The organism is Streptomyces fractus, from assembly GCF_049844455.1.
GTDB lineage: Bacteria > Actinomycetota > Actinomycetes > Streptomycetales > Streptomycetaceae > Streptomyces > Streptomyces fractus.
The window spans coordinates 228,315-285,985 of the sequence record NZ_JBMYHI010000001.1 but is presented as its reverse complement, the minus strand read 5'-3'; the positions used below and the strand labels follow the sequence as shown (position 1 = coordinate 285,985).

The window sequence follows — 57,671 nt, the reverse complement described above, 5'->3', positions numbered from 1 at the left end:
CGGCACGGCCTCACGATCAGCGGCGCACGCGCGTCACTTCCCGCGTACGTGGGCCAGTTGTGGTCGCGACGGCACTTCATCATCGCCTTCTCACGGGCCAAACTCGCCGCGCAGTACAGCAAGACCAGCCTCGGCCAGCTCTGGCAGGTCCTGACCCCACTACTCAATGCGGTCGTCTACTACTTCATTTTCGGTAAGTTGCTCGGCACCGACAGGGGCATGGAACACGGCATGTACGTGCCGTTCCTGGTGACAGGCATCTTCGTGTTCGACTTCACCCAGTCCTCCTTGACGTCGGGCATGAAGTCGATCTCGGGGAACCTGGGCCTGGTCCGCGCGCTGCACTTCCCGCGGGCCTCGCTGCCGATCTCGTTCGCACTGCAGAAGTTCCAGCAGCTGCTGTACTCGATGATCGTAGTGTTCGGGTTCTGCATCGCGTTCGGCAACTACCCGTCCTGGACGTGGCTGCTCGTCATCCCAGTGCTGCTCCTGCAGTTCGGGTTCAACACCGGACTCGCCCTGGCGTTTGCCCGCCTCGGCGAGAAGACCCCGGACCTGGCCCAAGTGATGCCGTTCGTGATGCGCACCATGAGGTACGCCTCGGGCGTCATGTTCAGTCTCCCGGTCTATCTGGAGGGCCGGGACATTCCCACCTGGCTGCTCGACGTGCTGCAGTGGAACCCGGTGGCCATCTACATGGATCTGTGCCGCTACGCACTGATCGACGGTTACGGCGCGGAGAACCTGCCGCCGTACGTCTGGGCGTTCGCCGCGGGCTGGGCCGTCTTGCTTGCAGTCGGCGGGTTCATCTTCTTCTGGAAGGCTGAGGAGCGTTACGGCCGTGGCTGACACTCTGACCGCCGATACGATCGCTACGAGCGACGCCGATACCCGCATCTCCACCGTCATCGCCGATGACGTCCACATCGTCTACCGCGTCAATGCCGGAGGCGGAGGCAAGGGCGGCGCGTCTGCCGCACTCAACCGCATCGTCGGCCGCAAGAAGCCGGCCGCAACGCGGGAGGTGCACGCTGTGAGAGGTGTGTCCTTCACCGCCTACCGCGGCGAGGCCATCGGCCTGATCGGCTCCAACGGCTCGGGCAAGTCCACCCTGCTGCGCGCCGTGGCGGGCCTGCTGGCCACTGAGAGCGGAAGGATCTACACCGACGGCCAGCCCTCCCTGCTCGGCGTCAACGCCGCCCTCATGAAGGACCTGACCGGCGAGCGCAACGTCATTCTGGGCGGCCTGGCCATGGGCATGAGCCGCGAACAAATCAAAGAGCGCTACCAGGAGATCGTCGACTTCTCCGGCATCAACGCCATGGGCGACTTCATCAGTCTCCCGATGCGCACGTACTCCGCAGGCATGGGCGCCCGTCTGCGCTTCTCCATCGCAGCCGCCAAGGACCACGACGTCCTGTTGATCGACGAGGCGCTCGCGACCGGCGACAAGGAGTTCCAGAAGCGCTCCGCGGCCCGCATGCGCGAACTGCGCGAGCAGGCCGGGACGATCTTCCTGGTCGCGCACAGCAGCAAGTCGATTCGTGACAACTGCGACCGCGTCCTGTGGCTCGAGCACGGCGAGCTCCGGATGGACGGCCCCACGGATGAGGTCCTCCCGGAGTACGAGAAGTTCACCGGGAAGTAGCCGCGCGCCCACCGAAGGCAGGAGCGCTGTCTTCGTTTACGGGCATGTCAGAGATCAGACTTCCCCGATGGTCACAGCGCTGTGACCATCGGGGAAGTCTTGTAGAACGAGCCGGACAGGGAGATCCAGGCGTAGGGGCCGCCGGTTCCCGTCAAGGTCGAGGTGCCTGCCACGTCGATCTGGCCGGGCTGACTGATCACCTTGATCGTTCCGTCGGTGTAGACGTCGCAGCGCACCAGGCCCAGTGTCTCGGCGCCCTCGGTCGAGGCGGCGTAGATGCCGTCCTGCGTTGTAGCGGGCCGGTACTCCTCGGGCAGGGCGGCGATGATGTCGCCGCTCGTGAACCCGCCGTCCTTGGACAGCCGTCCAAACGTCTCGACTTTGTTCCCGTTCAGGCACACGAAGCCCTGCCCGGTAACTCCTTCACCGAGGGTGAGGTTGGCCCACTCTCCGGCGGGTGCGGGGGCAGTCTGCTGGCCGAGTTGCCACTCGATCAGCGACATCGTGTACAAGTCGCTGCTGCCGCAGGTGAATCCCGCGACCAGGCTGACACTGCCCAGGTCGTTGGGGTTCGGGGTCCGGATCGCCACACCGGCGGGCTCACGGTATGCGACCTCACCCATCAAGGCCGTAACCGAGGTCGAGGAGACGCGCTTATCGGCCTTGTCGGTGATCAGGTCGTAGACGCGGATGTCGCTGTAGCCCTCAGGGGAAGCGGTCAGGCTCTCGCCGTACCACACGTACAGATAGTTCCCGTACGACACGAAGCCCTGCGAGGGCCCCGCGTCGGCGGAATCACTCTCGGCAGTGACGCTCGCCAGCGGCCGGAACACTCCCTGGTAGGCGTCATCAAGGTCGTACACGGTGTATTCGCGCACACTCGTGCCACCGGGCGTACGTGCGTAGATCAAGCGCCGGCTGACAGGATCGATGTTGCAGGCCACCCACCGGTCGTACCCGACCGCAGGCCTGAAGCGCGCCCCGCTGTGCGTATCGATGTCCGCGTTGTCCAGGACCCCGCCCGGCTGGTAGTCGAAGTAGCCGACCCTGGTGGAGTAGCCCGTTGTCCCGTTCGTGTAGGCGTCGACGCCGGTCCACAGTTTCACCGTGTCGTCGGGGCGGGCATCCGCACCGAACTGGTCGCCATAGCCGATGCCGCGTACGTGCATGCAGTCCTGCAGGGTGCCGCTGGTGTCCAGGCGGGAAATCGTCATGTCACCGGCCGCCTTACGTTCGGCGTACGAGAGCGGGGCGGTCTCGCCGGACAGCGTGATGCCGCCCTCGGTGATCTGCATTGTGTAGATGTGGCCGTTGACATCGTCAAACGCCATGGCCTGCATCCCCGTCGTGGCCTCGGCCAGCGGCTTGTTCAGCAGCAGCGTGTCCGGCTCGGCGGCGGCGTCCACACGGGAGGTGATGGCTGGAAAGAACTGACGGCGGGGGCTGCTGTTGGCGGGGGTGGTGTTACCCGGCCACGTGATGATCGTCGGGCCCCAGTCCTCTCCTGGTGGAATGGAGTTGAAACCTGCGCCCAGCACCCAGGACGAGAGGCTGTCCGTGTCGGCCAGCCATACGGTCACGCCCTCGGGCTCGCGCATCGTGTCCTGCCCGTCCAGCAGGTCGTCGACGAGGACGGACTCCGCCAGCCGGCCGGTGGTGAAGTCGTAGCGGAGCATGACCGTAGAAACCCTGGGCCCATACGATTCAAGATCGGTACTTTCCCTGGGCAGCATTTTCCCGGTCCATACGTACAGGTAGTTGCCGACCGCAGTGACGCCCTGCATGGGGATGTCCTTGCCACGCTCCATGGAGATCGTCGCGATCTCCTCGAACACTCCCTGGTAGGCGTCGTCGAGGTCGTAGAGGGTGTGGTTCCAGGTGAGCTGGTCACTGTCGGTGTAGGTGTACAGCAGGTGGCGGGTGGTCGGGTCGATGGCCGCGGCCGCCCACACCACCGGTTCCCCGGTCGGCATGAAGCTGGTGATCTGGTTGCTGTCCAGGGCGGTGGTGTCCGACGGTTCGTAGGGGAAGTAGCCGATTTTCGTGGAGTAGGCCAGCTTGCCCTCGACGTAATCCGACGCGTCAGTACCCGTCCACAGGTTCACCGTGCCGTCGGGCAGCGAGTCCACCGCGATCGCCAAGGCGTGGCCGACACCGCGCACGTACATGCGGTCGATGTAGGTGCCGTCCATTGTCCTACGGATGATGACCAGGTCACCGGCCCACTTGCGCTCATCGTACGGAATCGGGGCGGTCTCGTCGTCGAGCTGGACGTTGTCCCCGATGATCTGCGCGATGTACACGTTCCGGTTGACGGAATCGACAGCGAAGGACTCAAACGCGCCATCGTCGGGCGTGGTCACGTTACGGAACAGCACCTCCGCATCCGCCGATACATCCGCCCAGGAGGAAGCGTCAGCCTGGTACAAGTGCAGTGCGTCTTGTTGAGAGCTGGTCATCGTACCGCCCGCGAACGGACCGGTGGGAACCATGGCGAACCTCCCATTTGATGGGTGCACTTGGCACTTGCCAACCATACGAGAGTGCCGATCCTTTCCCGATAAGCCCATCGTGGCGGCCGGGAGTTGAGGTAGTAGCTCCGGACCATAACGTGGACGTTCCACGTACGGCCGTGATGCGGCCGGTAGCACCCTCTCGTTCTCTCCGAAGGAGCCGGCCTTGGGCAGGCCTCGGTAGCGGGAGCGGCGCAGACCGAGAGCGCGTACGGCCTGGGAGTGGAGGGCCTCGACGCCGGCGCGCGTCGCGTAGCGGTCCTTCCACTCCCGGCTGTGCTGATCGGTCCAGTTGGCCAGCTGGATCTCGTGGAGTTCGCGGGTGGGTTGCAAGGTCACCGACCGCGGCCGGTCGACGGTGCGGGTGCAGCGCGGGCGCTGGGGGCAGCTCCGGCAGGTAGCGGTGGGGAAGGAAGCCTGTAGGTAAGGGCGCTGATTGAGGGTCAGTGGTTTCCAGGGCAGACTCTTGTGACCGGCCGGGCAGGTGAGTCGGCGGGTGTCCCAATCGGCGCTGAAGGCGGCCTTGCCGAAGGCTGGGTCCGGGGGTGCGGTGCGGCCCGAAGCAGTGGGGATCGGGTCGGTCAGCGTGACGCCGTGGGCCTTTCGGGCGTGGGCGATCCGGGCGGGGGTGGGGTAGGCCGCGTCCACCAGGTGCTCGGCAGGGAGCAGGCGCACAGCAGCAAGATCGGCGTGGATTTCCGCCAGAAGGGTGCCGTCCTGGACCGGGGCGATGGCGGCGGTGGCGTGCACCACGATCTCGGGACGGTCGTCGTCGCAGCACTCGGTCAGATGTGCCCGGTATCCGCTCCACTCGAGACCGTTCTTGACGTAGTAGTGCGCGTCGGTGTCGTACGGGGAGTCGAAGCGCAGGCTCGCCGGGGGCAGGGCATGGCCATCGCGCCAGCACAGCGTCCCGGCCGGATCCCAGTAGAAGTGGTGCGTGAACACCTGCCGCAGCGTCTCGACCTGGTGCAGGCGCCGCAGCCGCGATGGCGCGTCGGCCTGCCATACGGCGGCCAGCAGACGGCGTCCGTCTTCGCCGAAGGTCTCGGCGAGTGCGGTGACGCCGGCCGCACCGCCGGGTACCTTGCCGATCTCTACGCGGTGCCCGTAGCGCTTGTCCCAGCCCGGCTGGATCAGCGAGGTCAGGAAGTCCGGGTCCTGGCGGGCCAGTTCCTCCAGCGCCGCCCGCACGCTCTCACCCACCAGCTCCAGGCGGCTGGTGCGACGGACCACGGCCAGCACATGGGTGGCGTCGGTGCGCTGTCGCCCGACCGGCCTTGACCAGCCCGGCGGCCACCAGCCGCTCCAGCATGACGTTCAACAGCCGGTCCGCCGCGTCGTTCTCGGCCGGCCGGGCCCGGAACTCGCACAGCACCGAATGATCAAAACCGGGATCATCCAGGTCCAGGCCGAGCGCGTGTGAAGTAGGCCGCCGACGAGGTGCCCCTGGCTGGGGTCCTTTTCCGACGGCCCCTTCCCGAACCGGGCATGCGGCTTGTCACCGCACCCGGCTCTTCGGTCTCGTGCTTCGTGAACTGCCGCGTGTGGGACGTCCGGCGTGGATGTCCTGGTGGCAGCTTTGGCAGACGACCAGTGTCTTGCGACGGCGCGCGGCCATCGTCTGAGCCCAGACAGATCGCCGGGGCCGCCCCTTGACGTGCAGGTCTTTGAGGTGACGGATGTGATGGACTTCCACATCCCTCCGCGAGCCGCAGAGTTCGCAGACGTCGGCCAGGAGCCGTTGCAGCAGCTCTGTCCGGTCACCATTCCAGACCTTGTGGGGCTGGTCGTCGAGGTGTCTGACCTTGATCCTTCGCTTCAGCGAGATCCCACCCCACTGGGCCGCCAACGGCGGCCGTCCGTCGCCACGTTCGACGGTGACCCGCAGCCCCTTGCGAGGACCGTGGTCGGTCTGGAGCACGGCATGGTAGCGCCGGTAGACCTTGGGGACGGTGGTGCGGTGCTTCTGCGCCAGAGTCTTGGTCAACGAGAACTCCATGACGTACTGCAGCCGCCGCAAGCGGTGGCGGTTGTAGGCCAGTTGGTAGTACTCCGCGATGCCGCGGAACTCGGCCTGGTACTGGGCGATGATCGAGAAATCACTGTTGACCATGCGCCCTGGCATCCGGGCCGGTCGGCCATGGTGGAGGTAGGGACGGCACCTGGCGTGGACGACGTCAGCCGGCACCTTCAGCCCGATCTGTGCATTGATGCTGCGGCGACCGCGCCGGTCGTGCTTGCTGTCATTGTCCAGGACCACGATCTCGTAGCCGAGGAACCGGGCGGCCTGCGTCCGCCCGTGGGTGATCAGGGTCAGTTCCAGCATGAGCTCGTCGCGCAGGAACCGGCCGACCTCCTCCTTGATCTGCTCTGCTTCCTGCTTGGGTCCGGTCAAGCCCAGCATCCAGTCGTCGGCATAACGGATATAGCGCAGGCGCCGGAAGCCGGGGTCATTCACGTCCTTGGAGGGCATGCGCTGCATCTGCTTGCGCAGCTGTCGCACCTCCTCGACGCGGTGGTTCCGCCGGGCTGTCTCAGTCGCGTGCATGATCCGTGCGTATGCCGGGTTCTGGTCGCGTCGGGCTCCCCGGTTATAGGCAGGCAGCAGTTTCGCCTCGATGTACTTGTCCAGCCGGTCCAGGTAGATATTGGACAGAATCGGCGAGATCACACCGCCTTGCGGCGAACCGCTCAACGTCGCGTGATAGCGCCACTGTTCCAAGTACCCGGCCTGGAGCAGTCCGTCGACCAACCGCAAGAAGCGGTTGTCATGGATCTTCTCGGCCAGGATCGACCGCAAGACCTGGTGGTCGAGTCGGTCGAAGCACTGGGCGATGTCTCCCTCGACGAACCATGTAGTGCCACGCCATCCGGTGTAGATCTCTTGCAGGGCGGTGTGGCAACCCCGGCCAGGCCGGAAACCATGGGAATGATCGGAAAACTGCGGCTCGTAATACGCCTCAAGCAACAAACGCATCACCTCTTGCAACAGCTTGTCCGACCAGGTCGGCAGACCTAGACCGCGCCGACGTTTCGGCGCTCCCTTCTTCTCGATGTAGACGCGGCGTGCCGGAGACCAGCGATAACGCTCGGACCGGAGCAGGTCGATGATCGCCTGGATCTTTGCCAGGCACATGCCGTCCACGGTGTCGGCGGTACTGCCCGGTGTCATCGCCCCGCGGTTGCGGTAGATCCGCCCGTAGGCGACCAAGTACAACTCCGGGTTGAACAGACACCGGTAGAGACGTTCCAGTGGCAGCCTCTTCCTGCCGCGCTCACGAATGATCTCCAGGAGGGCTTCGGCGCTCTGCATTACGCATACCTCACCATCACCGTCGATCTGCTGACACCTGTGCCCCTTGGCCCTGCGGACGGCTTTCCCGTCCTCCCTGGTGGGGCGTGACTCCCACGACTACTACGGGCACTCCGTCGCCGTAGGGCTCGCGCCCCGTAGGCGATCCCGCATTCCCCTTGCGCTGGACGTATCGAGCGTGACGTAGGCGGCCTGTCCGTCCCCTTGGGCGGGCTCGCTGCCCGCTGTCCACCGGCCGGAAGGATTGAGGCGGCGGAAATAGGACCGCCCGATACCGGTGGCTGCGACTACAGGCATCGTGTCGCAGGACGTACGACTTGCGTCCCTGGAGACTCGGCTTCAAACAGTATGGCCTTCGCCGTATCACGCGGGCCTCGCACAGCAGGGTCTTCGATGCCTTCGCAACCCTCCATGCTTTCCCGCCATGCTTTGGTCCCCTCGCGCTTTCGCGTCCAGGTCAGACGGGTGACCCTGAGGCCACCTCCTTCCGAGCCCCGGCTCCCTGCGGGAGCGATCCAGCGCCGAGTGAAACGGCGCACACTTCCAGTCGATGCGGGTGCGCACCGCCCGAACTGCGGCCCGGTCGGAGAGGTTCTCGGTGAACTGCAGCACCGACACCAACGCCAGCTGCCCGGCGACAGCGCCGGACGGCCGTCGGCAGAGTACAGATCAGCGAAGTCCTCATCGGCGAAGACCACATCGAGTCGGTCCCGGAATCAGCATCGCCACCGTCCCCCTCGGACACGCCGCCCTGGCCGTCCGCTGAGTCTCCACCGGGATCTGCTGGTAGCTGCGCAGTGTCAACGACATTGACCCCACCCCCACCCCCTCACCCTGCAGTACAGCGCCGAAGAAGGAACCACGCCACACCCCCGAAGATCGCCAACAGAGTCACGGCATTGGCGTTAAGCGCCCTCTTGCCGAGCTCTTCTCTGCCAGCCGGGCTACGATGTAACGCGTGCTGGCCGCACACGGACCTCGGACTCGACCGCATCACGGCCGGACCATGGAGGTGCCCGCGCCGTGGCCCGGTGCCTCTCAAGTCCCAGCCATCACACTGGACTTATCTGGAAATTACCGTGTCAATGGGCGTGCCGGCCTGCTCAAAACCCCTCTGAGCTGCGCGCATTTACGTGTCAGAGCGTGCGCTGAGCTTGACTCTGTCGGGGATCTTGGAGCTGGCAGGTCAAGTCCCCAGGGTGCGCCAGGATTTCGGCCGGGGTATCTCGCGTTGATCGAGGTAGCTCTGGAAGGCAGTCGGTCGCCGGGGTGTGGGGGCTTGTTCGGTCGGTGGTAGTCCGCTGAGGTGCTCAATGTTGACGGCGATGGCCGTCAGGACGTGCTGGACGTGGGCCTTTCCCTGTCCTCGGTAGCGGCAGCGTCGCATGCCGTGTCCGTGGGCGAACTCGTTGACCGTGCCCTCCACTCCGGAGCGGACGGCGTAGCGGGCCTTCCATTCGGGCGTCTGTTGCTCGGTGCGGACGCGGAGTTGCAGGTCGCGGAGCTCTCGTGGAGGAAAGCCCACGGTGCGGTGGGTTTCGCGGGAGGTGGTGCACTGAGCGCGAGCCGGGCAGGGTTGGCACTGGCTCTTGGTGAACCGTGCCACGATCAGCGGGGCCGCGGTGGGTGAGGAGGTCGGGTAGGGGCCATGCCAGCCCGCGCTGACCTGCCCCTGGGGGCAGGTGACCTGCCGACGCTCGAAGTCGATGTGAAAGTCGTCCCGGGCGAAGCCCTCGCCTCGGCGGTGCTGGCGGGTGGGGTTGCTCTTCAGCGGCCCGGAGACGGTGACCTGGTGGTCGCGGGCGGCCTGTTCCAGGTGGGGCAGGAAGGTGTAGCCGGCGTCGACCAGGTGCTCGGCGGGCAGCAGGCCGCGTCGGGCGAGACGGGTGTGGATGCCCGGCAGGATCTGGCTGTCGTGGGTGGTAGCCGCTGTGGTGGCCACGTCAGTGATCACGTTGGGGCCATCCGCAGCACAAGTCTCGGTCAAGTGGGCGGAGAACCCCTTCCAGCTGATGATGTGTCCGTGCCGTGCATAGCGGGCCGAGGTGTCGTAGGGCGAGACGATCGCCCGCGACGAGGGCGGCAGCCCGGGTCCGTCTTCCTTCTCGGCCGTGCGCCAGCGCAGGTGTCCTGCGGCGTCATGGTGGTAGTTCTGCACCATGATCTGGCGCAGAGCCTGGACACGGGGACCGGACGTGCGGTCCGTGCCGTGCCGGTAGAGGTGTTCCAGGAGCCGGACGGCGTCACCTCCGGTGGCAAGGATCCGGGTCTTCGGTTTGGTGGGGTTCTTGCCCAGGCGGACCGGCCGGCCGTAGCGGCGCCCCCAGTCCTCATCGACCAATTCATCGAGCAGGTGCGGGGCGCTGCCGACGACTTCTTCGAGCGCGGCGCGGACCGCCTCGGTGATCAGCTCCAGGCGGGTCAGGTCACGCACCGCGGCCAGGACGTGGGTGGAGTCGGTTCGCTGCGTGGTGCGCTCGCGCACCAGACCGGCCTCCTTGAGGCGGGCCAGCGCGAGGTCCAGGAGCCGGTCAGCGCGGTCGTCCTCGGTGAGACGGTCACGGAAGTCAGCCAGCACGCTGTGGTGGAAGCCGGGATCGTCCAGCTCCATGGCCATGGCGTACTTGAAGTCGATGCGACAGCGCACCGCCTCGGCCGCCTGCCGGTCCGACAGTCCGAGCAGGAACTGCAGCACGCAGACGGTGGCCAGCTGTGCAGGTGAGAGACCCGGGCGCCCGTCGCGGGGATACCAGTCGGCGAAGTCCTCGTCGCACCACAGCCCATCGAGGCGGTCGCGTACCCATATCGCCGTCGTACCACCCGGGTTGCTCGCCCGCGCGACCTGCGCAGTCAGAGACGGGACGTGCTCACCGGAACGCGGGCGCAGGGACAACGGGCACCTCGACAACTGCATCGGTCGGCGGAACCACCCGAGCATGCCCGTTGATCATGCTGCCACGCCGGGAAACTCCAAGATCCCCGACAGAGTCAACGCCGGGCCACAGAAGCGCAGATCAGCACCCTGCTGGAGGCACACCCTAATGCGGTGTGAAGGTCCGCACCCGCCTAGAGAAGCGAGTGCAGTCTGACAGTTGGGACTGGGTGCCCTTGTCTCCGTGACCTGTGGGGTCTCAAAGAAGAGCGACTCTGTTCCGGTGGTGAGCTTCGTGGCGGTGCGGTGGGCACCGGGGTGACTCCGAACCCTCTGCGGCACTGTGATGCCTATGGAAAGACCGGGAGCTCCCGGTGCTCTCCGGCCGCCGCGAAACTTCCCGGCCGGCGGTACGCGTTGAACATCGTGGTGCGAGCCCGCCGCACGGTGACCTCTTGCCTTTCCCCGCGAGCCGGTGAGCTCTGGGCAAGAACGGGGCCCGTGCGGTGCGCTGGTGTCACGAACGGCTAGTGAGATGGCGGACCGAGGAGTCCTGGCATTAGGGAGCCGCGTGACCCGCTTGCGCTCGCCACCAGCGCGAACGACCGGACGAAAGGCATGAACATGAACGTGTTCTGCGGGATCGACTGGGCCGAAACCCACCACGACGTCGCCCTGATCGACGACTTGGGCTCGGTGCTCGCCAAGACCCGCATCACCGACGACACGGCCGGCTACCAACAACTGCTGGATCTGCTCACCGAGCACGGAGACAGCCCTGACACACCGATACCCGTGGCGATCGAGACCTCCCGCGGCCTGCTGGTTGCGGTGTGACGGCGGCCATGACAAGCTCCCCATAGGCGGCCATTTACCGCCCCACTGATGGCCACGGGATTCCCCGCGTACGGCCAGATTTCTCCCCGCTCGCCCCGACAGGTCCTGCTCGGCGAGGCTCGAGCGGGTGAAGAACAGCAGGGAGATCATGGAAATCCTTGAGGCGTATGACCTCACGGGGAGTTACCGTGCCGCGGCCGAGCTGGCCGGGTGCGACCACCACACGGTGGCCCGTTATGTGAAGATGCGGGCGGCCGGGCAGAACCCTGGCCAGCACCGTCACCGGGCGAGGGCGATCGACGACTACCTGCCGAAGATCGAGGAACTGGTGGTCCGTTCGCAGGGCAAGGTCCGTGCGGACGTGGTGCACAAGCGGATCACTGCGATGGGCTTCACGGGCGGGGAACGCACCACCCGCCGCACCGTCGCCGAAGCGAAAGCCCAGTTCAGGGCGGGTCGGCGTCGGATCTATCGGCCGTGGGTGACCGAGCCGGGGCTCTGGCTCCAATACGACTTCGGCGACGGCCCGGTGATCAACGGCCGCAAGACCACGCTGTTTTGCGCTTGGCTCGCGTGGTCGAGGTTCCGGATCGTGATCCCGATCTGGGACAAGACGCTGCCGACGATCACTGCGGCTCTGGACGCGACGTTCCGCCGGCTCGGCGGGGTCCCGGCGTTCGTGCTCACGGACAACGAAAAGACGGTCACCACCGACCACGTCGCCGGGATCGCGGTCCGCAACCCGGAGATCGTCGAGGTCGCCCGGCACTACGGCACGACCATACGAACGTGTCTGCCGGCGGATCCGGAGACCAAGGGCGGCTCGGAATCGACCGTGAAGATCGCGAAGGCCGATCTCGTCCCGAAGGACGTGAACCTCCGCGAGAACTACAAGAGCTTCGGAGACCTCGAGGCGGCCTGCCGGGCCTTCTGCGACGAGGTCAACTCCCGCACTCACCGGGCGACTCGGCGCAAACCGTCCGAGCGGCTCGCGGAGGAACGGCAGCGTCTTCACCCGTTGCCGCGCGAGCCATTCACCGCGACTTTCGGCATCACCCGCCGGGTCACCTGGGAGTCGACGATCTCGGTCGAGGCGGTCCGCTACTCGGTCCCGCACGAGCTGATCGACACCCGCGTCTGGGCCCGCTTCCACGGCGACGAACTGATCGTCACCGCCGTCGACGAGGACGGGTCGGCCCGCGAAGTCGCCCGCCACCGCCGCGGCGAACCTGGCAGCCCAGTCCTGGACGACGGCCACTATCCGCCCCGCGAGGACAAGGAAGCCGACCGCACCCCGCGGGCCACCTCGGCCGAGGAAGCCGCATTCCTCCAGCTCGGCCCGGGTGCTGCCAGCTGGCTGATCGAGGCCGGGGCAGCTGGAGTCCGCCGGATCAAGGCGAAGATGGCCGAGGCCGTCGCCCTCTCAAAGCTCTACTCAATCGCGGAAGTCGACCGCGCACTCGGCACCGCTGCGGTCACCGCCCGCTTCGCGGACAAGGACCTGCTCTCGATCCTCGACTACCAGTCCGTCCACGGGATCACCGAGCCGGTCCGCCGCAGCGAGGCCCACTCGCTGCAGCCCGGCACCTCCGCCTGGTCCGCCCTCGGCGCCCCCGCCCCGAACGCTGCTGATCTGTCCGAGCACGACGAAAGCGACCTCGCCTGATGGCCACCCCTCTTCGCACCGTTCCCGGCACCAACGGCGACCCGCTCGCCGAGGCCATCGAGCTCACCAAGCGCCTCAAACTCCCGCACATCCGCAGGTCGTTGACCGACATCATCCCCACCGCGAAAGCCCAACGCTGGGACCCCGCCGAGGTTGTCCGCGTCCTGCTCGCGGAAGAAGCCGCTGGCCGCGACCGCGCTAACCTCCACACCCGTCGCAAGCGGGCCGGCTTCCCCACCGGCAAGACCTTCGGCGACTGGCACGAGAACAAATCCTCCATACCCCGGGCCACACAGGACGCGCTCAAGAGCCTGGAATGGGTCGGCCGCCGGGAGAACTTCTGCATCTGCGGGCCCTCGGGGACGGGAAAGTCGCACTTCACCGAGGCTCTCGGACAGACCGCGGTCGAAGCCGGCCTGACCGTCGCCTGGTTCACCATCGAGGACCTCGGAGCCCTGGTCCGCCGCCATCGCGCGGACGACTCCATCGCCCGAGCCCTCGCCAAGATCGTCCGTTCGGACCTGATCATCGTCGACGACATCGGGCTGCTGCCCGTCTCCGAGGACGCCGCCGAAGGCTTCTATCGCCTGGTCGATGCCGCATATGAACGACGCTCGATCGCGGTTTCGAGCAACCTTCATCCCTCGGGATTCGACGAGATCATGCCCAAGACTCTGGCCACCGCGACCGTCGACCGTCTTCTCCATCACGCCCATGTCACCGTCACGCAGGGTGACTCGTTCAGGTTCACCGAAGCCACCACCGGAAAGGGAGTGAAGCCCTTCAGCTGACCCACACCGACCGAGGGCGGGGAGATATCTGGCCGCCACCGGGGAAGTTCCACTGGCCGTCAGTGGGGAGAACTACTGGCCGCCTCTGGGGAGAACTACATGGACTCTCCTATGATGCGCAAGTCGATGGGGGTGGGCTGTCGGCTCTGTTGAGATGGCGGTAGATCTGGCGTGCGAGATAGCGCTTTAGGCTCCGCCGAATCTCCTTGCTGGTGCGGCCTTCAGCGGTCCGGCGTTCGACGTATGCGCGGGTGTCGGAGTCGTGGATCATGCGGCTGACTGTGGCCATGTGCAGGGCTCGGTTCAGGCGTCTGTCTCCACCGCGGTTGAGTCGGTGGCGCACGGTGTTCCCCGAGGAGGCAGGGATCGGGTTCACGCCGGCCAGGCAGGCGAAGGCGGCTTCGGAACGCACCCGCCCGTGGTGGGACCAGGCCGTCATCACGACAGCTGCGGTGACGGGCCCGATCCCGGGTTTGTCCAGCAGCCCCGCGGCCGGCGTTGCCCGCACCAACGCTGTCATCGACTTCACGTTGGCGCTCAGTTCCTCGTCGAGGGCGACGATGCGCTTGGCCAGGCGCATGGCTTCCGCCCGAGCAGCCATCGCTGCGACAGGCTCTTCGCGGGTGCGCCAGCGGGAGATTTCGAGAATTTGCCGACCGTTTAGTGCCCGACGCCCATCGATGCCGAGGTCCACGGCCCGGACCAATGCGTTCAGCGCGTTGACGTGCGCGGTCCGCTCGTCAGTCATCTGGTCTCTGGCAGTCACCAGAACGCGTAACGCGGCGCGTTCTCCCTCGTCGGCGCGAGGGTGGCGCAGCTCGTGCTCCTCGAGCGGGAGCGCGGCCTCGGCCATGCGCCGTGCGTCGATCGGGTCGGACTTGCCCTTGCCGCGATGTACCCCCATCCGAGGTGCTTCGATGACCTGGTAGCCGGCGTCGGCGACGGTGCGGGCGAACTGAGCGCCGTAGGTCGCGATGCATTCCATGACCCATAGTGCGGTGAGGTCGCCGCCGGTGCGGCGAGCGGCCCAGGCAACCGCCCGGGTCATGCCGGATCTGCTGGTGGGAAACTCGGCCGTATCGAGCAGTTCGCCGGTCGGGGCGGCCAGGACGACCAGGACATGGTTGCGGGCGTGGGTGTCTACGCCGATGACGTACGGGTGGCTGTGCGCGACGATCGTCACGGTGGTCGGGTGCCTTTCCCTCCGGGGACCAACGGTTCGGCCGCTGACGGCCGGCGTCGGTCTGGGTGAGAGTCACTCCGGGCCAGGACTGTGACGGGCCACGCCGTGAACGGCGGGCAATCTCCTGATCAGGACACCGAGGTGGGCCAGAGCGGCGTCGGCTCCCACCACGTCGGACAAGTCCATGCGAAGGCACCTTCTGAGGGCCACCGTTGACAAGAGTCACGACACGGCGGGACGACCGACACCACCCTGGCAGCCGATCCCAGACCGGCCACCCCGAGTCTCACAGCCGTTGACAGCGGTGCTGCGCACTGTCAAGCGGCAGGTCTTCGCGATCAACCCGCTCGCCGCCGCCCGCTACCGCGACCGGCACAGCGTCTCGCGCAAGAAGTCTGACCCCGGCGACGCCCTGGTGCTGGCCAACATCTTGCGCACCGACCTGCACATGCATCGGCCACTGCCCGCCGACAGCGAACTCGCGCGTTCCATCGCCGTGTTGGCCCGCGCCCAGCAGGATGCCGTCTGGAGCCGCCAGCAGCACGCCAACCAGCTGCGCTCGCTGCTGCGCGAGTATTACCCGGCGGCCCTCGCCGCGTTCGCCACCGGCCGCAAACGTGGCCTGGCCCACCCGGAGGCCCGCGCCGTCCTGGCTCTGGCTCCCACCCCGACTGCCGCCGCTAGGCTGACCAAGACACAGATTCAGGCCGCCCTCAAGCGGGCCGGCCGTCGGCGATATACCACCGCCGAGACCCAGCGCCTCCAGACAATTTTCCGGGCCGAGTACGCCCATCAGTCACCCCTGGTGGAAGAGGCCCTCGGACGGCAGATGCTGGCCCTGCTCGGGCAGCTCGACGCAGCGGCACAGGCCGCAGACGACCTCGCCGAGGCGGTCGAGGCGTCTTTCCACCAGCACCCGGACGCTGAGGTGATCACCAGTTTCCCTGGGCTGGGCTCACTCCTCGGCGCCCGGGTCCTGGCCGAAGTCGGCGACGACCGCAGCCGGTTCGCCGACGCACGGGCCTTGAAGTCATACGCCGGATCGGCCCCGGTCACCCGGGCCTCTGGCAAGAAGCGCCACGTCGGCCGCCGGTTCGTCAAGAATGACCGACTCATCCACGCGGGCTACCTGTGGGCGTTCGCCGCGATCACCGCCTCGCCCGGCGCTCAGGCGCACTACCGGCGCCGACGTGAGCACGGCGACTGGCACGCATCGGCGCAGCGCAACCTTTTCAACCGCATGCTCGGCCAGCTCTATCACTGCCTCCAGCAGAACATTCCGTTCGACGAACAACATGCCTTCACCCCCTTACCCCAAGCCGTTTCCGCTTGACGGCTTCAAGCCGTGAGATGTCTTTCCCAGGTCCTGATCTCGATGCCGGGAGTCGCGGTCAGGACCGCCGCCACCTTGCTGGTCACCGTCGGCGACGGCACCAGCTTCCCCACCGCAGGACACCTCGCCTCCTATGCCGGCCTCGCCCCGACCACGAAGACGTCGGGCACCTCGATCCACGGCGAACACGCACCCAGGGGCGGCAACCGCGTCCTCAAACGCGCCATGTTCCTCTCCGCGTTCGCCGCCCTGCACGACCCCGCCTCCCGCACCTACTACGACAATTGCCGGGCCAGAGGAAAGACCCACACCCAAGCCCTCCTCCGCCTCGCCCGACAACACATCAACGTGCTCTTCGCGATGCTCCGCGACGGCACCTACTACGAACCCCGAACCCCACGCACAGCTTGACCAAGGACATAGAGCCCCCCCCCCCCCCCCCCCGCGCCGTGACCACCGCAGCGGGCTCCGTCGAGGTCACCGCTCCGCGTGTGAACGACAAGCGGGTCGACGAGGCCACCGGCGAGCGCAAGCGGTTCTCCTCGAAGATCCTTCCGCCCTGGTGCCGCAAGTCCCCCAAGATCAGCGAGGTTCTGCCGCTGCTCTACCTGCACGGACTGTCCTCCGGCGACTTCGTGCCCGCGCTGGAGCAATTCCTCGGCTCCTCGACCGGCCTGTCGCCGGCGACGGTGACCCGGCTGACGAAGCAGTGGCAGGACGACCACACCGCCTTCCAGCAGCGCGACCTGTCGGCCAGCGACTACGTGTACGTGTGGGCCGACGGCGTCCGCCCCAAGGTCCGCCTCGGCCAGGCCCACTCCTGCGTCCTGGTCCTCATGGGCGTACGCGCCGACGGCTGCAAGGAACTCATCGCGCTGGCCGAGGGACTGCGGGAATCCACCGAGTCCTGGGCCGACCTCCTGCGCGACTGCAGCCGACGCGGCATGACCGTTCCCGAACTCGTCGTCGGCGATGGCGCGATGGGCCTGTGGCGGGCCCTCGCGGAGGTGTTTCCGCAGGCCAGACACCAAAGGTGCTGGGTTCACAAGATCCGTAATGTCGTCAACGCCATGCCGACGTCGGTGCACCCCGGCGCGAAGAAGGCCCTGCAGGAGATTTACAACGCCGAGGACCGCGCCCACGCCGAGAAGGCGGTCAGGGAGTTCGAGCGGGCCTACGGGATGAAGTGGTCCAAGGCGACGGCGAAAGTGACCGGCGAGGTCGACGAGCTCCTGGCGTTCTACGACTTCCCGGCCCAGCACTGGGTCCACCTCAGAACGACCAATCCGATCGAATCGACCTTCAGCTCGGTCAAGCTCCGGACCAAGGTCACCCGCGGCGCGGGCAGCCCCGCCGCCGCGCTGGCCATGGTCTTCAAGCTCGTCGAGTCCGCCCAGGAACGCTGGCGCGCGATCACCGCACCCCACCTCGTCGCCCTCGACCGCGTCGGCGCCCGCTTCGAGAATGGCATCCACGTCGAACACGAGGAAACTCACGCAGCCTGAACTACCTCACGATCCACAGGTATTGACAATTGCTCACCGGACGCGGTGAACTGCAGTGGCTCCGCCCCAGCCGGGCTGTGCTGCAGAACATGCTGCGTCACCCGATCTATGCCGGGGTTTATGTCTACGGCCGCAGCCGCACAGATCCCCGGCGCCGCCGTGAGGGACGGCCCTTCACCGGCCGGGTTCGCCGTCCGCGCGAGGACTGGCTGGTCTATCTCCCCGACACGTTGCCCGCCTACATCGGCATCGAACGGCACGAGCGCAACCTGGCCCGGCTGGAGGCGAACAAGGCCAGGTCGGAGAGTATGGGAGCGTTGCGGGACGGGCCGGCTCTGCTGGGCGGGCTGATCTTCTGCGGCCAGTGTGGAACCCGGATGACGGTGCGCTATCAGAGGGCGTTAAGTCCGTTTCTGGTAGCGGCCTCGTCCCGGCTGGGTGAGGAAGCCTTGGCGGAGGAGACGTGCGAGGCGGGCGCGAGTGACGTTGATCAATGCCTCGTCGGTGGGCATGCCGAGGAGTTCGTGCAGCTCACGCGCCCGGAACTCCCGGTCGGGATGCTCGTTGAAGGCGTTCACGATGGCCTGGTAGGCGCTGTTCGTTTCGGGCGGTTCGGGGGCGCCTGGGGCCGGTGCGAGTTCCGTGATGACCTTCCGGGCGGTCGCCAGGTCGGCGAGCCGTGCTTCGGCCTCCGCCAGAGCGGCGGTCAACTGCTCGATCTGGTCGTGCAGTTCGCCGATACGGGCTGCGGTCGTGTCGTGCTGGGCTGGAGGTCGACGAGGAGTTCGGTGATGTTCACGCGGTCAGCTCGAAGGTGTCGCGCCAGGCCGGGCTCGGGGTGGTGAGGCGGCGGGTCATGTTCGCGATCGAGGCCCAGTAGACGCGCGAGGCGGAGGTGTCGGGGCGGTGGTCGCACTCGCGGGCCAGGCGGCGGTGCAGCATCAAGGTGCCGTTGACCTGCTCCACGATCCACCTTTTCGGTTGGGGGGCGAAGCCTTTGCCCTGGTCGTCGGGGTTGCGGCGGACGACCTCGACGTCGATGTCCAACAGGGCGCCGTGGATGAGGACTTCGTCCTTGAAGCCCTGGTCGACCAGGGCCTTCTCCAGCCGGTTGCCGCACCTCTCGGCCGCCTGGTCGAGCAGGGTGGTGCCGGCCGTGTTGTCGTGGGTGGAGGCGGCCAGCACGACGACGCCGATGATCAGTCCCAGGACATCGACGGCGAGTCCCCGCTTGCGGCCCGACACCTTCTTGTTCGCGTCCAGCCCCGTCGTGACCTTGGGGACACCCGCGGCCGCGCGCACGGACTGGGTGTCGATGATGACGAGGGACGGGTCCTCTAATCGGCGGGCCTTCTCCCGCACCTGGCAGCGCAGAAGCTCCTGGATGCGCTGGTCAAGCCCGTCCTCGCGCCACAGGCCGAAGTAGTAGAACACCGCGGACCAGGCCGGGAAGTCGTGAGGCAGATAGCGCCACTGGCAGCCCGTCCGGTTCTGATAGAAGATCGGGTTCACGACCTCCCGCAGGTCACAGGACCCCGGATCGCCGGTCGCCGACCGCTTCACCCGGCCCTGCTTCCAGGCCGTGATCATCGGCTCGATCAACGCCCACTGCTCGTCCGCTAAGTCACTCGGGTACGGATCTCTCTTCACGCCCCGCACCTCAGCATGGACATGCTCACCAGGCGGCCCGCGCGACGATCAGTCCCACGATCGAGCGATCACGAACCGAGGAAGATCGGACTTAACGCCCTCTCAAAAGTCAACAACTCGTACTACACCCGGAGATCTTGGGTCTGTCAGAGGACGTTCGCGTCGTTAGGGCTTGGGGGAAGCCCCGTCAGCCGGCGCGACCAGGAGGTCGTGAAGAAGGAGTTCTGGGAGATCTTCGACACCGCCGAGCTCGGCCTGCCGCCCGGCCAACAGCTCGTCGACATCGTCCAACGCCGCATCGACGACTACGCCACCCGCTGGGAGAAGACGTATCCGGCGGCGGTCACGTCCCTGCTCACCGACCGGAGTTCGCTCACCGCCTACCTGAGGTTCCCCACCGAGCACCACAAGCGGATCCGGCACTCGAACTTCATCGAGCGGACCTACGGCGAAACCCGGCGACGGGTGAAGGTCATCGGCCGGCTCCCCGGCGAGACCTCCTGCATCTCCCTCGCCTTTGCCATCCTGGACCGGGCGGCGTCCGGCTGGCGTGGCTTCACCACCACCCCACCGGTATGCGCCAACTCGAGCCCACGCGCCAGGACTTGCTCCATCCCGCCGACGTGATCCACCTCGCACCCCCGCCCCAGCGTGTCCCTCACCAAGGCCGCGTAACATTAACCCCACGAAACCCGTTCGTGAGCGCTTTTACACCACACACTGGACGCGACCCGCGAAAGAGGCGAGGTTGCGTGCGGCGTTGTCGTCCCGGTCGGTGACCAGGGGGGCAGGCCGCATTCGTGGGTCCAGATGTGCAGCGGCAGTCGGTTGACTTGCTCGTCTCCCCGAAGGGAGGCGAGGCGAACAGGTCAAGACGGTTCGTCCGCCCCAACTGTCGCCGCGTCGGGAGAAGTGCGCGACTTGACCTCTCTGAAGATGCTGAACGCGGCGGCCACCAGCGGTACCGCGAGCAGCATCCCGAGGATGCCGGCGACCGCCGCGCCCGCCGTGATCGCCAGCATCACCATCGCGGGGTGCATCTGGACGGTGCGCGACTGGATCATCGGCTGCAGGATGTGCCCCTCCAGCTGCTGCACGGCGAGGATCACCCCGAGCGTCCACAGGGCGATGACCAGCCCCCGGTCGGCGAGCGCGACCAGCACGGCGACGGCCCCGGACAGCGTCGCGCCGAGGTAGGGGATGTACGCGCCGACGAAGACCAGCGCGCCGAGCCCGACCGCCCCCGGCACCTGAAGGATCAGCAGTCCGACGGTGATGCAGACGGCGTCGATGAGCGCGATGAACGTCGTGCCGCGCATGAAGCCGGAGATCGCCTCGAAGGCCCGCCGCCCCATCGCCTCCATGATCTCACCGTTGCGCGGTGAGACGGTGGCCGCGAGCCCCTTGGCCCGGTGGGAGTCCTTGAGGAAGAAGAAGGTGAGCAGCAGTGCGAGCACGCTGGTGGCGAGCAGCGAGCCGAGTGCGGAGAGGCCGGTGAGCACCCCGCCCGCCAGGTTGGCGCCCCACTTGCCGACCTGTTCCTTGGCGTTGTCGCCAAGGTTTCCGAGGCTGTCGAGGCCGACGTGGTCGCCGGCCTGCCGTAGCGAGTCGACGATCTGGTCGCCGGTGTCGATGAGCGCATGTACCACGATGTATCCGGCCCCGCCGACGACGGCGACGAGCGCGACGCAGGTGAGCATCGCGGCCAGCGCCCGCGGGACTTTCAGCCTGACCAGCCACTCGAAGACCGGGGCGAGCAGCGCGGTGCCGAGCAAGGCGAGCAGTACCGGGGTGACGACGGAGACGAATACGCCGCACAGCCAGATCAGGACACCAGTGGCGCCGGCGACGAGGATCAGTACCGCGCACCAAGCCGCAGCGCGGAGTGTGAATTCCGGGATGAGCGGACCCTGTTTCTGCATGATCTCCAGCCGAGCACAGGCGATGGGTTGAGCTCCAGAGTCGTTGGTCATGAGCTGCACCGCGTTTCGTAGCAGTTGCACGCAGGCCGGCTCACAGTCGTGAGTACGCCTCCAGGAATCCCAGGCTCTGCCGGGTGACGGTCCGTGGCACCCCGCATCGTTCGAGGAGATCGGCGACGCCCTTGCAGGCGCGGTCCTCCTCGGTCCAGCCCTCGGGCAGCCGGGAGATCAGGTCCAGAACGGCGTCGCTGGGCCTCTCCTCGTGGATCGAGAACCCGCTCGGTCCGTCCTCGATCCACCACAGGATCTGTTCCCGTCCGTCGATGGCGAGCAGGCACATCTCTGGGATGGCGTCGGCGAGTTCGGCGAGCCCTTGGGCATCCGGGGCGAGCTGGGCCATGGTGGCGAAGGCGTCACCGAGACTCGGGGTGATGTGGATGCAGGCCATGTCGGGACGTCAGCTTCCTTGGATGCGGGCGAGGATCTGGTCCAGTCCCTCGGGGGGTACGAGCACGTCGCGTGCTTTGGATCCGGTGGTCGGTCCGACGACCCCGCGCGATTCCATCAGGTCCATCAGTCGTCCTGCCTTGGCGAAACCGACCCTGAGTTTGCGCTGGAGCATCGAGGTCGAGCCGAACTGGCTGGAGACCACCAATTCCGTGGCGGAGAGCAGAAGGTCCATGTCGTCGCCGATGTCCTCGTCGATCTGCCGCTTGGACTGTTCCGCGCCGGTGACGTCCTCCCGGAAGACCGGGGCGAGCTGGTCTTTGCAGTGCGCCACGACGGCCGCGATCTCGTCCTCGGTGACGAAGGCGCCCTGCATGCGCTGTGGTTTCCCGGCGCCCATCGGCAGGAAGAGGCAGTCGCCCTTGCCGATCAGTTTCTCGGCGCCGGGCTGGTCGAGGATGACCCGGGAGTCGGCGAGGGAAGAGGTCGAGAAGGCCATGCGGGAGGGGACGTTGGCCTTGATCAGGCCGGTGACGACGTTGACCGAGGGCCGCTGGGTGGCGAGGACCAGGTGGATGCCGGCGGCGCGTGCGAGCTGGGTGATCCGGACGATGGAGTCCTCGACGTCCTTCGGTGCGACCATCATCAGGTCCGCCAGTTCGTCGACGATCACCAGGAGGTAGGGGTACGGGGTGAGTTCGCGGTCGCTGCCGTCGGGGGGTTGCACCTTGCCGTCGCGGACGGCGGCGTTGAAGTCGTCGACGTGCTTGTAGCCGAACGCGGCGAGGTCGTCGTAGCGCATGTCCATCTCGCGTACGACCCACTGTAGTGCTTCGGCGGCTTTCTTGGGGCTGGTGATGATGGGTGTGATGAGGTGCGGGATGCCTTCGTAGGCGGTGAGTTCGACGCGTTTGGGGTCGACCAGGATCATCCGTACCTGGTCGGGGGTGGCTCGCATCATCACTGAGGTGATCAGGCAGTTGATGCAGGAGGACTTGCCTGCGCCGGTGGCGCCGGCGACGAGGACGTGCGGCATTTTCGCCAGGTTGGCGACGACGAAGGAGCCTTCGACGTCCTTGCCGAGGGCGACCGTCATCGGGTGGTCCTGCGTGATCATTTCCTGGGAGCGGACCACGTCGCCGACCATCACCATCTCGCGGTCGGTGTTGGGGATTTCGATGCCGACCGCGGACATGCCGGGGATCGGGGAGATGATGCGGACCTCGGGGCTGGCGACGGCGTAGGCGATGTTCTTGGTGAGGGCGGTGATCCGCTCGACCTTGACCGCCGGTCCGAGTTCGACGACGTAGCGGGTCACGGTGGGGCCGCGGGTGAAGCCGGTGACCTTGGCGTCGACCTTGAACTCGGTGAAGACCGCGGTCAGTGACTCCACGATGTCGTCGTTGGCCTTCGAGCGGGCCTTGGGTGGTCCGCCCTGTTCCAGGAGCAGGGGGTTGGGCAGGCTGTAGGGTGCGCCGGCCATCAGCTGGAGCTGCTCGGTGCGGGTGGTGAAGAAGGAGTCGTCGACCGGCGGTGGTGCCTGGCGGGTGAGGTCGCGGATGGTCCCGGGCATGGTGTCGCCGTCGGGCCTGGGGACGACGGGGGGCATTTCGTTGGTGGTGACGACGGGGAGGGTGAGGGTGCTCTCCGGGTCCATGCCGTGCAGGGTGGAGGGCAGGGGTGCCTCGGGCAGGAGGGCGTCGGGCAGCAGTTCGCGGGCGGCCACCAGGTCGGCGGTCAGGCCCGGGGACTCGGTGGCCACGACGGTGGTGGGGCGTTCGGCTCGGAGTTCGGCCTCGCGTTCGGCCTCTTCTGCGCGTTCGGCCTCGACATCGGCGCGGCCGTCGCCCGCCACCCGCCGGCCGGCCGCGCGGGCGTAGTCCAGGGCCTCGTGCAGCGAGGTGCCGGTGGCGACCAGGAGGCCGAGGAGTGCGAACATCAGCAGGATCATCACGGTGACGACGCTGCCGACCGAGCCGACCAGTGGTACCGACATGACCCAGCCGATGAGGCCGCCGGCGGCGCGCAGTGCGTCGGAGCCGTCGGAGCGGACCGGGGTACCGTGTGCGACGGCGACCAGCCCCTCGGCGGCCAGAAGGATCATCACGGTGCCGAGCAGTGCCCGGTTCTCGGCCGGCCTGGCCTCCTCACGGCGCATGCAGCGCATACCGATGTAGAAGAAGAGGAACGGCGCGAGGATGTCCAGGCAGCCCATGGCGCCGGTGACGGTGGCGGTGAGGAATCTGCCCAGCCAGCCGTCCAGGGTGAACCAGGTGTTCACGGCGACGAAGCCGGATGCCGCGAGCACCGCGAACCCGAGGGCGTCGCGCCGCAGTTCGGGGTCGAGATGGACGAGCGTCTCGCAGGTGGCGCGGACCAGGGCGGCCAGGCCCCGGAAGATGCCGCCTATCAGCCGTCCGACGAAGCCGAGCAGTGCGGGCCCCCCTCCGGGCGCGGGGGCCTTGGCGGAGGTTCGGGATCGGGCCGCCGGTTTCCGCTTCGCCCGAGTGGCCGGCTTGCGCTTGGCAGCGGGCTTCTTCGCGGCGGTCGACGGCTTGCGCGTCGTGTTCCCCGTTGCCATGACCGTGGTGACTCCCCTCTCGGCCCCTCCATGATCCATTGGGGGATGCGGCTCAGGCGTCATCGAAAGTCGCTACGTGCGTGGCCTTGGGGCCGTCTTCCTTGCTGACCGGGCTGCTGTCACTCGGCCAGACTGGAGTCGGGGCCCATCACGATCACGGGATGGTCGGCCGGGTCGAGGTGCTGGAGCAGGTAGACCATGTCGTTGGCGGAGACGGCGACACAGCCGTGGGTGCCGCCGCCGTGGTCGACGTGCAGCCAGATGCCGCCCCCCTTCTCCTGGCCCTCGGGGCGCTGGTCGTCGAGGGGGGAAGTGCCGGGGACGCGGTTGTAGTTGATGGCGATGACGTAGTCGAAGACGTCGGCCAGGGACTCGCCGTCGAAGCCGGTACCGGAGGCGGCGAAGTCGTCGGACTGGGTGTAGGGCAGCTCGGTGCCGGATGGTGCGGGGTCGGAGCCGCCGACGTCGGTGATGCTGTAGACCCCGATCGGTGAGCGCAGGTCGCCCTCGGTGTGGTCGGTGGTCCAGCCGTCTTCGGCGTTGTGGCCTGCCATGGTGTGGCTGGGGGTCCAGTCGCCGGTGGTGGTGTTCTTGCTCCACAGGACGGTGTCGGTCACGTTCGAGTCCATGCTCTCGCCGGTGGAGACGACGACATGGGTGGCGTCGGAGGGGATCTCGGCGAGGGTCTTGGGCCCGAGTCCGGGGATGGTGGAGTGCGTCGTGACGCTGTCGCCGGCAGACGTCGGCGGAGTCCTCAACTGCTGGGCGCCGAGAACGGCGGCGACCAGGGCGAGGACCACCACGAACAGGAGGACCGCCCTGCCCCGGCGGGTCAGGCGGATCACAAGCCCCCCAGCTCCTGGATGAAGGCGTCCAAGGCCGCCAGCCGGTCACTCCTGCCCGGGGCCTGCTGCTTCTCCTCCTCGCGCACGGCACGCAACTCCTGCAGGGCGGTGGCGTCGTCCCGGTCGCACAGCCAGTTGCGGACCGCATTGGACAGGGCCTGGTGGGCCGGGATCCCGTCCCACCCAGAGGCGACCTCGTACAGGTCGGCGAAGTCCTGTCCGGGGAGCCACACCAGTTGGCCGCAGTGCGGCTCGTAGGCCGGGACGGCCATGCGCAGCACGGACAGACCGGGGCGACGCGGCAGGGTGCGTACGGCACAGACCGCGACGGCGGAGGGCTCGGTCCAGGAGGCCCGGGCGATCCGGCGCATCCGTTCGCGCTCACGCGCGGTGATCCGTATACCGAGCATGACTCTGTCCGTCATCGCCGCGGCCCCTTTCCTGACGTGAACACCTCGCGATCCGGGCACCCGAACATGCCGACCGATTGCACGGTCCGGGTCTCCGGATCGCGAGGTTTCCGCAGCCTAGGCGAGGGTGTTCACCGTCGGCCGCTTCTTCGCGGCCGATACGGGGGAAGTCAACTTTCGCCACGGGACTCGGGCCTCACGGTGACCACCCGCTGCCTCGCCCGCCGGTAGAGATGGAGGAATTGTGCTGGCCGTGCGGGCCTGGCGTACGGAGTGGATCCTGGAGGGCACATGGACGGAACCGAAGAACCCTCGAAGCAGCCGAAGCGGGGCCTCACCCGGCGGCAGCTCTTCGGTTGGATTGCGGGCGGTACGGCTGGTGCCGCGGTGATCGGCGGCGGCCTACTCGCGGCCGGGCGCGGCAGCGGACCTCTTGCCGAACCGACCTCCGACGCGGTGATCACGCTCCCCGCGGTGAACGGGGCGTACGGCGTCTCCATCAACAAGTGCACGGTCAAGGTGTCGCGCGGCGCCCTGACCTCGGTGGCCCTGACCGACTCCGCGACCGGTGACACGGTGGCGGGCACGTACAACGCCGAGAAGACCGCCTGGACCGCCACCGGCGCCCTGGACCGTGGCGTGAAGTACACGGTGGTGGCCCGGGCGAAGGACTCCTCGGGCGTGACGGCGAAGAAGACCGCCGACTTCACCACCGTCACCCCCGACGCCAGCTATATCGGGACCTATGCCTTCGACGACGGTGACCAGGTCGGGGTCGGCATGCCGGTCTCGATCACCTTCGACAAGACGATCGCCGACAAGAGGGCGGTGCAGCAGGCGATCGGTGTCACCTCCACCGCCGGGGTGGCCATCGTGGGCTGCTGGCTGAGCGACACCCGCCTGGACTTCCGTCCGGAGAAGTACTGGCCCAAGGGCACCAAGGTGACTCTCAAGATGGCCACCGACGGAGTCAAGGGTGCGGACCGCCTCACCGGTGTCCAGCAGACCAGCGCCTCGTTCTCGGTCGGCCGCTCCCAGGTGTCAACCGTGGACAACGACACCCAGACGCTGACGGTCGTACGGGACGGGTCCGCGTACAAGACCGTTGCGGTGTCGGCCGGTTCCGACGCCCACTCGACGTACAACGGGATCATGGTCATCTCCGAGCGTTACAAGGAGATGGACATGGACGGCGACACGGTCGGCTTCACCGGCTCGGATTCCTACGACATCGAGGACGTGCCGCATGCCCAGCGGCTGACCGCGTCGGGGACATTCATCCACGGCAACTACTGGTCCCCCTCGTCGGCCTTCGGCCAGGAGGGCACCAGTCACGGCTGCATCGGGATCCAGGACGACCAGCCGACGTCGTCGGGCTCGGTCAGCGACGACACCACGGCCGCCTGGTTCTACGCCAACTCGATGGTCGGCGACGTGGTGGTCGTCAAGAACTCGCCCAGCGACACGGTCTCCGCGGACAACGGGCTCAACGGCTGGAACATGTCGTGGTCCGACTGGCAGGCAGGTTCGGCGGTCTGAGGCGCGCGTACGAGCACGGCCAGTCCCTCGCGCTTGCCGCATATCTGACGCCAGGTCACCATCCTGACCATCAAGGCCCGTTGTACACCACGCCCTCACTCCGCCAAGAAGACCCCACTGAATCAACTTTGGTGCCACTGTCGAGGCTGGACGTTGACGATGTGCCTGGATTTGCGATTTCCTCCCGGCTCGAATGAGAACATGAACGACACCCGGGACCTCACGGAATGTGGGATATGGGTGCACCTGTTGAAAACACTTTTCGCGTTTCCGGAAGGTATGGAAAATGAGCCTCGATTCCGCCACCCCTGTGATCGCAGTCGTATTGGCTGGCGGTGTGGGCAGTCGGACCGGACTCGGGTTTCCGAAGCAGCTCGCAAAGGTCGCCGGCAAGACACTGCTGGAGCACACGGTCTCCGCCTTCGACCAAAGTGAGGACATCGACGAGGTCTATGTCCTCATGGAGCCGACCCATCTGGACGCGGTGAAGGCACTGATGGAGGGCGCCGGGTTCCGAAAGGTGTCCCAGGTCATGGCAGGTGGCACCAGCCGGAAAGCGACGACCCAGGTAGCGATCGCCGCCCTGACGGAACGATTCGGCGACGACTGCCCGGTGCGCGTGCTGTTCCATGACGCAGTGCGCCCGTTCGTCAGCCAGCGAGTCATCCGCGAGTGCGTACAGGCGCTGGAGCAGTACGAAGCGGTCGACGTGGCGATCCCCTCCTCCGACACCATCGTGATGACCGAGACCAACACGGCCGGGGACGCCGTGCTGTCCGCTGTTCCCGACCGGTCAATGCTGCGACGGGGACAGACCCCGCAGTGCTTCCGGCTGCCGACCATCCGTCGCGCCTACGAACTGGCCCGGGCCGAGCCGAAGTTCACTGCCACCGATGACTGCTCGGTGGTGCTCCGCGAGCTCCCCGAGGTCGAGGTGTGCGTGGTGGAAGGCGACGAGTCGAACATGAAGGTGACTCAGCCACTCGACCTGCACATCGCCGACAAGATCTTCCAGCTTGCCTCGGGCTGCGTGCGTGATCTCGTGGACGAGGACGCCGAGCAGCAGGATCTGAGCGGTCGCACCCTGGTGGTTTTCGGTGGCTCGTACGGGATCGGCCGCAACGTGGCCGAACAGGCGGCCCGGCGTGGGGCGACCGTCTTCTCTCACAGTCGCTCCACCACCAACGTTCACGTGGAGAACCCTGCGGACGTGGAGAGGGCTCTCAGGCAGGCGTTCGAGGCCACCGGCCGGGTCGACTATGTTGTGAACACCGCTGGCATACTGCGGGTCGGCGAACTGGGCGACAGTGACCGCTCGGCCATCGACGAAGTGCTCCAGGTCAACCTGGCTGCCCCGATCCACATCGCCCGCAGCTCCCGCCCTTACCTTGAGCGGACCGGGGGCCAGTTGCTGTTGTACACCTCCAGCTCCTACACCAGGGGGCGGGCCGGATACGGCCTCTACTCGGCCACCAAGGCGGCGGTCGTCAATCTGACGCAGGCTCTGTCGGACGAGTGGGCAGCGGCCGGTGTGCGGATCAACTGCATCAACCCGGAGCGCACGGCCACCCCAATGCGCACCGCCGCGTTCGGCAGGGAGCCGGAAGGAAGTCTGCTGCGCTCGGAACATGTAGCGGCCACGAGCCTGGACGTGCTCACCGCGGACATCACCGGCCAGATCGTCGATGTCCGCCGCACGCCCACTCCGTCGTCCATCGTCCCGCATCAGACGCGTATCGCTGAAGCCGCTTGAGGTCGAGGGACCTGATACGCGCTTTCCTTCTGTACCTGCTGCAAAAGTTCCCCGTACTGCGGAATTCCACTGATGATGTGCCCGGAGCACGGAGGGTCCGCAGAGGAATACCGACCACAAATGCGCCCTGAATTCCATGTGACACCCCGTCAGGTGTTCTGGTCCTGCAGTCCTCAAACCGGAGCCCGGATCCGCGTCACCGCGGTCGACGGCACGGTCGTGCACGCAGTCGACCATCTGGTGCCGACGCGTCGACGCCGTGTGCCGCTGGACAGCCTGCACCCCACTCCCCTTACCGGCGCGGGAGCACGGCGACGCACCGGTTATGCGCTGTTGGACGGCCGCGTGGAGACGGGGCCGGCCGTGGCCCACATAGCCCAGTTGGCCGAACAGCGGCCCGACGTGCCGCTGTCGACCATCGCGAACCTCGCCCACGTACCCCCCTCTACCTTGGCCACGCTCCTGGCCGACACCCGTCCCGGCCGTCGCACGAGCCCCGAAGTCGCCCACCGCCTCCTCCTGGTGACCGCCGAGGCCCTGCCTGCTGAACCTGGCGCCTTCGGCGGCGCCGCAGTGGATGCGACACAGGCCATCCGTCATGTCCGGGCCTTGATGCAGGAACACCCTCGCGTGTCACTCGCCACCTTCGCCCGCGCCGCCTCCGTCAGGCCCACCACCCTGGCCGCCGCCTTCAGCGACGTCATGGCCAACCGCCCGCGCACCATTCGGGCTTCCGTGGCCCAGCGGCTGCTCGATCTCGGGCACCGCACACCCGTCCCCGACCGGCCCGAGCCTCGTCGCAACACCGTCGACATGGCTCCTGTCGTCGAGCACATCCATGCCCTGCAGGCCCGCTACGACAGCGCCTCTCTCACCCTGATCGCCAAGACGGCAGGCGTTCCCGCAAGCACTCTGCGCGTCGCCCTCGACGAGTTCGCCGTCGATCCGCGTCGCTCCGTCAACTCCACCATCGCCGACAAGATTCTCGCGCTGCGTACCCTGCCGGCCCCGGCGATAGAACGACGCCTGAATGTCACCAACGAGGGGATCCAGCGCCGCCTGCGTGCTCTCTGCGCAGCCGGCTGGCGGCTGCGGAACATCGCCGATGCGGGCGGCACCGGGGTGAAGACCCTGTCCACCACGCTGGCTACAGGCTGTTCCACCCCCCTGGCACGCCAGGCCATCCTCACTGCCTGGAAAGTGCTCTCCGCACGCCCTGGGCCTTGCGACATCTCCCGGCGCAGGGCCGCCGCCAAACGCTGGGCTCCGCCGCTCGCGTGGGACGAGGAGACCATCGACGACCCCCGCGGCCGGCCCCACGGCGTACGCCGGGCGTCATAAACGCACGGTGAGGTCCGGGTCAACGGCGCCGCCGTGTGCCCCGGCCACCCGATGCTCCTGGGGCGGAGGGTCAGGCCCGTCGGCGGCGTCACCACGTCGCATCCGCACGGTCAGGTGGCGACCAGGGTGACCTCGGTCGCCTTGACGCCGGCCCACACGCGGGCCCCCTCCGCGAGGGCCAGTTCGGCAGCCGCGCCGGGGGTGACCTCGGCGATGAGGTCCGGGGCGCCGTCGAGGGACAGCAGGACGCGCAGGCGACTGCCCACGGCCGTGATCTCGCGTACGGTCCCCGGCCAGTGGTTACGGGGGGACCCGCCGGGAATCTCACGGTGCAGGGCCACTGCCTCGGGCGAGATGACCGCCAGCGCCACCGTGCCCGCGGGCAGTGGTTCCGCGGCCCGCACCAGGCCCCCGCCATCCGGTGCGAGGCCGTCGTCGGTGGCGGTGCCCGGCCAGGCGTTGCGGCCCAGCATGCGGGCCACCCACTCCGAGCGCGGGTGACGGCTGAGCTCGGCCGGAACCGCGTCCTGCACGGCGCGGCCGTCCTCGAGGACGAGGACCCTATCGGCAAGCGAAACCGCCTCGACCGGGTCGTGGGTGACGATCAGACAGACACCGCCGAAGCCGGCCAGGTGGGTGCGCAGGGTATGACGCACGTGCGCGCGGGTGGTGTGGTCCAGGGCGGCGAGCGGCTCATCGAGGAGGAGGAGCCGGGGGCGGGCGGCGAGCGCGCGGGCGAGGGCGACGCGTTGGGCCTGGCCGCCGGAGAGCTCGGCCGGCCTGCGGTGGGCGAGGTCGCCGACGCCGAGGCGATCGAGCCAGACGTGCGCCTCGGCGCGGGCCGCGGAGCGGGGCGTGCCCACGCAGCGCAGGCCGTAGGCGGTGTTGGCCAGCGCGGTGAGGTGGGGGAAGAGAGCGCCGTCCTGGGGCACCCAGGCGATGGTGCGATGGTGCGGTGACAGGCTGGCCACGTCCTTGTCGCCGAGCGTGAGGCGCTCGACCCGGGCGCGGTCGGTCAGGCCCAACAGGGCCCTCAACAGGGTCGACTTACCTGCCCCGTTGGGGCCGACGATCGCGATCGTCGTGCCGGGCTCTGCGTTCAGCTCCAGCTGCGTGAAGCCCGTGACGTGCGCGGACAGCGACGCCAGGGCGGGCCGGGGAGCAGGGTGCGCCTCCTCTACGGCGCCGGCCCTCTGCCCACCCGTTCCGCCCCCTTGGGCGGCAGGGCCGCGCGAGGGGGCGGGGCCGGACTGGGTGCCCCGGCGGGCCGCGGCAGCGAGCTTCCCCGTGAAGTGCCCACGCAGCGCCACCAGGACCGTCATCGACACGACTAGCAGCAGCAGGGACACCGACGTCGCCGCGGTCGGATCGTCCTGGAGCAGCAGATACACCTTCAGCGGCAGCGTCTGGGTCGCGCCGGGCAGATTGCCCGCGAAGGTGATGGTCGCGCCGAACTCGCCCAGGGCCCGCGCCCATGTGAGTGCCGCCCCCGCCAGGAGTCCGGGCATGACCAGCGGCAGAGTGACCGTGGTGAAGACCCGTACCGGCGAGGCGCCGAGCGACGCGGCGGTCTCCTCGTATCGCCTGTCGAGGCCGGCGAGCGTGCCCTCCAGGCTGATCACCAAAAACGGCATCGCCACGAAGGTGGCCGCGAGCACCGCACCGGACGTGTGGAACGGCAGCGTCAGGCCGAAGGTGTTCTCCAGCCACGGCCCGAGCAGTCCCCGCCGCCCGAACGCGAGGAGCAGGGCAACCCCTGCCACCGTCGGCGGCAGCACCATCGGCAGCAGGACAAGGGAGCGTACGACCGGCTTCCCGGGGAAGTCGACGCGCGCCAGCAGCCAGGCCAGGGGAACTCCGAGGATCAGCGAGAGCAGCAGCGCCCAGCCGGATACCACCAGCGACAGCTTCAGCGCCTCCACGGTCTGTGGCGCCGTCAGATCGTCGGCCAGCCGCCCCCACTCGGTGTTCACGAGCACACCGAGGAGCGGCAGGAACAGCAGACCGATCGCGAGCAGCGCGGGCGCTACGAGGACGGCGGGCGGCCGCTGCCCGTGCCCTGCCCGGGCCGTCACCCTGTCGGTGTTCACGGCCGGTCGAACCCGGCGTCGGTGAGGATCTTCTGCGCCTCGTCGCCCTGTAGCCACTGCACGAACTCGGCGGCTTCGTCGGGGTGTTCCGAACCCTTCACGGTCGCCGCCGGGTACGAGGCCACGACGTTGTCGTCCTCCGGGATGGCGATGGTGTCGACCTTGTCGGGCGCGGTCGCCGCGTCCGTCGCGTACACGATCCCCGCGTCCGCCTCGCCGAGTTCGACCTTGCTGAGCACGGCGCGCACGTTCGGCTCCTCGGAGACCGGGTCCACCTGGACGCCAGCGTTGTCAAGGACCTCCTGGCTGTATTTCCCGACCGGGACCTCCGGCGCGGCGAGCACCGTCTTCGTGCCAGGGTCGGCCAGATTGTCGAGGCTCTCCACGCCCTGTGGGTTCCCCTCGGCGGTGACCATGACGGGACGGTTCTTTGCGATCACCGAAGGGTCGCCCGTGTCGCTCTTGATCTCGTCCATGGTCTCGGTGTCGGCTGTCACCACCACATCGGCCGGTGCCCCCTGCGAGACCTGCGCGGCCAGGTCCTGCGACCCGGCGAAGGAGAACTTGACCTGCACGTCCGGATGTTCCTTCTCGTACACCTTCCCGGCCGTCTCGAAGGCGTCGGTGAGCGAGGAGGCGGCGAGTACGGTCAGGTCACTCTCCCCCGAGGCCGTTTCCCCGGCGCCCCCGCTGACCCCGCACGCGACCAGCGTGAAGGCCATCAGGGCGGCCACCGACAGTAGTACGGCGTCGCGTCGTCGCATGGCAGTTCCTCTCCGCTTTCTCGCCACTCAAGGCCGGTCGATGTGCACGCTGGTCGACGTCACTGGCGCGGTCGCCTCCACGCCCACCTCCAGGCCAGTTCCTCGACGGCCTCGCGGGTGAGGAGGGAGACGAGGCGGTCCGGGCCGGCCTGGATCTCGACCTGCGCGGCGTCAACGCCGTGCTTGACGGCGGTGACGATGCCCGGAACGCGTTACGGGCGGAGGTGTACGACGCCTCTTCAGCGTTGCTGTGGGCGAGTTCGACGGCGAAGACCGCGAAGTCCCGGCCGTCGATCACCCGGCGGACACCGAACAGCCGGGCAACCCGGCGAACACCGTACTGCCGCATGTGCGGCACGCTACGCGCGAACGAGCCGCCCCCACAAACCTCGACCACGCAATCCGGCGCATCTGCCAGCCGAGGAATGACGCCCAGGTCGGGCAGTGCCAGACCGATCCGTCCGAGCGGGTGCAGCAGCGACTCACCGATGTCGTCTGCGGTGCCGCATCGGCACCGTCAGCATTGCCGTCCGACATCGAAACCGACATGCCGTCAGCATCCTCTATCCGGCGAACCGTGCTCCGCGCCTATCTGGCGCCTCTTCTGAGCAGGTTTCACCAAATTCGTGACGCTCTCCGACGTGGGCGGCCGAGGCAAGACTCCGGGGGCAGGGGCGTCGGGGTGGGAATGCTCGGTGAGCGCGGGCTTCTTGGCGGCCGGCTGCGTGGTGCGAATGGCCATGAACCTGTGGTAAGCGGCCAAGTAATGGGCGGACTGTCAACTTTTAGTGGCGACATGTCGACTTTTTCCCGGCTGGTCGGAACGGGGGGGAGATGAGGCTAGGTGTGTTAGGCCTCCTGCCTCATGTGTTGGCGGGGAGGTGTGGTGTCTGTTCGAGAAGTGAAGTCAGGTTTCGATGTTTTCAAAGCGACGGTTGTCGACTGCGTGTGCGACGGTCCTGCTGGCCACGGGGTTGACGGTGACGAGTGTCGGTCCGGCGCTGGCGGCACCAGCGACGACGAACAGCTGCACGCCGACCTCGGGGAATACCCAGTGTCAAGCGTTCACCTATCAGGGCTCGGATGCCACGTTCACGGTGCCGGAGGGGGTGACTTCACTGGACGTGACAATGTGGGGTGGCCAGGGAGGCAAGTCTGTCAGCGCCAGTGGAGGCTACGGCGGGCTGGCCTCGGGTACCGTCCAGGTGACCCCGGGCCAGGAACTTGTTGTTAAGACCGGCGGCGCAGGAGGAAATGGGGACGGCAAGGGTGGCGCCTATCCTGGAGGCGGAAACGGCGGCAACTACGGGACGCCAACAGCCGGGGGCGGTGGCTATTCTTTCCTGGGAACCACCGACAGTGATCCATTGATGGTCGCTGGCGGTGGTGGCGGTGCCGCGCTGGAAACCGTCCCCGCTCACGCGGACGTCCCATCCAGTGACGGGGGTGACGGAGGCGGGACCCAGGGCACGTCCGGCGAAGCCCAGCGGGACGGCGGCGGCGGCACTCAGAGTGACGGCGGCAGCGGTGGCAAAATATACACTAATGACCCGGAAGGTCTTGGGCACGACGGCGCCCAGTTCCAGGGCGGCGCAGGAGGCGAAGGGTCTGCCTTCGATACAGGCGACACTTCCGATTACTACTTCTCTGGCGCTGGTGGTGGCGGTGGCTACTACGGCGGTGGAGGCGGTAGTGAGGGTGGCGGCGCCAGTACCGCAAATTCCGAAACTGGCGCCGGTGGCGGTGGCAGCGGCTACATCGACACCAGCAAGGTCACCGGCGCTGAGAACACGACACAGCACGAGCGTACCGGTGCCGGTGAAGTCGACATCTCCTGGGACGCCCAGTCTGATGTGAAGCTGGTGGATGACACGGCGTCGACGGCGTATCAGACGGCCACGGATGTGGATGTCCTGGCCAACGACACCGGCGCCGACACCCTCGCAAAGGTGTCGCAGCCGGACCACGGCACCACGACCATCAGCGACGACAAGAAGACCGTGAACTACAAGCCGGACGACGGCTACAGCGGCACCGACACCTTCACCTACAGCACCACCGCCAGCGACACCGACTACGCAACCGTCACCATGACCGTAGACGCGCCGGACGCGCCGGATGTGTCGTTGGTGGATGACACGGCGTCGACGGCGTATCAGACGGCCACGGATGTGGATGTCCTGGCCAACGACACCGGCGCCGACACCCTGGCGAACGTGTCGCAGCCGAAGCACGGCACCACGACGAAGACCGCCGACAACAAGGTCCACTACGTACCCGACGACGGTTTCAGCGGCACCGACACCTTCCAGTACAGCACCACCGCCAGCGACACCGACTACGCAACCGTCACCATGACCGTGGACGCGCCGGATGTGTCGTTGGTGGATGACACGGCGTCGACGGCGTATCAGACGGCCACGGATGTGGATGTCCTGGCCAACGACACCGGCGCCGACACCCTGGCGAACGTGTCGGACCCGAAGCACGGCACCACGACGAAGACCGCCGACAACAAGGTCCACTACGTACCCGACGACGGTTTCAGCGGCACCGACACCTTCCAGTACAGCACCACCGCCAGCGACACCGATGTCGCAACGGTCACGATGACGGTCGGCGCGCCGCCGGCGACGGTGGTGGATGACACGGCGTCGACGCCGTTTGACACGCCGGCGGACATTGATGTGCTGGCCAATGACACCGGTGACCTGACGGTGACGTCGGTGACACAGCCGTCGCACTCCGGGGATGATGGGAGGACGCACGGGACGACGACCATCAACAGCGACGGTACGGTGCACTACGCGCCGTACTACGGCTTCACGGGTGCCGAACACTTCACCTACACCGCCACTGACACCGATGGCAACGAGTACACCGCGACGGTGATTGTCACGGTGGAGGGGACGGATTCGACGGTGGTGGATGACGTCGCCTCGACGCCGTATGAGACGCCGGTGGACGTGGACGTGCTGGCCAATGACACCGGCAAGGTGTTGTCGACGTACTCGGTGACGCAGCCGGCGCACGGCACGGCGACCATCAATGACGACAACACGGTGCACTACGTGCCGGACGCTGGTTACAGCGGTCCGGACACCTTCACCTACAGGGCCATGGACGGTGAGCACGTTTACAAGACCGTGGGGACCGTCTCGATGACGGTGGGCGATCAGCCGGCCGGAGTGCTGGACGACATCGCGTCGACGAACTATGAGACGGCCACGGATGTGGATGTGCTGGCCAATGACGCCGGTGACCTGACGCTGAAGTCGGCGTCGGATCCGGACAACGGTACGGCGGAGGTTGTCGACGGCAAGGTGCACTATGTGCCGGACACCGGTTTCTCGGGTAAGGACACCTTCACCTACACCGCCACCGACGCCGACAACAACGAGTACACCGCGACCGTGACGGTCACGGTCTACGACCCGTCGGGGTTCCAGAACCAGCAGCTGGTGAACGACCAGGGGCAGGCTCTGGAGGCGACCGGCAGCGTGCAGGACGGTGCGACCGGTCACGGTGCCTCGGTGCACGCGATGGATGTCGATTCCTCGGAGACGGCACAGCGGTGGACGCTGGATGACGGGCATCTGATCAACGAGGACCCCGCGGCGGTCGATCCGGACACCGGTTCACACCTGGTGCTGGACCTGAACGAGGGTGCGGCCTCGGCGCTGATCGACTCCCCGCAGACCGCGGACGAGGACACCGACGGCTCGCAGTCCTGGAATCTGAACGACGGCGGGTCGCTGACCAACGGCCGTGCGGACACTGACGGTTACGGACTGGCGGCCACGGGCTCGGCCGCGACGGGTGCCTCGGTGCAGGACTACACCGGCGCCTACAACCAGTCCTGGACGGCCACGTCCGGCGCCAATGACGAGTTCGGCACCGTCACCGCCGGCACCGGCGACAAGCTGACCGTGCACGGCGCGACCGGTATCGACTCCACCACCGGGGAGGCCGGTGTGTCCACCAGGGCCCTGCCCGCGGACGGTGACACCGACCAGCAGTGGATGCTCACCGACGACGGCGCGCTGATCAGCAAGCGTGCGGTCGACCCCCGCACCGGCCAGCGCACGGTCCTGGACCTGCGCGGCGGCGGCACCGAATCGGGCACCGTGGTCCGCGCGGTCGCCCCGCCGACCGACGGCACCCTCAAGGACAGCCAGACCGTCACCTACAGCGGCGGAGTCGCCGGTGAACTCTCCTTCACCACGACCGGAGACGACCTGGGCCTGACCGAGACCGCCAACGGCGGCACCCAGAACGCCACCTACACCGGCACCGCAGTGCAGACCTGGATGATCGACTAATCCAGACGGGCCCACCCCCACGGTGAGCCCGTAGAACTGCACACCACACAGGAATCACGATGCCCGGTCGGGTGTTCCCGACCGGGCATCGTCGTGGGTCGGGTGGCCCGGGGCCGCGATGCCCCGGGCCACCCGACCGTCGTGGTACGTGACGAAGCCCGTTGCGCGGGTGACCATCCCAAGTCACCGTCACCCAACGGGCTTCCCGGTACCATCAGTTACCCACCGCCTGCCCCTCAGCAGGGTGGGATCTGCGGGGTGAGGTAGAGGCGCTTGGGGGCGGCGGTCTCGTCTCGTTGGGGAAGTGCCCGCAGGCGTTGGCCGAGCGCCGGTAGCGGGCGTTCAGGGACTCGATCGCGTTGGTCGTCGAGATGAATCTTCCGGATCGGGGCGGGGAAGCCGAGGAAGGGCACCACCTCGCTCCAGGGGCGTTCCCAGGCGCGGACCGCGGCGGGGTACTTGGCCTCCCATTTCTCGCTGAACTCGGCGAGCCGGGCGGGGGCCTCTTCCTCGTTGGCGGCCGTGTGACGGGCCTGAGGTCGCGGGCCGCCTTGTCCCAGTCTGCCCGCGAGATGTACTTGAGCGTGGTGCGGATGAGGTGCACGATGCAGAGCTGGACCACGGTCTGCGGGAAGACGGTGTTGACCGCTTCGGGTAGGCCCTTGAGGCCGTCGCAGACCAGCATGAGGACATCGCGCACGCCGCGGTTTTGCAGCTCGGCGAGGATGTTCTGCCAGTACTTGGCGCCCTCGCCGCCGTCGCCGGCCCACAGGCCGAGGTTCTCGCGGTGGCCGTCGCTGGTGACGGCGAGGACGACGTAGATGGGACGGTTGGCCACCGCGCCGTCGCGGATCTTGACGTTCACGCAGTCGACGAACAGGACCGGGGAGACCGCTTGAGTTCCATCGGTGGTTGCGAACGCCCCGGGAGGAGAGCGTTCGGATGCCAAGGTACGCGCCCAACAAGATGTCGACCGACGTGAAGAAGCGGTACTGCGAGCTGCTCAGAGAGGGGCACAAGGGTGAGTCTGCTGCAGTACGACGCCCGGGACGAGGCACTCGACTTCACATCCCACTTTCGGGAGGACTTCTACGCATGTCTGACGCGACGTGGTGACACCTTGTTTGAGCTCACGGACGCGATGCTCTGCGAGGACGGGCCGGTGACCTCGCCGGTCGACCTGACGCTGCTGGCGGAGCACCGGCGTGGGCACGGGGCGATGTACGACGCGCTCAACCAGGGCTGTATCGATGTGGACAGGCTGCGCCGGGCCCTGGCGATGCTGCCGCAGCCCAAGGCTACGGACGGGCGCCTGGTTCTGGCAGTCGATGTCTCGGCGTGGCTGCGGCCCGACGCCCCGTGCAGCCCGGACCGCCTGTTCTGCCACGTCTACGGACGCTCGGGACGCTCCTCGGATCAGTTCTTCCCGGCTGGCCGTACTCGTTCGGCGCCGCCCTGGAGACTGGGCGGACGTCGTGGTGCCAGCTGCTGGACGCGGTCCGGCTCGGCCTCGAAGACGACGTTGCCGAGGTCACCGCGGCCCAGGTCCGCCGCGTCGGCGCCGACCTGATCAGCCAGGGGCAGTGGGAGCCGGGTGACGCCGACATCCTGGTCGTCTTTGACGCCGGCTACGACGCCCCGCGCATGGCTTACCTCCTGGACGGGCTTCCCATCGAAGTGCTGGGACGGATGCGCTCGGACCGGGTGATGCGCCGTCCGGCACCCTCGCTCAAGGAGTACGCCCTTGCCTATCCTCGCGGCGGCCACTCGCCCAAGCACGGCAAGGAGTTCGGCTTCGCCAAGCCCGATACCTGGGGCGAGCCGAACACTGAAACGGTGCAGGTCACCGACAGCTACAGCACGGCGACCGCGATGGCTTGGGACCGCATCCATCCCCGCCTCACCACCCGCTCCGCGTGGATCGACCACGACGGCGAACTCCCCGTCATCGACGGCACCCTGATCCGCCTCCAAGTGGACCACCTGCCCGGTGACCGTGAGCCGCTGCCCTTGTGGCTGTGGTCCTCGAAGACCGGCATGACCAGCGAAGATGTCGACCTGCGCTGGCAAGGATTCCTCCGCCGCTTCGACTTGGAACACACCTTCCGTTTCGAAAAGCAGACGCTCGGCTGGACACGTCCCAGACTCCGCACCCCGGAGGCCGCGGACCGGTGGACGTAGATCATCATCGCCGCACACACCCAGCTCCGGCTCACCCGCGAAGCCGCAGCTGAGCTCCGCCGCCCCTGGGAGAAGCCTGCCGAGCCCGCCCGGCTCACCCCGGCCCGGGTCCGCCACGGGTTCAGGAACATCCGTCCTCACTTGCTCTGCCCGGCCCGTGCACCCAAACTCTCAAAACCCGGCCCAAGACGCCCACTTGGCTCGAAGGACCGACGGCCCGCCACCCGTTACGACGTGGGTAAAACGACCAGACGACCCGAGAGCATGACGGAACGTAATCAGCCCAAAGCCCACAAACCATAAAAACAAGGTCAGGTGGCCCGCAACGGTGGCTCGTGGTGTTCCTTCATCAGCGCCGCCTTGAGCCGGCGTGCCACCGGCCGCTCCACGAAGCGGTGCACCAGCCACGCCACCGCCATGAAGAACACCAGCAGTCCGCCGACGAGCAGTTGCGGTCCGACCGAGTCCTTCAGGTGCCGGATCAGCACGTAGCCGATCTGCTGGTGCAGCAGGTACAGCGGGTACGTCATCGCTCCCGCCGTGGCCAGCCACTTCCACTGCACCCCGTCGAACCAGCCGAGCGCGAGCGCGATGAGCAGCCCGTAGAAGAGGGTGACAATCAAGGCGGCCCAGCGGAAGTGCAGGGTGTGGTGCACGTGCGAGGAGTTGGTCACCACCTGGCCCGCCACCTGGTGCAGCGCGAGCAGCCAGCTGAAGCCGAGCAGGCCCCACAGCGAGGCGCTCGGGCCGTAGCGGTAGATCAGGTAGAGGATCATGCCGCCGGCGAAGTACGGGGCATGGTCGGGCATCGCCAGCGTGTCGAGCAGTGTCGCGGAGGACGGCACGACGATGCCCGCGAGCATCCAGGCGCCGCAGAAGACGACGACCCTGCGGTAGGTCATGCCGATCCTGACCAGGAGGAGCAGGACCAGCAGGTAGAAGATGAGCTCCTGCCACAGCGTCCAGTAGACCCCGTCGACGTGGTGCACACCCAGCGGCGTCTGGAACATGGTCAGGTTGGTGAGGGTGTCCTGCGCACTCGGAGCGGACTGCCCGGCCGGCCCCCACAGGAAGAGGACCGCCGCAGTGACCAGGACGCCCAGCCAGTAGGCCGGGTAGAGACGGGTGATCCGGGAGACCAGAAAGTCCTTCGCGCTGCGTCCCCAGGCCGACATGCAGATGACGAAACCGCTGATCAGGAAGAAGAGTTGGACGCCGAGCCAGCCGTAGGAGCTGATCGGGTTCAGGTGCGGGAACAGGGTGGAGGGGTTGACCCCCCAGGGCGGAACGGCCTGTATGTCGTAGGCCGTGTAGTGGTAGGCGACCACGAACAGGGCGGCGCACAACCGTATTCCGTCCAGGGCATAGAGCCTGCGCGGCCGCGAGGAGACACCGGAGTCGGCGGCCTTCTTCATCTGGCACCGCCGTGTATACCCGCGCCTTCAGGCGGGCGACCATGCCGGAGCACAAGGCGGCCCGGTACGGGCAGGACGTGAACGCGGCACAGGACCTTCTGGCCGCCGGGCCAGCGGCATCGGCTTGTGGGACTGGTGTAAGACATCAACGGAGAACTCCCGGTGGGCAGTCGATGGTGAAGCAGGAAACCCCACAGCGCGAGCCGCGGGAAACTCCCTCCTGAAGGAGGGAGTGGAAGTCAACGCAGGAAGCCCCCGTAGTCGTGCTGGTGCAGCTTGGAGTCGATCTGCTTCACCGTGTCCAGGCCGACACCGACGATGATCAGCAGGCTGGTGCCGCCCAGCGGCATGTTCTGGCCGGAGTTGAAGAGCACCAGGCCGAGCGTCGGGACCATCGCGATCAGGCCCAGGTAGAGCGAGCCGGGCCAGGTGATCCGGGAGACCACGTACTTCAGGTAGCTGGCGGTCGGGCGGCCTGCCCGGATGCCGGGCACGAAGCCGCCGGACTGCAGCAGCTGTTCGGCGATGTCATCGGTGTTGAAGGAGATCGACACGTAGAAGAACGCAAAGAACACGATCATGAGGAAGTCGAGCGTGAGATAGACCGGGTCCGAACCCGGCGAGAGGTGCTTTTGGATCCAGACCGCCCAGCCGGCCGTGGACCCGCTGAAGCCGACGATCAGGGACGGGAGATAGAGGAGCGAGGACGCGAAGATCACCGGGACCACGCCGGCCTGGTTGACCTTCAGCGGGAGGTAGGTGGTCGCGCCGCCATAGTGCTTGCGGCCCACCATGCGCTTGGCGTACGACAGCGGGATCCGGCGCTGTGCCTGCTCCATGAAGACCACCAGGCAGACCAGGACCAGGCCCAGCAGGACCACCATCGCGAAGTTGAACCAGCCGCCGAGGATGCCGCCCTGCTGCTTGACCGCCCAGAGCGAAGCCGGGAAGGTCGCGGCGATCGAGGTGAACATCAGCAGAGACATGCCGTTGCCGACACCGCGCTCGGTGATCAGCTCGCCCAGCCACATGATCACCGTGGTGCCGGCGACCATGGTCACGATCATCAGGATCATGGTGTAGACCGACGGGTCGGACATGATCTGTGAGGAGTACGGGCACGACGAGAGCAGCGCACCCGAGCGGATCGTGGCGGCAAGACCGGTGGCCTGGAGCAGCGCGAGAGCCACGGTCAGATAACGGGTGTACTGCGTGATCTTCGCGGTCCCGCTCGGCCCCTCCTTCTTCAGGCTCTCCAGACGCGGAATCACCACGGTGAGCAACTGCAGGACAATGCTGGCCGTGATGTACGGCATGATCCCGAGCGCGAACACCGAGAGGTGGAGCAGCGCGCCGCCGCTGAACATGTTGATCACGGCGAACACGCCGCCGGAGGAGGCACTCGCGAGATCCACGCACTGGCTGACGGCCTGGTAGTTCACGCCGGGCGCCGGAATGGTCGCGCCCAACCGGAAGATCACCAGGATGGAGAGCGTGAACAGCAGCTTCTTACGCAGATCCGGGGTCTTGAAGGCCCTCGAGACGGAAGACAGCACGGGAGGCTTCCTCACATTTCCCGGCGCTGTGCGTCTGGTGCGGCCGGCCGAACAGGGACCTCCTCATCCTCCGGTAGGACACCAGGGGGAGCTGGGGTACGAAAGTCCAGTCAGCAGGAACCTCGGTACAAGACTGCCGACCCCTTCTTGGATGGATCCCTAGTTCGTCGGCGCGGGTGCCCCCGGAATGCCAGGAGAGCCAGGCCCGGTCATCCTTCGGCCCCGCCCGCACCCGGCCGGGACGGGGCACCATCGGCAGATACGTACGGGCGCGGTCCCGCTGGACGCTGCCGCGCCCGTACGCGTCAGACTCGCGCGGAGCTTCCGCACGCGCAGTGCACAAGAGTGGGGGCGCCGATGCGGCTGGGATGGATCGGGGCCGGCCATGACGGATCGGTGGAGGCACTGGAGGCCGAGCGGCTCGGCCGCGGCGGCACCGTCCGCGCCCTGTGGGTCGCCGACCGTGACCCAGGTCGCGCCGACCGTACCGCCGGCCGCGCCGGCGGGCGCGCCGTGGGACGCGCCGATGACCTCTTCGCCCTCGCACGCGAAGGCGGACTGGACGGGCTGGTCGTGGCAGGCGCCGCATGTGGCCAGCCGGAGCACTTCCAGCGGGCGGCCCGTCTGGGCCTGCCGCTGCATCCGCTGTGGCAGCTCGGCCGCCGGCACGACCTCGGTGTCCTGCAGATCCGAGAGGCCGTCCGCGAGGACGGCCTCGGCCGACTGCTCGCCGTGCGCACCGCCTGCGCCGTTCCGCCCGGCGGGGCCGCCCAGCCACGCGCACTGCTCGCCGAAGAGGCCGATCTCGCCCGCTGGATCACCGGCCGCGAGATCACCGAGGTCTACGCCTGCGGAGGCGACGGGCCGGTGGCATCCCGCTCCGCCGTCCTCACCCTCGACGACGGCGCCCTGTTCACCGCGACCTTCGTGGTCGGCGTCCCCACCCGGATGTCCCCCGCCTGGAAGTGACCGGCATCCAACTCGTCCTGGCCGCCCCGGACTCGGAGGTCTTCGCCACCGACCTGCGCGCGGCCGGCGTGGACCGCTTCGTCGCCGCGCTCACCGCAGGCACGGCGGGCCCCCGCGGTGGGCACGAGGCCCTGCGCGCGCTGAAGGTGGCGGTGGCCTGCGAACTCTCCCTCGCCGAACGCCGCCCGGTCCGGGTGGACGAGGTGACGGCGCCGTGAAGGACACCGGAGACCGGAACACGAGCGGTTCCGATGACCGCGCCATGAGCCGCCCCGATGACCGGGACCGGACCGGTCCCATGCGCCTTCTGCGACACCGGGGCGTCGTTCTCACCCTGTGCGCCGCAGTGATCACCGCCCTCATCGCCACCGTCCTGCTCGCGCCCCTCCCATACGTCGTCACCACCCCCGGCCCCACCGCCGACATCCTCGGCGACTACAGCGGCCACCAGGTCCTCACCATCACCGGCACCCCGACCCGCACCACCACCGGCCAGCTCCGGATGGTCACCATCGAGGCCACCTCACCGGGCACCCCGGTCTACATCGGCGATGTGACCCATGCCTGGACCGCACCCGACGAAGCCGTGATGCCGGCCGCCTCGGTCTACCCCAGCGGCGAGAGCGACCAGCAGGCACAGGCGGACATCAGCCGTCAGATGACCGAGTCCCAGGACGCGGCCACCACCGCAGCCCTCTCCTACCTCGACCTTTCCCCCTCCCAGGTCGACGTCACCGTCGACCTGGCCGACGTGGGCGGCCCCAGCGCCGGACTGATGACCGCACTCGGCATCATCGACGAGATTGACCCTCACGGCGGTGACCTCACCGGCGGCCACGTCATCGCGGGCACCGGGACGATCTCCGACGACGGCACGGTGGGCGCGGTCGGCGGCATTCCCCTGAAGATGCAGGCCGCGGTGCGTGACGCAGCCACCGTCTTCCTGCTGCCGGCCGCAGAGTGCGGCGAGGCGCAGGCCGACCTCCCCGAAGGCCTGCGCCTCGTCCCGGTGAAGACCCTCTCGGGCGCCATCGACGCGCTGGACGCGCTCCAAGGGGAGGGCGGCAACGTTCCACACTGCTGAGCCGGCGCACCGACCTGCCCGAAAGTTCCACCCCGCAGGCCGCAGGAGAGCAAGTCGTCCACTTTCGCAGACCGTTCACGTGTCCCACGCCGCGGTAGGACGAGGGCGAGCACGCCCGTCCGGCGCGCGGGCGGGGACACCGCCACGACCCACCCAGCCCGTAAACGGAGCCCTGAGAAACATGCCGAACGAGACGAATGACGCGATGAGCGATGGACCGGAGCAGGCCGCCGGCGCGCCCGTGGTCACCGTCGTCCTCCCCGTTCTCAACAGCTCCCAGCACCTGCTCGCCTGCCTCAAGGCCGTCGCCGCCCAAACGATGATCAATAAAGCGCGGGTCCTGGTCATCGACGGCGGCTCACAGGACGACACCGTCACGCTCGCCGAGCAATTCGCCGAAACCCGCCCGCAGTTCGAGGTGTACGCCCACCACCAAGGCGGGGCAGGCGGCGCCCGCAACGCCGCGATGCGCGTGGCAGCCACCCCGTACATCGTGTTCTGGGACTCCACCGACACCCCGCCGCCCACCGCACTCGCGAACCTGCACCAAGCGATATCCGAGAGCGGGGCCCAGGTCGCGGTCGGACGGGCCGAGAGCTTCCCGCACCCCGCACAGTGGGCATGGGACAGGGCATTCGACGGCGGCTCGCAGGTCGTCCGCGGCCTCGGCGAGGTACCGGACTTGATCCACTCCGCGACCTGCTGGAACAAAATGTTCCACCTGGAATTCCTGCGCTCCTACCAGATCGCATTCGCCGAAGCTGTGCAGTTCTCCGACCCGTACGTAGCGCTCGCCGCACTACTGCTCGCCGAGCGGATCGCACTGGTGGACGAGATCGTGTACCAGCGGAGGTCACGCATGACGACCACGCAGGCCGACGCCCAGGGCATGTGGCAGGAACAAGCGGCCTATAACGACCATCTGGCACAGCTGGACTACTTCGCGGCCCGCCACCCCTACCTGACCATGTACCAGCAGGAGGCCCTGGAGCGTTACATGATCAGAGTGACGCAGCCGTTCCTGGTAGGGGCACCGGAGGTGTTCGCCGGACCGGCAGCACGACAGTTCTTCGACCGCTGCCGAGCGGTCTTCCAGGGCATGAGCCCGGACCAGCTGGTGCGGCACAGCAACGGGCCGCGGCACCGGATCGCCTATCTGGCGCTGCTCCAGGGGGACTTCGAACTGTTCATGCGGCCCGGCGACGCGCTCGTGGGGGTGCACGCCTACGACGGTGAGCTGCACGCCGACTACCCGGCGCCGTCCTGGGCACTGCCGCTGACCCGGACCGGCAAGGCGACAGCACGGGTGGAGTCGCTCGATGTGACCGATGGTGAACACGACAACGCCCTGGTGGTGCGCGGCCGGATCGACGTGGACGGGGTGCCAGGCAAGACACTGACAGGTACCTGGCTGCGACTCACGGTGGGGGAGAAGTACACCGCACACACCGAGGTCGAGGCAGGCCAGGAGACCGCCGGCGCCTTCGCGGTGACACTGCCCGCACCAGAACTGCCGGAGAGGGGAAGCAGCACGTTCACGCTCACCGTGATCACTCCGGGCGGCTCGGTGGAAGCGCCGTGCGAGATCGGCAACGAGGCCCGGCAGGCGCAGCCCGTCATGGCCGGCCAGCTGACGGCGCGGCTCACCGCGGACGAGGGCGCTGCGGTTCTGGTGATCGAGCCGGCGGTCTGAGACACGACCGGGCAGCGGGGCATGCCCTCGACCTGCACCGGCAGCTTCTCGGCCGTTGCCCGGGACGTGCCCCTTCGCGCAATGGGCCTGGCCGCTGATGGCGACTGGCGACACCACATCGCCGAGGTACACCGCCGCCTCCCTGACTGTCCAGGACCGCTACCTGATCCGGGGCCGGCGCCAAACGGGCACGAAGCCCGAACTGCCGCTTCACCAGACCAGATTGGCCATCGCATGCGGGCCCGGCCACCTGGAATCTGTTGCATGACTGGGTGGCGACGTGAAGTCGCTTGTTTGTAGTAATCGGAGCAAGACAGAAGGGAGCTACCGATTCCGGGCGGTGTGCGAGCCCGGTCCCCACGGCCAACTGCGGGAGGAGTAATCCTCCGGGGGTGCGGCTCGTTCTGAGTGAGATCGCGGTCAAGCGGTGAGGGCGTATCTGGCCTGGTCATGGGCTGGGTAGAGCCGTTGGTGTTCCTCAGCGAGATGATGTTTCCAGTAGGTGTCAAGATCACCGTTAGCGGCGACGGCACGGAGTTTGAGGACGGCTTCGGCGCCGTCGAGGCCCCAGCGGGCTCCTGAAATGTCGAGTCTGTCGGCGACGAGATGGCGGGCCGCGCCCTCGATGATCCCGGTGGCGATGGGCCACCCGGCCGCGAGGGCCTGGTCGTAGTGCAAGAACTCGGCCTTGGTGCGGAGATAGCACACACACGTGGGCGCCACGACATTGTTCGGCACTCAAATCGGCCTGGCTGACCTGGGCTTGGATGGCATCGGCGACTTCGGTGGCGTCACCGTTCAGGACGGCGAGGGCGTGGGCGGCGACCCAGTCCTCGGCGGCCGTGTCACCCGGAGCGTGGAAGCACCAGCTCGCCGTCCACAAATATTCGAGGACGTGAACGATATCGATGACGATGTGCACGTCGACGTCGCGGAGACGGGCTTCGGTCTGGATCAGGTCGAGTTGATGCTGGGCGCCGTCGACCAGGACCACCCAGTGCCGGCGGTGGTCCCGGTCGCGCGTCTCGGCGTGGTCGAAGACCTGCCGCACGACGTGTTCGGCATCGTGCACGACCGAGCCGCACAACCACTTGGCCTGGGCGAAGGGCCCTGGCCGCGGGACGTAGTCGCCTGCGCGGCCGCGGGGCGGAGCGATCACGTCGTGCGGGCGCCGGGACGCGGGCTCGCAGTCGTAGACGGCGCCGAGGGTGGCCATGCGCTTTGTGTGTCCTGAATGCGAAGGAGAAAGGACATGTAGGAGTTCTGATCCGTAGCAATGCTGCGTGACTGATGAAGGAATTTGGCCCTTCGGAGTCGCCCTGCGGGGGGAGGCTTCAAACCGCCCCGCGCTGCGTTGGCTGAAGACCGTCGTGGTGAGCGGTCGGGGAAAAGGCGCCGTATGAGGCGTCAGGTGGGGACCAGGAAGACGAACGCAAGTGAATCGTTGCTGACGTGTCGAAAATGGTAAGACGGCATCGAAACCGTGGGAATAAGCGGCCTCGGGAAAGAGTCTGGCGGGAGCCCGTCTATTGGCCAGGCGGTGTCCGGCATGGAGACGACGTGAGCCTGGTCTGCTGCGGTCACGTGGAACAGGAGAAGGCACGCTTCGATACGTCCTGTCCCGGTAGGGCAGGTGAGAGGGAGTGCTCCAAGCGGCCATCACCGCAAGGGGTCGAGTACCGAGGCGAAGCGTGCTGGCGGACCGGCTCGTAGTAGTGAGGAATCCCCTGCAATGGGGGTGGAGCGAAGGGGCCGGGTCGTTCGTGGCTATGTGTGTCTGGTCAACCGGATGTTCTCCGGGAGGAGCCGATGGACAAGTTGAAATCACAGGTCAAACCGTTCGAGATCCTAAAAACGGAGGTCTGGGAAGCGTGGCGTGAGGTAAGGGCGAACAAGGGGGCGGCCGGCGTGGATGGCCAGTCCGTCGAGGAATTCGAGAAGGATCTGAAGAACAACCTTTACAAGATCTGGAACCGGATGCCCTCGGGGGCGTACTTCCCGCCGCCGGTCCGCGCGGTGGAAATCCCCAAGCCGCACGGCGGAGGCACAAGAGTCCTAGGAATTCCTTGTGTTGCCGACCGGGTGGCCCAAACCGTGGTGGCCCGGCATCTATCGAGGAGGGTGGAGCCGATGTTCCATCCAGACTCATACGGATACCGGCCGCAGCGGTCGGCCCTGGACGCGGTGGAACGCTGCCGGGAACGGTGCTGGAAGAAGGACTGGGTCATCGATCTCGATGTGCAGAAGTTCTTCGACACCGTCCGGTGGGACCTCGTGGTCAAGGCCGTAGAGGCACACACCGACGCCGTCTGGGTGAAGTTGTATGTCAAACGGTGGCTGTGTGCGCCGTTGCAACTGCCCGACGGCACCCTCCAGCAGAGAGACCGGGGGACCCCGCAAGGATCTTCGGTCTCACCGGTGTTGGCGAACCTGTTCATGCACTACGCGTTCGACATGTGGCTCGTCCGGGAGTTCCCGACGGTCGATTTTGAACGTTATGCCGATGATGCGGTGATCCACTGCGTCAGCGAGCGGCAGGCCCGCCGTGTGCTGGCCGCGCTCGGGGACAGGATGGAAGAAGTCGGGCTGCGTCTGCACCCCGACAAGACCCGGATCGTGTACTGCAAGGACGCGTTCCGCCATGGCTCGGCAGAGCACACGGCGTTCACGTTCCTGGGGTTCACGTTCCGCCAGCGCCGGGTACGCGGCAAGGACGGCACGCCCTTCTTGTCGTTCATGCCCGCGATCAGCAAGGATGCCCTGAAGAAGATCAGCTCGGAGATCCGCTCCTGGCGGCTCCATCAGCGGATCAACCACACGATCACAGAGCTCGCTCAGCGGCTGAACCCGCTGATCGCGGGCTGGATGCAGTACTACGGCCGGTACTACCGATCGGCCATGTATCCGCTCCTCAGACGCATCAACGCCTACCTGGTGCGCTGGCTCCGCGAGAAGTACAAGCATCTGCGCGCGGTGAGGAAGGCCATTGCGGCTTCCTCGACCGGGCTGCCCGCCACTATCCAGGCATGTTCAAGCACTGGAAGTGGACGACAGCCCCCTCGATGACCTGACGATCAGGACGACAAGAGCCGTGTAACGAGAGATTGTTAAGCACGGTTCTGTGGGAGCCCGGGGGTGAGATTCCCCCGGGCCACCCGACCGCCCGGCCTTCTCCCCGACGGCGAGACGAGTGCGGAAAGTGTGCTGCCGCTTGGCGGCGGCCTGCCGGGTCGCTTCCCGTAATGCTTCGGGCCTCATGACGATCCCCTTGCCGTCCACGGACAGCACCAGCACGGTGGACGGGGTGCACGGCTCGATGATCCGCGTGTCATAGAAGGTGTCGATGTCCGCGGCGGCACTGACGAGCAGGCCGGCGAGCTGACGCTTGCCCAGCACCGGGCCGCACCGACGCAAGATCGCCTCCCGCGCCGCGTCATAGGAGACGCGGGTTGCCTCGAGAACCGCGAGGCGGGCAAGTCCGTGCGAGTGCCGGCCGCGAGGCAGCGACAGCACCCCGTCCGCCGGATGCACATTCGACGCCTCCAGGCGGCGCCAGGCGCATCGGGAGACCGTCACGGTCCCGAACACCGTGGCCAGCAGACGGTTATGGCCCGTCTCCAGCCGCGGCCTGGGCAGCCCGTCGGGGCCCAGAACCTGTGGACGATGCGCCGCAGCGGCTTCCCGTTCACGATGCTCGCGCAGGTCCAGGTGGTCCTGAAACAGCTGCCGCAACAAGTCACGGCCCCGTTCTTCGATCAATTCCTCCAGCATGTGATGGGCCAGCCCGCCCGTCTCGGGCGCGACCAGATCGCTCACGAGTACCTCAAACAAATTCGTCGCCGCCTCAAAGTCGTCAGCACTCGGCGGCGCGTCGTACCGTTCCACCGGACTCTTCTTCCTACGTGGGTTGTTGGCACTTCCGAACGTAGGAAGAAGAGTTCTCAGCCGCCAGGTCCCGGACCGAACCGCTCGGCCTGCCCGGAGTCCGCGGCCAGCGCGAACAAGCCCGGACTGTCCTCGGTGAGCCAGCCCCGCCGCGCAAGACGCTTCAGCTTCACCCGCGCCGATTCCACCCTCGAGGGGCTCTCGCCCCGGCCGATCGCCACCGACACCGCCTTCGACCGCATCGGCCGCCCCGCGGCCGTGAGCACCTCCATGATGTCGCGATACCCGGCCGGCAACATCGTTGTGTCCATCCCCGCACCCCGGTCAGGCACCGTCAGCACCCCGATCGGCGAGCCGCCCTCCGCCCGAACGGGCGCACCAGCACTTCCTGGACACCGGCGTTCTCTCAACATCGCACGCCGGTCATCCGCGTCAGATTCTCCGTGCTGGACTGCCGTCCATGTCCGCGCCTCAGCGACTGTGTCGGCGCCCCCAAGGTCCAGCGGCGCCAGCTCACGCTCCGCCCCCGTAAGGAACACGACCTCCTGCACAGCACACGTGCTCTGCAGGAGACCGAGGAGTGGAAGGAGCGATACAAGATCCGGGCCGGAGTCGAAGGCACCATCTCTCAAGCTGTCGGCCGCTGCGGCCTGCGCAGATCTCGCTACCGAGGGCTGGCCAAAACCAGCCTCCAGCACCAGCTCACAGGCGCCGCGATCAACCTCGTCCGCATCGACGCGCACCTGACGAACACCCCTCTGGCCTGCACCCGCACGGGTGACCATCCCATGCCACCGCCGCCCAACGGGCTTCCCGGTACCGTCAGTCACCCACCGCCTGCCCCTCAGCAGGGTGGGAGCTGCGGGGTGGGGTCGGTCGGCGGGTGGGGGTGGGCGGCCGGTGCGGTTTCCGGCAGGCCGCGCAGGGCGGGGAGTACGGCGAGTGCGACGGCGGCGACCAGTGCGCCGGGGACGAGGGCCCAGCCGGTGGAGTCGACCAGGGCCTGGGAGACGTACGGGGTGAGGCCGCCGAAGAGGGCGGTGGCGGCGGTGGCGCCGAGGGCCAGGCCGCTCAGGCGCTGGGCGACGGGGAACTGTTCGGCGGTCGTGGCGGGTGTGATCGCGCTGACGCCGCCTGCGACGCAGGCCAGGACGGTGGCGCCGCTCAGTGCGGCGGCGTAGCTGCCCCGGGTCATCAGGGCGAACGTGAGCGGCGGCAGGACCACGGACAGGGCGGCGAAGCGCAGCAGGGTCGGGCGCCGTCCGATGCGGTCGGACAGGGCGCCGGCCAGTGGTGTGATCAGGATGACGGCGAGGGCGGCCAGGGTGGACAGCCACAGCGATTCGGACTCGCTGTAGCGGCCGGTGGAGACGAGGTAGGTGGGGACGTAGCTGATGCCGACGTAGTAGGTGATCGAGCCGAGGGCGGAGATCGCGAAGGTGCGGTAGAGGGCGGGGCGTTGGGTGCGCAGTGTGACCCGCAGGGGGCTTTGCCGGTCGGCGGTGGTGGCCTGTTGCTTGTCGAAGGCGGGTGACTCGCTCATGGTGGAGCGGGCGATCAGGACGGTGCCAGCCAGGAGCGCACCGAACAGGTAGGGGATGCGCCATCCCCACGCGTCCAGTGCGGATGCGGAGGTGAGGGTGACGGTCACGGCGGCCACGGCTGCGGCGAGCAGTGCGCCGATCTGGCTGGCCGCTGAGGCGAGGGAGGCGACCAGGCCGCGGCGCCGGGGTGCGGCTGCTTCGACGAGGTAGGCGGTGACGCCGGTGTACTCGCCGCCGACCGCGAAACCCATCACACAGCGCAGCAGGAGCAGCAGGGCTCCGGCGGTGGAACCGATCTGTGCGTGGGTCGGCAGCAGGGCGGTGGCCAACATCGCACCCGTCATCACGGCCATCGACACGAGCAGCACCTTGCGGCGGCCGATCCGGTCCCCGATGTGCCCGGAGACCATCGCCCCGAGCGGGCGCATCACGTAGGCGACGGCGAAGACCGCCAGGGTGACCAGGATCGAGTCGGCGCCGGAGCCGAAGAACACCCGCGACAGCACGGAGGTCATGTACAGGTACAGCGTGAAGTCGTACCACTCCACGACGGTTGACAGCGCCGCCACCGCGATCGACGCACGCGGCAGGGCGCTCGCCGCGGGAGCGGCCGGGGAGGTAGCGGGAGAATGCATGTCTGCCCTCTTTTGTCAGTGGGTGCTCTTCTTCCTCAGCTGATGAGGCCCCAGGCGGCGGCGGTGATGAGGAGAGCGAGGGCGAGGGCGGTGGCGATGGCAGCGGGCAGGCGTGCGGCAAGTCCCTCGCGGAACCAGGCCGTTGTCAGCAGGAGGGCTCCGCGCAGACCGTGGGCGCGCAGGGGGGCCTCCAGACAGCGGTGCGTGAAGCGGGCCAGGAGGAGGGGGGCACTCAGCTCGGTGGCGTAGGCGACCCAGGTGTGCACGGCGTCGGTCCGGGAGAAGAGGGCGATGACCGGCCAGTGCCAGAGGTAGAGGGCGTAGGAGCGTTCACCGATCCAGACCAGGGGGCGGACGGAGAGGAAGCGGGCGAGGCTGCCGGGAACGGAGGCGGCGAGGATCACGCCCAGGGCGGCGACGGCTGCGAGGGCGAGGCCCCCGTAGTAGGCGCGGGTGTCGGTGCCAGGAACCCCGACGGCGTAGCAGAGGAGGAGAACGAGGCCGAGGACACCGGCCGCATCGAAGGCGCGGCGGACCTGCGGGGCGTGGAGTGTGCGGGCGCTGTGGAGCGGGAGGAGGCAGGCGGCCGCCGCACCGACAAGGAGCGGGCCGCAGTGTGTGTCGGTGCCGTGGTGGATGCGGAAGGGGTCCTCGCCGACGGCGAACAGGGTGGCCATCAGGGCGTACGAGGCGGCCGCGAGGCCCACGGTGAGCAGGGCCATCAGGCGGCGTACGGCCGGGGGGCGGCGGCGCAGCAGCCACAGCATCGCGAGGAGGAGCAGGGGCCACAGGAGGTAGAACTGCCCCTCGATGGCGAGGGACCACAGGTGGGTGAAGGGGGAGAGCGGGCCGTCGGCGGCGAAGTGGGCGGTGTGGTGGAGGATCTGCCACCAGTTGTCGGTGAACAGGAGGGAGGACAGGGTGTCGCCGCGCAGGCCGTCCACCGCGTCGCCGCCGGCCAGGGCTGCGGTGGCGCAGAGGGTGACCAGGACGGCGAGGAGGGCGGGCAGGAGGCGGCGGGCGCGGCGGCTCCAGAAGGAGGCGAGACGGACGCGGCCGGTGCCGTCGTGCTCCTTCAGGAGGAGGGAGGTGATCAGGTAGCCGGAGAGGACGAAGAAGACGTCGGCGCCCACGTAACCGCCCACCAGCCAGGAGGAGTTCATGTGGAAGACGGCTACGGCGGTGACGGCCAGGGCGCGTACGCCGTCCAGGGCGAGGACGCGGCCGTCCGGCGCGATCAGTGCGGTGGGGGTGAGGGCCTCGGTGACGTCCGTGAAGACCGTCGTGCGGGGTTCAGGCGTGGCGGGAGTCATCGGGCGCGGATTCCGGTTCCGGGAGGGTCGGTGGCGTGGTGCGGGGGTGAAGTGGGGGGCTCAGATGCGGAGTCGGGCCTCGACGGGGCGGTGGTCGCTGCCGTCGGCGGGCAGTACGGAGGAGGCGACCGGCGTGCTGCCGCGGACGAGGATCTGGTCGGGGCGGACCGTGGGCAGGCCGGCGGGCCAGGTCAGACCGAGGCCCTCGCCGGACTGGAGGACGTCTGTGAGGCCGGCGGTGGTGGTCATGGGTTCCAGGGCGCGGTCGTCGGTGGAGGTGTTGAAGTCGCCGAGGACGATGACGCGGGAGGCGGAGTCGTCGGCGATCTTGGCGGCGAGGGTGGTGATGGCGTGGTCGCGGTCGTCAGTGTCGAAGCCGGCGGTGACGGTGACGCGCACGGAGGGCATGTGGGCTGCGTAGACGGTGACGGCGCCCTGGGGTGAGTCGATGTCGGCGCGCAGGGCGCGGGTCCAGCCGATGTCGAGGTCGACGGGCTCGGCGGAGGTGATCGGGTACTTGGACCAGACGCCGACGGTGCCCTCGACGTCGTGGTACGGGAACGTGCCGGCGAGGTCCTTCTCGTAGGTGGGAACGGCTTCGGAGGTGAGCTCTTCCAGACCGATGACGTCGGCGCCGGTGGCGAGGAGGTCGGCGGCGGTGACGTCGGGGTCGGCGTTGGCGGCTTCGACGTTGTTGGAGACGACGGTGAGGTCGCTGGCTCCGGTCGGGGCGGGGGCCCACATCCGCGGGCCGAACATGCCGCACCAGATCAGGGCGGTGACGAGGACCGCGATCAGGGCGGTGGCGCTGCGGCGGCGCAGGGCGTTGAGGAGCAGCGGGACGAGCGGGACGGCCAGCCAGGGCAGGAAGGTCTCGATCAGGCTGCCGAGATGGACGCCCCAGTTGGGGACCAGGCCATGGAAGGCCAGCAGAGCGCCGATGAGGAGGGCGAGGACGGCGGTGGCACGGCCGCGGCGCCAGACGGCGGGGTCGAGTCCCCGGCGGCGGGTATGTGGGGGCGCCGCCGTTCCCCCGCCCCGTGCGCCCGCTGCTCGCATCTCTCCAGTTATGCGGGCGGGCCCACAGGCGGGCGCCCACTTTCGTCCACACCCATGTCGGAATAAGGGCCTTCACAGGTAGACGCATGGAGATATGGCGGTATGGGCGGGCGAGAGTGGAGGGATGACGGACGGACAGACCAGGGACCGCGTTCCGGCCTGGACGGGCAGGGCGGCCGCGCGCAAGGCCACACGGCCGCCGCGCCGCCGGACCTGGTTCCGGCGGTACGTGGTGGCGTGCTGCGCGCTGCTGGTGCTGAGCGCGGGCACGTGTGCGCTGGTCTACCGGCATCTGAATCTCAACAGCGGGACGGTGGCCGCTTCCACTGCGGCGGCCTCGCCGACCGATCCGCCGGCTTCGGCAGAAGGGTGACGCAGGGGTGAGCAAGGTCGAAGACCCGGAGCTGGAGCGCCCGGACGCGGCGGACGACGGTGTACAGCCCGACGGCGAGGAGCAGGGTGCCGAGAAGGATGCGCTGGAGCGTCTGCTCGGACATGCCGTACCGACGTCGGGGGCAGCGGACGAGGGCAGCCCGCCCGAGACAGACACCGGCGACCAGGACGCCGAGACGGACGCCGAGGCGGATGCCGCGCCGCCCCGGCCCACCCGCTCCCCCGAGCCGCCCGTCGTCTACGACGCCGAGGGCAAGCTCACCTACGACCGAGGGCGCCCCGTGCCGCCCTGGCTGCGTCCGCCGCAGCCGTCCCGGCCCGAGCAGGAGGACAAGAGCGGGAAGTCCCAGGGCGACAACGGCGGTGGCGAACCCGAGCCCGAGCCGCTGGTGAAGCCGGAGAGCCCGGAGCAGGCGCTCGAGGTGCTGGCCACGCTCACCGCGAAGCCGGTCACCAAGGTGACGCTGGCGCTGCGCCGGCTGCGGATCTGGGTCATTTTCCTGGTGTTCGTGGTGTGCGTGGCCAGTGTCGGGCAGTTGATCCGGCCGGTCCCGGACCCCACACTGCATCTGACCGTGCCGAGTTCGTACACCTTCTCCGGCAGTGCCGACCTGCCCTGGCCGGACCAGGGGGAGGCGGCGATCGCGGTGGAGGGGCTCGGTGACGTCGGCACGTACGGGAAGCAGACCGCGACGCCGACCGCCTCGGTGGCGAAGGTGATGACGGCCTATGTCGTACTCCAGGACCACCCGCTGAAGAAGGGCGAGAACGGTCCGAAGATCACCGTGGACCAGCAGGCGGTGGACGACTACAAGTCCGGCGACAAGGACAGCGAGTCGGTGGCCAAGGTCACCGAGGGCGAGACACTGACCGAGTACCAGGCACTGGAGCTGATGATGCTGCCGAGCGCCAACAACATCGCCAAGCTGCTGGCCCGTTGGGACGCGGACAGCCAGTCGGCGTTCGTGGACGAGATGAACGCGGCGGCGAAGGAGCTCGGGATGACCGACACCAAGTTCACCGATCCTTCCGGGCTCACCGACACCACTGTCTCCACCGCTTCCGACCTGCTGAAACTGGAGGAGGCCGTGATGCAGTCACCCGTCTTCCGGAAGATCGTGGCCACCCCCAACGCGACGGTCAACGGCACGACGGTCTACAACACCAACGAACTCATCTCGACCGTCCCGGGCGTGATCGGTGTCAAGACCGGCTCGTCGACGTCGGCCGGCGGGTGCCTGATGTGGGCCGCCACCAAGAAGGTCCACGGGACGACGCAGACGATCTACGGCGTGGTCCTCGACCAGCAGCCGACCAGCTCGAACTCCTCGATCCTGGACGAGGTGCAGAACGCGTCGACCGATCTGATCAAGGCCGTACAGGGCTCGTTCACCACCAGGACGGTGATCACCAAGGGTGAGACGGTCGGTTACGCGGACAACGGCCTGGGCGGCCGGACACCGGTCGAGGCCACCGAGGACGTACAGGTCGTGGGCTGGCCCGGCGCCACCGTGCAGATCGACCTGAGCCCCGACTCCTCGAAACTCACCTCGGACGCGGCCTCCGGCACGAAGGTCGGCGCGGTGACCGAAGGCAGCGGCGCCGGAAAGGTGTCAGTGCCGGTGGAGACCGCGAGCGCCGTGAACCCGCCCTCGCTGGGGGACCGGTTGACCCGACTGGGATGAGCGGGCCGCGCGGCGACGACGGTCACCTGATGTCTTGCCGCCTTGGTTCTCGGTGCGGGCCTGGCGGCCCAGGCGTACACGAAGGCCGCCCGCCGGCGTAAGGACTCCGGCCGTAAATGGGCCAGGCACGTCGTGGCCGACCACAACCAGTTGGCCGTGGAGGACTTCCAGCCGAGATTGATGGACGGCGCAGGGTGTGGTGCGAGAACCAAGCACCAACTCCCGCTGGGCGAACACACCTACACCTGCACCGCATACGAGCACAAGGCCGGACGGAACGCGGTTCCGCCCGGCAGCCTAAGCCAGGTTCAATCGCTTCCTGTGGTGCGCGGCCGCCGTCGCAGCGGCGGGTTGATGCCCAGGCGTTCGGCGTTGAAGCCGGACCCGGGGCGACCGGTGGCAAAGTAGCGCCTGCGGGCGAGCAGCACCATCAGGGGGCGGGTGAAGAAGGCGACGGTGGCCACGTCGATGACGGTGGCCAGGCCCAGCATGAAAGCAAAGCCCTGGACGTCGCCGATGGTGAAGAAGTAGAGGACCACGGCCGCCAGCAGCGTCACCGTGTCCGCGATGAGGATGGTACGGCGGGCCCGCGGCCAGCCATGGGCGAGCGCCGGAGCCAGCGAGCGGCCGGAGCGCAGGGCGTCCCGGGTGCGTTCGAAGTAGACGATGAAGGAGTCGGCGGTGATACCGATGGCGACCACTGCGCCGCACAGGCCGGCCAGGTCGAGGGAGTAGCCGATCAGGCCGCCGAGGATCACCATCGAGCCGTAGGTGAGCAGGCCGGCGACGCCGAGTCCTGCGATCGCGACGAGTCCGAGGAAGCGGTAGTACAGCAGGCAGTAGACGGCAACCAGGACGAGGCCGATGGCGGCGGAGGCCAGGCCGGCCGTCAGCTGGGCGAGGCCGACGGTGGGGGTCACGCTGGTCACCT

At 67.9% G+C, this 57,671-nt stretch carries 41 protein-coding genes and 7 pseudogenes (2 of these 48 cut by a window edge); 25 read left to right on the top strand and 23 right to left on the bottom strand.

Annotated features, from left to right (window positions below):
* On the top strand, positions 1-849 hold the 3' portion of the coding sequence (locus ACP4E5_RS01395) for an ABC transporter permease (protein WP_425824819.1). 63 nt of this gene lie to the left of the window's left edge; the window shows 849 of its 912 coding nt (coding positions 64-912); its start codon lies off the left edge, out of view; it ends in the stop codon at positions 847-849.
* A complete protein-coding gene (locus ACP4E5_RS01390; RefSeq protein WP_425824818.1) occupies positions 842-1,648 on the top strand; it encodes an ABC transporter ATP-binding protein in 807 nt (268 codons plus the stop codon). The genes ACP4E5_RS01395 and ACP4E5_RS01390 overlap by 8 nt, the downstream gene beginning before the upstream one ends.
* Before the next feature lie 71 nt (positions 1,649-1,719).
* On the opposite strand, the gene ACP4E5_RS01385 is transcribed toward ACP4E5_RS01390, so the two are convergent.
* Positions 1,720-5,109 carry a phage baseplate protein gene (locus ACP4E5_RS01385; RefSeq protein WP_425824817.1) on the bottom strand — a complete coding sequence of 1,130 codons (3,390 nt, stop codon included), beginning with the start codon at positions 5,107-5,109 and terminating at the stop codon, positions 1,720-1,722.
* On the opposite strand from ACP4E5_RS01385, the gene ACP4E5_RS01380 reads away from it, so the two are divergent.
* Positions 5,098-5,445 (top strand): hypothetical protein, encoded by a 348-nt coding sequence (locus ACP4E5_RS01380; RefSeq protein ID WP_425824816.1) that lies wholly within the window; start codon positions 5,098-5,100, stop codon positions 5,443-5,445. The genes ACP4E5_RS01385 and ACP4E5_RS01380 overlap by 12 nt on opposite strands.
* A 217-nt stretch (positions 5,446-5,662) precedes the next feature.
* Here the strand turns inward: ACP4E5_RS01380 and ACP4E5_RS01375 are convergent, their stop codons facing one another.
* The gene (locus ACP4E5_RS01375; protein ID WP_425824815.1) at positions 5,663-7,477 is read right to left on the bottom strand and encodes a reverse transcriptase domain-containing protein; all 1,815 of its coding nucleotides are present in this window, start codon (positions 7,475-7,477) and stop codon (positions 5,663-5,665) included.
* Positions 7,478-8,663: 1,186 nt separating this feature from the next.
* The gene (locus ACP4E5_RS01370; RefSeq protein WP_425824769.1) at positions 8,664-10,370 is read right to left on the bottom strand and encodes an IS1182 family transposase; all 1,707 of its coding nucleotides are present in this window, start codon (positions 10,368-10,370) and stop codon (positions 8,664-8,666) included.
* A gap of 603 nt (positions 10,371-10,973) precedes the next feature.
* Here ACP4E5_RS01370 and ACP4E5_RS01365 point away from each other — a divergent pair.
* From ACP4E5_RS01365 to istB, 3 genes and pseudogenes are all read left to right on the top strand, one after another.
* Positions 10,974-11,180: pseudogene (locus ACP4E5_RS01365) on the top strand (IS110 family transposase); the annotation flags it as partial.
* Positions 11,181-11,313: 133 nt separating this feature from the next.
* On the top strand, positions 11,314-12,852 hold the full coding sequence (istA, locus tag ACP4E5_RS01360) for an IS21 family transposase (protein ID WP_425824814.1): 1,539 nt from the start codon (positions 11,314-11,316) through the stop codon (positions 12,850-12,852).
* Positions 12,852-13,643 (top strand): IS21-like element helper ATPase IstB, encoded by a 792-nt coding sequence (gene istB, locus ACP4E5_RS01355; RefSeq protein WP_327575771.1) that lies wholly within the window; start codon positions 12,852-12,854, stop codon positions 13,641-13,643. Before istA ends, istB begins: the two co-directional genes overlap by 1 nt.
* 109 nt (positions 13,644-13,752) lie before the next feature.
* Here istB and ACP4E5_RS01350 read toward each other — a convergent pair whose 3' ends face one another.
* Positions 13,753-14,826, bottom strand: a complete 1,074-nt coding sequence (locus tag ACP4E5_RS01350) for an IS110 family RNA-guided transposase (RefSeq protein WP_425824813.1) — start codon at positions 14,824-14,826, stop codon at positions 13,753-13,755.
* A 124-nt stretch (positions 14,827-14,950) separates the two neighbouring features.
* Here ACP4E5_RS01350 and ACP4E5_RS01345 point away from each other — a divergent pair, with 124 nt between their 5' ends.
* From ACP4E5_RS01345 to ACP4E5_RS01330, 4 genes and pseudogenes are all read left to right on the top strand, one after another.
* Positions 14,951-16,159: an IS110 family RNA-guided transposase gene (locus tag ACP4E5_RS01345; protein ID WP_425824948.1), complete on the top strand. Its 1,209-nt coding sequence runs from the start codon at positions 14,951-14,953 to the stop codon at positions 16,157-16,159.
* A 21-nt stretch (positions 16,160-16,180) separates the two neighbouring features.
* Positions 16,181-16,570, top strand: a pseudogene (locus ACP4E5_RS01340) (transposase); the annotation flags it as partial.
* A gap of 32 nt (positions 16,571-16,602) precedes the next feature.
* Positions 16,603-17,664 (top strand): annotated as a pseudogene (locus ACP4E5_RS01335) (IS256 family transposase); the annotation flags it as partial.
* Between the two features lie 29 nt (positions 17,665-17,693).
* The gene (locus ACP4E5_RS01330) at positions 17,694-18,509 is read left to right on the top strand and encodes a recombinase family protein (RefSeq protein ID WP_425824812.1); all 816 of its coding nucleotides are present in this window, start codon (positions 17,694-17,696) and stop codon (positions 18,507-18,509) included.
* Here the strand turns inward: ACP4E5_RS01330 and ACP4E5_RS01325 are convergent.
* Positions 18,460-19,314 carry an IS5 family transposase gene (locus ACP4E5_RS01325; RefSeq protein ID WP_425824811.1) on the bottom strand — a complete coding sequence of 285 codons (855 nt, stop codon included), beginning with the start codon at positions 19,312-19,314 and terminating at the stop codon, positions 18,460-18,462. The two genes, ACP4E5_RS01330 and ACP4E5_RS01325, sit on opposite strands and share 50 nt — an antisense overlap.
* Before the next feature lie 15 nt (positions 19,315-19,329).
* Between ACP4E5_RS01325 and ACP4E5_RS01320 the strand changes: the two genes are divergently transcribed.
* Positions 19,330-19,941 carry a transposase gene (locus ACP4E5_RS01320; protein ID WP_425824810.1) on the top strand — a complete coding sequence of 204 codons (612 nt, stop codon included), beginning with the start codon at positions 19,330-19,332 and terminating at the stop codon, positions 19,939-19,941.
* Positions 19,942-20,183: 242 nt separating this feature from the next.
* Here ACP4E5_RS01320 and ACP4E5_RS01315 read toward each other — a convergent pair whose 3' ends face one another.
* From ACP4E5_RS01315 to ACP4E5_RS01295, 5 genes are all read right to left on the bottom strand, one after another.
* Positions 20,184-21,236, bottom strand: a complete 1,053-nt coding sequence (locus ACP4E5_RS01315) for an AI-2E family transporter (protein ID WP_425824809.1) — start codon at positions 21,234-21,236, stop codon at positions 20,184-20,186.
* A gap of 91 nt (positions 21,237-21,327) precedes the next feature.
* Positions 21,328-21,684: a hypothetical protein gene (locus tag ACP4E5_RS01310; protein ID WP_425824808.1), complete on the bottom strand. Its 357-nt coding sequence runs from the start codon at positions 21,682-21,684 to the stop codon at positions 21,328-21,330.
* Positions 21,685-21,693: 9 nt separating this feature from the next.
* Positions 21,694-24,264, bottom strand: a complete 2,571-nt coding sequence (locus ACP4E5_RS01305) for a DNA translocase FtsK (RefSeq protein WP_425824807.1) — start codon at positions 24,262-24,264, stop codon at positions 21,694-21,696.
* A gap of 119 nt (positions 24,265-24,383) precedes the next feature.
* Positions 24,384-25,109 (bottom strand): L,D-transpeptidase family protein, encoded by a 726-nt coding sequence (locus ACP4E5_RS01300; protein WP_425824806.1) that lies wholly within the window; start codon positions 25,107-25,109, stop codon positions 24,384-24,386.
* Positions 25,106-25,534 carry a hypothetical protein gene (locus ACP4E5_RS01295; RefSeq protein ID WP_425824805.1) on the bottom strand — a complete coding sequence of 143 codons (429 nt, stop codon included), beginning with the start codon at positions 25,532-25,534 and terminating at the stop codon, positions 25,106-25,108. Before ACP4E5_RS01295 ends, ACP4E5_RS01300 begins: the two co-directional genes overlap by 4 nt.
* A 276-nt stretch (positions 25,535-25,810) precedes the next feature.
* Here ACP4E5_RS01295 and ACP4E5_RS01290 point away from each other — a divergent pair, with 276 nt between their 5' ends.
* From ACP4E5_RS01290 to ACP4E5_RS01280, 3 genes are all read left to right on the top strand, one after another.
* Positions 25,811-27,058, top strand: a complete 1,248-nt coding sequence (locus tag ACP4E5_RS01290; RefSeq protein WP_425824804.1) for a L,D-transpeptidase — start codon at positions 25,811-25,813, stop codon at positions 27,056-27,058.
* A 286-nt stretch (positions 27,059-27,344) separates the two neighbouring features.
* Positions 27,345-28,811 carry an SDR family NAD(P)-dependent oxidoreductase gene (locus ACP4E5_RS01285; RefSeq protein WP_425824803.1) on the top strand — a complete coding sequence of 489 codons (1,467 nt, stop codon included), beginning with the start codon at positions 27,345-27,347 and terminating at the stop codon, positions 28,809-28,811.
* Positions 28,812-28,931: 120 nt separating this feature from the next.
* Positions 28,932-30,152, top strand: coding sequence for a hypothetical protein (locus ACP4E5_RS01280; protein ID WP_425824802.1), 1,221 nt, complete (start codon positions 28,932-28,934; stop codon positions 30,150-30,152).
* 110 nt (positions 30,153-30,262) lie between these two features.
* On the opposite strand, the gene ACP4E5_RS01275 is transcribed toward ACP4E5_RS01280, so the two are convergent.
* The 3 genes and pseudogenes from ACP4E5_RS01275 to ACP4E5_RS01265 form a co-directional block, all read right to left on the bottom strand.
* Complete coding sequence (locus tag ACP4E5_RS01275; protein ID WP_425824801.1) at positions 30,263-32,242, bottom strand: ABC transporter permease; 1,980 nt, start codon at positions 32,240-32,242, stop codon at positions 30,263-30,265.
* Positions 32,239-33,006, bottom strand: coding sequence for a molybdate ABC transporter substrate-binding protein (modA, locus tag ACP4E5_RS01270; protein ID WP_425824800.1), 768 nt, complete (start codon positions 33,004-33,006; stop codon positions 32,239-32,241). The genes ACP4E5_RS01275 and modA overlap by 4 nt, the downstream gene beginning before the upstream one ends.
* 27 nt (positions 33,007-33,033) lie before the next feature.
* Positions 33,034-33,355 (bottom strand): annotated as a pseudogene (locus ACP4E5_RS01265) (TOBE domain-containing protein).
* 631 nt (positions 33,356-33,986) lie between these two features.
* On the opposite strand from ACP4E5_RS01265, the gene ACP4E5_RS01260 reads away from it, so the two are divergent.
* Positions 33,987-37,328, top strand: coding sequence for an Ig-like domain-containing protein (locus tag ACP4E5_RS01260; protein WP_425824799.1), 3,342 nt, complete (start codon positions 33,987-33,989; stop codon positions 37,326-37,328).
* Positions 37,329-37,620: 292 nt separating this feature from the next.
* Here the strand turns inward: ACP4E5_RS01260 and ACP4E5_RS01255 are convergent.
* A pseudogene (locus ACP4E5_RS01255) lies at positions 37,621-38,223 on the bottom strand (IS256 family transposase); the annotation flags it as partial.
* A 246-nt stretch (positions 38,224-38,469) separates the two neighbouring features.
* Between ACP4E5_RS01255 and ACP4E5_RS01250 the strand changes: the two are divergent.
* Positions 38,470-39,509, top strand: a pseudogene (locus ACP4E5_RS01250) (transposase).
* A gap of 311 nt (positions 39,510-39,820) precedes the next feature.
* Here ACP4E5_RS01250 and ACP4E5_RS01245 read toward each other — a convergent pair.
* Both ACP4E5_RS01245 and secY read right to left on the bottom strand, forming a co-directional pair.
* The gene (locus ACP4E5_RS01245; RefSeq protein ID WP_425824798.1) at positions 39,821-40,924 is read right to left on the bottom strand and encodes an acyltransferase family protein; all 1,104 of its coding nucleotides are present in this window, start codon (positions 40,922-40,924) and stop codon (positions 39,821-39,823) included.
* Positions 40,925-41,163: 239 nt separating this feature from the next.
* A complete protein-coding gene (secY, locus tag ACP4E5_RS01240; RefSeq protein WP_425824797.1) occupies positions 41,164-42,480 on the bottom strand; it encodes a preprotein translocase subunit SecY in 1,317 nt (438 codons plus the stop codon).
* Between the two features lie 357 nt (positions 42,481-42,837).
* Here secY and ACP4E5_RS01235 point away from each other — a divergent pair, with 357 nt between their 5' ends.
* The 4 genes from ACP4E5_RS01235 to ACP4E5_RS01220 all read left to right on the top strand — a co-directional run bounded on the left by ACP4E5_RS01235 (position 42,838) and on the right by ACP4E5_RS01220 (position 46,226).
* Positions 42,838-43,449 (top strand): Gfo/Idh/MocA family oxidoreductase, encoded by a 612-nt coding sequence (locus tag ACP4E5_RS01235; RefSeq protein WP_425824796.1) that lies wholly within the window; start codon positions 42,838-42,840, stop codon positions 43,447-43,449.
* Positions 43,446-43,667, top strand: coding sequence for a hypothetical protein (locus ACP4E5_RS01230; RefSeq protein ID WP_425824795.1), 222 nt, complete (start codon positions 43,446-43,448; stop codon positions 43,665-43,667). The genes ACP4E5_RS01235 and ACP4E5_RS01230 overlap by 4 nt, the downstream gene beginning before the upstream one ends.
* Before the next feature lie 80 nt (positions 43,668-43,747).
* Positions 43,748-44,533, top strand: coding sequence for a hypothetical protein (locus ACP4E5_RS01225; RefSeq protein WP_425824947.1), 786 nt, complete (start codon positions 43,748-43,750; stop codon positions 44,531-44,533).
* Positions 44,534-44,714: 181 nt separating this feature from the next.
* Complete coding sequence (locus ACP4E5_RS01220) at positions 44,715-46,226, top strand: glycosyltransferase family 2 protein (protein ID WP_425824794.1); 1,512 nt, start codon at positions 44,715-44,717, stop codon at positions 46,224-46,226.
* A gap of 420 nt (positions 46,227-46,646) precedes the next feature.
* Here the strand turns inward: ACP4E5_RS01220 and ACP4E5_RS01215 are convergent, their stop codons facing one another.
* Positions 46,647-46,934, bottom strand: coding sequence for a hypothetical protein (locus tag ACP4E5_RS01215; protein ID WP_425824793.1), 288 nt, complete (start codon positions 46,932-46,934; stop codon positions 46,647-46,649).
* A gap of 4 nt (positions 46,935-46,938) precedes the next feature.
* Between ACP4E5_RS01215 and ACP4E5_RS01210 the strand changes: the two genes are divergently transcribed.
* Entirely contained in the window at positions 46,939-47,460 is a 522-nt protein-coding gene (locus ACP4E5_RS01210; protein ID WP_425824792.1) for a hypothetical protein, read from the top strand.
* A 575-nt stretch (positions 47,461-48,035) separates the two neighbouring features.
* Entirely contained in the window at positions 48,036-49,292 is a 1,257-nt protein-coding gene (gene ltrA, locus ACP4E5_RS01205) for a group II intron reverse transcriptase/maturase (protein ID WP_425824791.1), read from the top strand.
* Here ltrA and ACP4E5_RS01200 read toward each other — a convergent pair.
* A complete protein-coding gene (locus ACP4E5_RS01200) occupies positions 49,257-50,111 on the bottom strand; it encodes a hypothetical protein (RefSeq protein WP_425824790.1) in 855 nt (284 codons plus the stop codon). The two genes, ltrA and ACP4E5_RS01200, sit on opposite strands and share 36 nt — an antisense overlap.
* Before the next feature lie 56 nt (positions 50,112-50,167).
* Positions 50,168-50,422 carry a hypothetical protein gene (locus tag ACP4E5_RS01195; protein ID WP_425824789.1) on the bottom strand — a complete coding sequence of 85 codons (255 nt, stop codon included), beginning with the start codon at positions 50,420-50,422 and terminating at the stop codon, positions 50,168-50,170.
* Positions 50,423-50,455: 33 nt separating this feature from the next.
* Between ACP4E5_RS01195 and ACP4E5_RS01190 the strand changes: the two are divergent.
* Positions 50,456-50,887, top strand: a pseudogene (locus tag ACP4E5_RS01190) (transposase); the annotation flags it as partial.
* Between the two features lie 68 nt (positions 50,888-50,955).
* On the opposite strand, the gene ACP4E5_RS01185 reads toward ACP4E5_RS01190, so the two are convergent.
* The 3 genes from ACP4E5_RS01185 to ACP4E5_RS01175 are packed head-to-tail and all read right to left on the bottom strand — an operon-like array spanning position 50,956 to position 54,662.
* A complete protein-coding gene (locus ACP4E5_RS01185) occupies positions 50,956-52,290 on the bottom strand; it encodes an MFS transporter (protein ID WP_425824787.1) in 1,335 nt (444 codons plus the stop codon).
* A 35-nt stretch (positions 52,291-52,325) separates the two neighbouring features.
* A complete protein-coding gene (locus tag ACP4E5_RS01180; RefSeq protein ID WP_425824786.1) occupies positions 52,326-53,603 on the bottom strand; it encodes an acyltransferase family protein in 1,278 nt (425 codons plus the stop codon).
* A gap of 60 nt (positions 53,604-53,663) precedes the next feature.
* Positions 53,664-54,662 carry an endonuclease/exonuclease/phosphatase family protein gene (locus tag ACP4E5_RS01175; RefSeq protein ID WP_425824784.1) on the bottom strand — a complete coding sequence of 333 codons (999 nt, stop codon included), beginning with the start codon at positions 54,660-54,662 and terminating at the stop codon, positions 53,664-53,666.
* A 124-nt stretch (positions 54,663-54,786) separates the two neighbouring features.
* Here ACP4E5_RS01175 and ACP4E5_RS01170 point away from each other — a divergent pair, with 124 nt between their 5' ends.
* Positions 54,787-55,035, top strand: coding sequence for a hypothetical protein (locus ACP4E5_RS01170; RefSeq protein WP_425824782.1), 249 nt, complete (start codon positions 54,787-54,789; stop codon positions 55,033-55,035).
* Between the two features lie 7 nt (positions 55,036-55,042).
* Positions 55,043-56,740 (top strand): D-alanyl-D-alanine carboxypeptidase family protein, encoded by a 1,698-nt coding sequence (locus ACP4E5_RS01165; RefSeq protein ID WP_425824780.1) that lies wholly within the window; start codon positions 55,043-55,045, stop codon positions 56,738-56,740.
* A gap of 308 nt (positions 56,741-57,048) precedes the next feature.
* Here ACP4E5_RS01165 and secD read toward each other — a convergent pair whose 3' ends face one another.
* Positions 57,049-57,671, bottom strand: partial view of a protein translocase subunit SecD gene (gene secD, locus ACP4E5_RS01160; protein ID WP_425824779.1) — the 3' end only. Its footprint extends 907 nt past the window's final position; only the last 623 of its 1,530 coding nucleotides appear in the window; the start codon falls outside the window, past its right edge; it ends in the stop codon at positions 57,049-57,051.

Coding starts and splice junctions, on each gene's coding strand:
- ACP4E5_RS01375 (WP_425824815.1), bottom strand. CDS start 7,477: ATGCAGAGCGCCGAAGCCCTCCTGGAGATCATTCGTGAGCGCGGCAGG.
- istB (WP_327575771.1), top strand. CDS start 12,852: ATGGCCACCCCTCTTCGCACCGTTCCCGGCACCAACGGCGACCCGCTC.
- ACP4E5_RS01320 (WP_425824810.1), top strand. CDS start 19,330: ATGGACATGCTCACCAGGCGGCCCGCGCGACGATCAGTCCCACGATCG.
- ACP4E5_RS01315 (WP_425824809.1), bottom strand. CDS start 21,236: ATGCAGAAACAGGGTCCGCTCATCCCGGAATTCACACTCCGCGCTGCG.
- ACP4E5_RS01310 (WP_425824808.1), bottom strand. CDS start 21,684: ATGGCCTGCATCCACATCACCCCGAGTCTCGGTGACGCCTTCGCCACC.
- ACP4E5_RS01305 (WP_425824807.1), bottom strand. CDS start 24,264: ATGGCAACGGGGAACACGACGCGCAAGCCGTCGACCGCCGCGAAGAAG.
- ACP4E5_RS01295 (WP_425824805.1), bottom strand. CDS start 25,534: ATGACGGACAGAGTCATGCTCGGTATACGGATCACCGCGCGTGAGCGC.
- ACP4E5_RS01290 (WP_425824804.1), top strand. CDS start 25,811: ATGGACGGAACCGAAGAACCCTCGAAGCAGCCGAAGCGGGGCCTCACC.
- ACP4E5_RS01285 (WP_425824803.1), top strand. CDS start 27,345: ATGAGCCTCGATTCCGCCACCCCTGTGATCGCAGTCGTATTGGCTGGC.
- ACP4E5_RS01280 (WP_425824802.1), top strand. CDS start 28,932: ATGCGCCCTGAATTCCATGTGACACCCCGTCAGGTGTTCTGGTCCTGC.
- modA (WP_425824800.1), bottom strand. CDS start 33,006: ATGCGACGACGCGACGCCGTACTACTGTCGGTGGCCGCCCTGATGGCC.
- ACP4E5_RS01245 (WP_425824798.1), bottom strand. CDS start 40,924: ATGAAGAAGGCCGCCGACTCCGGTGTCTCCTCGCGGCCGCGCAGGCTC.
- ACP4E5_RS01235 (WP_425824796.1), top strand. CDS start 42,838: ATGCGGCTGGGATGGATCGGGGCCGGCCATGACGGATCGGTGGAGGCA.
- ACP4E5_RS01225 (WP_425824947.1), top strand. CDS start 43,748: ATGCGCCTTCTGCGACACCGGGGCGTCGTTCTCACCCTGTGCGCCGCA.
- ACP4E5_RS01220 (WP_425824794.1), top strand. CDS start 44,715: ATGCCGAACGAGACGAATGACGCGATGAGCGATGGACCGGAGCAGGCC.
- ltrA (WP_425824791.1), top strand. CDS start 48,036: ATGGACAAGTTGAAATCACAGGTCAAACCGTTCGAGATCCTAAAAACG.
- ACP4E5_RS01195 (WP_425824789.1), bottom strand. CDS start 50,422: ATGGACACAACGATGTTGCCGGCCGGGTATCGCGACATCATGGAGGTG.
- ACP4E5_RS01185 (WP_425824787.1), bottom strand. CDS start 52,290: ATGCATTCTCCCGCTACCTCCCCGGCCGCTCCCGCGGCGAGCGCCCTG.
- ACP4E5_RS01180 (WP_425824786.1), bottom strand. CDS start 53,603: ATGACTCCCGCCACGCCTGAACCCCGCACGACGGTCTTCACGGACGTC.
- ACP4E5_RS01175 (WP_425824784.1), bottom strand. CDS start 54,662: ATGCGAGCAGCGGGCGCACGGGGCGGGGGAACGGCGGCGCCCCCACAT.
- ACP4E5_RS01170 (WP_425824782.1), top strand. CDS start 54,787: ATGACGGACGGACAGACCAGGGACCGCGTTCCGGCCTGGACGGGCAGG.